The organism is uncultured Stenotrophomonas sp. (genome assembly GCF_913778665.1).
Classification (GTDB): Bacteria; Pseudomonadota; Gammaproteobacteria; order Xanthomonadales; family Xanthomonadaceae; genus Stenotrophomonas.
Genome location: NZ_CAJYVQ010000008.1, coordinates 56,015 through 113,685 on the forward strand (window position 1 = coordinate 56,015; position 57,671 = coordinate 113,685).

General features: G+C 67.3%; 46 protein-coding genes (2 of these 46 running past the window's edge). 35 read left to right on the top strand and 11 right to left on the bottom strand.

What is annotated here, in order from left to right; translation table 11 throughout:
- Positions 1-254, top strand: partial view of an HAD family hydrolase gene (locus QZ853_RS09050; protein WP_295572150.1) — the 3' end only. The gene continues 379 nt to the left of window position 1, outside the view; the window shows 254 of its 633 coding nt (coding positions 380-633); its start codon lies beyond the left edge, outside the window; it ends in the stop codon at positions 252-254.
- 221 nt (positions 255-475) lie between these two features.
- Here QZ853_RS09050 and QZ853_RS09055 read toward each other — a convergent pair whose 3' ends face one another.
- Positions 476-1,414 carry a carbohydrate kinase family protein gene (locus QZ853_RS09055; RefSeq protein WP_295572152.1) on the bottom strand — a complete coding sequence of 313 codons (939 nt, stop codon included), beginning with the start codon at positions 1,412-1,414 and terminating at the stop codon, positions 476-478.
- A 283-nt stretch (positions 1,415-1,697) separates the two neighbouring features.
- On the opposite strand from QZ853_RS09055, the gene QZ853_RS09060 reads away from it, so the two are divergent.
- The 9 genes from QZ853_RS09060 to QZ853_RS09100 all read left to right on the top strand — a co-directional run bounded on the left by QZ853_RS09060 (position 1,698) and on the right by QZ853_RS09100 (position 13,260).
- Positions 1,698-2,744: a rod shape-determining protein gene (locus tag QZ853_RS09060; protein WP_005419402.1), complete on the top strand. Its 1,047-nt coding sequence runs from the start codon at positions 1,698-1,700 to the stop codon at positions 2,742-2,744.
- Between the two features lie 121 nt (positions 2,745-2,865).
- Positions 2,866-3,957, top strand: a complete 1,092-nt coding sequence (mreC, locus tag QZ853_RS09065) for a rod shape-determining protein MreC (protein WP_295572153.1) — start codon at positions 2,866-2,868, stop codon at positions 3,955-3,957.
- Positions 3,954-4,439, top strand: a complete 486-nt coding sequence (mreD, locus tag QZ853_RS09070) for a rod shape-determining protein MreD (protein ID WP_021204559.1) — start codon at positions 3,954-3,956, stop codon at positions 4,437-4,439. The genes mreC and mreD overlap by 4 nt, the downstream gene beginning before the upstream one ends.
- Before the next feature lie 3 nt (positions 4,440-4,442).
- Positions 4,443-6,518, top strand: coding sequence for a penicillin-binding protein 2 (gene mrdA, locus QZ853_RS09075; protein WP_295572157.1), 2,076 nt, complete (start codon positions 4,443-4,445; stop codon positions 6,516-6,518).
- Complete coding sequence (rodA, locus tag QZ853_RS09080; protein WP_295572159.1) at positions 6,515-7,627, top strand: rod shape-determining protein RodA; 1,113 nt, start codon at positions 6,515-6,517, stop codon at positions 7,625-7,627. The genes mrdA and rodA (QZ853_RS09080) overlap by 4 nt, the downstream gene beginning before the upstream one ends.
- A gap of 146 nt (positions 7,628-7,773) precedes the next feature.
- Positions 7,774-8,868: a rod shape-determining protein RodA gene (gene rodA / locus QZ853_RS09085; RefSeq protein WP_295572161.1), complete on the top strand. Its 1,095-nt coding sequence runs from the start codon at positions 7,774-7,776 to the stop codon at positions 8,866-8,868.
- A 666-nt stretch (positions 8,869-9,534) separates the two neighbouring features.
- On the top strand, positions 9,535-10,680 hold the full coding sequence (gene mltB, locus QZ853_RS09090) for a lytic murein transglycosylase B (protein WP_295572163.1): 1,146 nt from the start codon (positions 9,535-9,537) through the stop codon (positions 10,678-10,680).
- Positions 10,677-11,942, top strand: a complete 1,266-nt coding sequence (locus QZ853_RS09095; RefSeq protein WP_295572166.1) for a septal ring lytic transglycosylase RlpA family protein — start codon at positions 10,677-10,679, stop codon at positions 11,940-11,942. Before mltB ends, QZ853_RS09095 begins: the two co-directional genes overlap by 4 nt.
- A 100-nt stretch (positions 11,943-12,042) precedes the next feature.
- Positions 12,043-13,260, top strand: a complete 1,218-nt coding sequence (locus QZ853_RS09100) for a D-alanyl-D-alanine carboxypeptidase family protein (RefSeq protein WP_005411069.1) — start codon at positions 12,043-12,045, stop codon at positions 13,258-13,260.
- 106 nt (positions 13,261-13,366) lie between these two features.
- Here the strand turns inward: QZ853_RS09100 and QZ853_RS09105 are convergent, their stop codons facing one another.
- Complete coding sequence (locus tag QZ853_RS09105; RefSeq protein WP_295572170.1) at positions 13,367-14,425, bottom strand: lipid A deacylase LpxR family protein; 1,059 nt, start codon at positions 14,423-14,425, stop codon at positions 13,367-13,369.
- A gap of 317 nt (positions 14,426-14,742) precedes the next feature.
- Here QZ853_RS09105 and QZ853_RS09110 point away from each other — a divergent pair, with 317 nt between their 5' ends.
- The 7 genes from QZ853_RS09110 (at position 14,743) to gnd (ending at position 22,168) form a co-directional block, all read left to right on the top strand.
- The gene (locus tag QZ853_RS09110) at positions 14,743-15,021 is read left to right on the top strand and encodes a YbeD family protein (protein ID WP_295572173.1); all 279 of its coding nucleotides are present in this window, start codon (positions 14,743-14,745) and stop codon (positions 15,019-15,021) included.
- Positions 15,009-15,719 carry a lipoyl(octanoyl) transferase LipB gene (lipB, locus tag QZ853_RS09115; protein WP_295572176.1) on the top strand — a complete coding sequence of 237 codons (711 nt, stop codon included), beginning with the start codon at positions 15,009-15,011 and terminating at the stop codon, positions 15,717-15,719. Before QZ853_RS09110 ends, lipB begins: the two co-directional genes overlap by 13 nt.
- Before the next feature lie 18 nt (positions 15,720-15,737).
- Entirely contained in the window at positions 15,738-16,748 is a 1,011-nt protein-coding gene (gene lipA, locus QZ853_RS09120) for a lipoyl synthase (protein WP_295572179.1), read from the top strand.
- Positions 16,749-17,061: 313 nt separating this feature from the next.
- A complete protein-coding gene (locus QZ853_RS09125; RefSeq protein ID WP_295572182.1) occupies positions 17,062-19,239 on the top strand; it encodes a carboxy terminal-processing peptidase in 2,178 nt (725 codons plus the stop codon).
- Between the two features lie 172 nt (positions 19,240-19,411).
- The gene (locus QZ853_RS09130) at positions 19,412-19,996 is read left to right on the top strand and encodes a DUF2242 domain-containing protein (protein WP_295572185.1); all 585 of its coding nucleotides are present in this window, start codon (positions 19,412-19,414) and stop codon (positions 19,994-19,996) included.
- Positions 19,997-20,013: 17 nt separating this feature from the next.
- Positions 20,014-21,252, top strand: a complete 1,239-nt coding sequence (locus QZ853_RS09135) for a hypothetical protein (RefSeq protein WP_295573453.1) — start codon at positions 20,014-20,016, stop codon at positions 21,250-21,252.
- A 10-nt stretch (positions 21,253-21,262) separates the two neighbouring features.
- On the top strand, positions 21,263-22,168 hold the full coding sequence (gene gnd / locus QZ853_RS09140; RefSeq protein WP_295572187.1) for a phosphogluconate dehydrogenase (NAD(+)-dependent, decarboxylating): 906 nt from the start codon (positions 21,263-21,265) through the stop codon (positions 22,166-22,168).
- Between the two features lie 343 nt (positions 22,169-22,511).
- Here the strand turns inward: gnd and QZ853_RS09145 are convergent, their stop codons facing one another.
- Positions 22,512-23,555 (bottom strand): oxidoreductase, encoded by a 1,044-nt coding sequence (locus QZ853_RS09145; protein WP_295572189.1) that lies wholly within the window; start codon positions 23,553-23,555, stop codon positions 22,512-22,514.
- Between the two features lie 171 nt (positions 23,556-23,726).
- Between QZ853_RS09145 and QZ853_RS09150 the strand changes: the two genes are divergently transcribed.
- From QZ853_RS09150 to QZ853_RS09165, 4 genes are all read left to right on the top strand, one after another.
- Positions 23,727-24,110 (top strand): BON domain-containing protein, encoded by a 384-nt coding sequence (locus tag QZ853_RS09150; RefSeq protein WP_006470382.1) that lies wholly within the window; start codon positions 23,727-23,729, stop codon positions 24,108-24,110.
- Between the two features lie 231 nt (positions 24,111-24,341).
- Positions 24,342-26,159 (top strand): ATP-binding protein, encoded by a 1,818-nt coding sequence (locus QZ853_RS09155; protein ID WP_295572194.1) that lies wholly within the window; start codon positions 24,342-24,344, stop codon positions 26,157-26,159.
- Complete coding sequence (locus tag QZ853_RS09160; protein WP_107231996.1) at positions 26,156-26,596, top strand: response regulator; 441 nt, start codon at positions 26,156-26,158, stop codon at positions 26,594-26,596. The genes QZ853_RS09155 and QZ853_RS09160 overlap by 4 nt, the downstream gene beginning before the upstream one ends.
- 4 nt (positions 26,597-26,600) lie before the next feature.
- A complete protein-coding gene (locus QZ853_RS09165; protein ID WP_295572200.1) occupies positions 26,601-28,112 on the top strand; it encodes an ATP-binding protein in 1,512 nt (503 codons plus the stop codon).
- Positions 28,113-28,182: 70 nt separating this feature from the next.
- On the opposite strand, the gene QZ853_RS09170 is transcribed toward QZ853_RS09165, so the two are convergent.
- Positions 28,183-28,932 (bottom strand): 20S proteasome subunit A/B, encoded by a 750-nt coding sequence (locus QZ853_RS09170; protein WP_295572203.1) that lies wholly within the window; start codon positions 28,930-28,932, stop codon positions 28,183-28,185.
- Positions 28,933-29,023: 91 nt separating this feature from the next.
- On the opposite strand from QZ853_RS09170, the gene folK reads away from it, so the two are divergent.
- The gene (gene folK / locus QZ853_RS09175) at positions 29,024-29,509 is read left to right on the top strand and encodes a 2-amino-4-hydroxy-6-hydroxymethyldihydropteridine diphosphokinase (RefSeq protein ID WP_295573456.1); all 486 of its coding nucleotides are present in this window, start codon (positions 29,024-29,026) and stop codon (positions 29,507-29,509) included.
- 31 nt (positions 29,510-29,540) lie between these two features.
- On the opposite strand, the gene QZ853_RS09180 is transcribed toward folK, so the two are convergent.
- The gene (locus tag QZ853_RS09180) at positions 29,541-30,278 is read right to left on the bottom strand and encodes a pteridine reductase (RefSeq protein WP_295572206.1); all 738 of its coding nucleotides are present in this window, start codon (positions 30,276-30,278) and stop codon (positions 29,541-29,543) included.
- Between the two features lie 58 nt (positions 30,279-30,336).
- Here QZ853_RS09180 and QZ853_RS09185 point away from each other — a divergent pair, with 58 nt between their 5' ends.
- Positions 30,337-31,521: an SAM-dependent methyltransferase gene (locus tag QZ853_RS09185; protein ID WP_295573459.1), complete on the top strand. Its 1,185-nt coding sequence runs from the start codon at positions 30,337-30,339 to the stop codon at positions 31,519-31,521.
- Positions 31,518-31,910 carry a VanZ family protein gene (locus QZ853_RS09190; protein WP_295572208.1) on the top strand — a complete coding sequence of 131 codons (393 nt, stop codon included), beginning with the start codon at positions 31,518-31,520 and terminating at the stop codon, positions 31,908-31,910. The genes QZ853_RS09185 and QZ853_RS09190 overlap by 4 nt, the downstream gene beginning before the upstream one ends.
- A 103-nt stretch (positions 31,911-32,013) precedes the next feature.
- On the opposite strand, the gene QZ853_RS09195 is transcribed toward QZ853_RS09190, so the two are convergent.
- The 3 genes from QZ853_RS09195 to QZ853_RS09205 form a co-directional block, all read right to left on the bottom strand.
- Positions 32,014-34,353, bottom strand: coding sequence for a family 20 glycosylhydrolase (locus QZ853_RS09195; RefSeq protein ID WP_295572210.1), 2,340 nt, complete (start codon positions 34,351-34,353; stop codon positions 32,014-32,016).
- A gap of 125 nt (positions 34,354-34,478) precedes the next feature.
- A complete protein-coding gene (locus QZ853_RS09200) occupies positions 34,479-37,103 on the bottom strand; it encodes a TonB-dependent receptor (RefSeq protein ID WP_295572212.1) in 2,625 nt (874 codons plus the stop codon).
- A 150-nt stretch (positions 37,104-37,253) separates the two neighbouring features.
- Complete coding sequence (locus QZ853_RS09205) at positions 37,254-38,270, bottom strand: glucokinase family protein (RefSeq protein WP_295566924.1); 1,017 nt, start codon at positions 38,268-38,270, stop codon at positions 37,254-37,256.
- A gap of 377 nt (positions 38,271-38,647) precedes the next feature.
- Between QZ853_RS09205 and QZ853_RS09210 the strand changes: the two genes are divergently transcribed.
- From QZ853_RS09210 to QZ853_RS09250, 9 genes are all read left to right on the top strand, one after another.
- Complete coding sequence (locus QZ853_RS09210) at positions 38,648-39,937, top strand: sugar MFS transporter (RefSeq protein WP_295566921.1); 1,290 nt, start codon at positions 38,648-38,650, stop codon at positions 39,935-39,937.
- A 39-nt stretch (positions 39,938-39,976) separates the two neighbouring features.
- On the top strand, positions 39,977-41,044 hold the full coding sequence (locus QZ853_RS09215; RefSeq protein ID WP_295572215.1) for a LacI family DNA-binding transcriptional regulator: 1,068 nt from the start codon (positions 39,977-39,979) through the stop codon (positions 41,042-41,044).
- Between the two features lie 7 nt (positions 41,045-41,051).
- Positions 41,052-42,080 (top strand): SIS domain-containing protein, encoded by a 1,029-nt coding sequence (locus QZ853_RS09220; protein WP_295572217.1) that lies wholly within the window; start codon positions 41,052-41,054, stop codon positions 42,078-42,080.
- Complete coding sequence (nagA, locus tag QZ853_RS09225) at positions 42,080-43,228, top strand: N-acetylglucosamine-6-phosphate deacetylase (protein ID WP_295572219.1); 1,149 nt, start codon at positions 42,080-42,082, stop codon at positions 43,226-43,228. The genes QZ853_RS09220 and nagA overlap by 1 nt, the downstream gene beginning before the upstream one ends.
- A complete protein-coding gene (locus QZ853_RS09230; protein ID WP_295572221.1) occupies positions 43,228-44,295 on the top strand; it encodes a heparan-alpha-glucosaminide N-acetyltransferase domain-containing protein in 1,068 nt (355 codons plus the stop codon). The genes nagA and QZ853_RS09230 overlap by 1 nt, the downstream gene beginning before the upstream one ends.
- A gap of 227 nt (positions 44,296-44,522) precedes the next feature.
- Positions 44,523-47,555, top strand: coding sequence for an autotransporter outer membrane beta-barrel domain-containing protein (locus tag QZ853_RS09235; protein WP_295572223.1), 3,033 nt, complete (start codon positions 44,523-44,525; stop codon positions 47,553-47,555).
- 228 nt (positions 47,556-47,783) lie between these two features.
- A complete protein-coding gene (locus QZ853_RS09240) occupies positions 47,784-48,821 on the top strand; it encodes a S41 family peptidase (protein ID WP_295572225.1) in 1,038 nt (345 codons plus the stop codon).
- A gap of 3 nt (positions 48,822-48,824) precedes the next feature.
- Positions 48,825-49,160 carry a hypothetical protein gene (locus QZ853_RS09245; RefSeq protein WP_286069887.1) on the top strand — a complete coding sequence of 112 codons (336 nt, stop codon included), beginning with the start codon at positions 48,825-48,827 and terminating at the stop codon, positions 49,158-49,160.
- Positions 49,161-49,209: 49 nt separating this feature from the next.
- On the top strand, positions 49,210-49,644 hold the full coding sequence (locus tag QZ853_RS09250) for an SseB family protein (protein WP_049429399.1): 435 nt from the start codon (positions 49,210-49,212) through the stop codon (positions 49,642-49,644).
- 79 nt (positions 49,645-49,723) lie between these two features.
- On the opposite strand, the gene QZ853_RS09255 is transcribed toward QZ853_RS09250, so the two are convergent.
- Both QZ853_RS09255 and QZ853_RS09260 read right to left on the bottom strand, forming a co-directional pair.
- The gene (locus tag QZ853_RS09255) at positions 49,724-50,944 is read right to left on the bottom strand and encodes a multifunctional CCA addition/repair protein (RefSeq protein WP_295572227.1); all 1,221 of its coding nucleotides are present in this window, start codon (positions 50,942-50,944) and stop codon (positions 49,724-49,726) included.
- A 30-nt stretch (positions 50,945-50,974) separates the two neighbouring features.
- On the bottom strand, positions 50,975-52,960 hold the full coding sequence (locus QZ853_RS09260) for a transglycosylase SLT domain-containing protein (RefSeq protein WP_295572230.1): 1,986 nt from the start codon (positions 52,958-52,960) through the stop codon (positions 50,975-50,977).
- A gap of 200 nt (positions 52,961-53,160) precedes the next feature.
- Between QZ853_RS09260 and QZ853_RS09265 the strand changes: the two genes are divergently transcribed.
- Both QZ853_RS09265 and QZ853_RS09270 read left to right on the top strand, forming a co-directional pair.
- Positions 53,161-53,571: a biopolymer transporter ExbD gene (locus QZ853_RS09265; RefSeq protein ID WP_295572232.1), complete on the top strand. Its 411-nt coding sequence runs from the start codon at positions 53,161-53,163 to the stop codon at positions 53,569-53,571.
- A gap of 269 nt (positions 53,572-53,840) precedes the next feature.
- Entirely contained in the window at positions 53,841-56,702 is a 2,862-nt protein-coding gene (locus QZ853_RS09270; protein WP_295572234.1) for a TonB-dependent receptor, read from the top strand.
- A 76-nt stretch (positions 56,703-56,778) separates the two neighbouring features.
- On the opposite strand, the gene fhuE is transcribed toward QZ853_RS09270, so the two are convergent.
- Positions 56,779-57,671, bottom strand: partial view of a ferric-rhodotorulic acid/ferric-coprogen receptor FhuE gene (fhuE, locus tag QZ853_RS09275; RefSeq protein WP_295572236.1) — the final stretch only. 1,249 nt of this gene lie beyond the right edge of the window; only the last 893 of its 2,142 coding nucleotides appear in the window; the start codon falls outside the window, past its right edge; it ends in the stop codon at positions 56,779-56,781.

Genomic DNA, 57,671 nt, shown 5'->3' on the forward strand with positions numbered 1-57,671 from the left:
ATGCCGACATCATCGGCCGCGATGAAGCGGTGCCCAAGCCCTCGCCGGATGGTCTGCAGCAGCACCTGCGGCGTTGGGGCATCGCGGCGGCAGGGGCGGTGATGGTGGGAGACCACGCCTACGACCTGGAGTGCGGCCGTGCGGCCGGCACGCATACCGTGCTGGTCAACCTGCCAGAGAACCCGTGGCCGGGTCGCGCCGACTGGCATTTCGCTGATTGCCGCGCCTTGCTGGCGGCGTGGCAGGCCGCATGACCGTGTAGAGCCGAGCTCACGCTCGGCTGCTCTGCTGTCAGATCGCGCTGGCGCGCGCACGCCGAGCAGGGCTCGGCTCTACAGAAATCCAACAGCGTGTCGGCCAAAGTCGACACCTACCAACAGCATTGCCAGCAGCGCATCGGGTGGAAAGCCCCCTTGTTGTTCAAGGGGGCGCGCCGAAGGCGCGGGGATAAGGTGGAAGGCGCGGGCAGTTCGGCTTACGCGCTCAGCGCGTAACCGAACTGCTGCTTGAACTGCTCGTTGAACTCATCAAAGGTGAAGCGCTGGTTCTGGGTGCCCGGGTGCTCGACCTTCAGTGCGCCCATCAGGTTGCCCATGCGGCCGATGGTCAGCCAGTCGTAGCCCTTCTGGATGCCGTAGATCAGGCCGGCGCGGAAGGCGTCGCCACAACCGGTCGGGTCGACCACGCGGCGCTCGTGCGCCGGCGGGATGTCGTAGCTCTTTTCCGGAGTGTGGATGACCGCGCCCTTCGGGCCACGGGTGGTGATGTAGGCCTTGACCCGGCTGACGATCTCCTGCTCGTCCCAGCCGGTGCGCTCCTGCAGCAGATTTGATTCGTAGTCGTTGACCACCACGTAGTCGGCCTGCTCGATGAACGCGCGCAGCTCCGGGCCGTTGAACAGCGGCATGGCCTGGCCCGGGTCGAAGATGAACGGGATGCCGTCTTCGTGGAATTCCAGCGCGTTCTGGATCATGCCTTCGCGGCCGTCCGGGCCGACCAGGCCCAGGGTCACGCCCGGCACGCCACGCACGTGGTTCTCGTAGGAACGCATCATCGCGCCCGGATGGAATGCGGTGATCTGGTTGTTGTCGTGGTCGGTGGTGATGAACGCCTGCGGGGTGAACAGCTCATCGATCACACGCACGCGCGACAGGTCGATGCCCAGGCCTTCGAAGTACTCGCGGTACGGGCCGAAGTCCGAGCCCACGGTGCCCATCGGGATCGGCTGGCCGCCCAGCAGGTGCAGGTTGTAGGCGATGTTGCCGGCGCAGCCGCCGAACTCGCGGCGCATGCGAGGGACCAGGAAGGACACGTTCAGGATGTGCACCTTGTCCGGCAGGATGTGATTCTTGAACTGGTCCGGGAACACCATGATGGTGTCGAAGGCAAGAGAACCACAGATCAGAGCGGACATCGATGTAAGCCTATGCGGTGAATTTTGGGGTGGGCCGGCCCGGCTCGGCGGGCAAGCAAACGGCGCCCTTGGGCGCCCGACGGCGCAAAGGTTACCCGCTGGTGCCGCTCAGGGCCAGAACCGGGTAATGCCCGATCAGGCCGAAAGCCTGTGAAGACGCGGGTTCAGCTAGTTTTTTCCTTGCTCGGCGGCAGGCGGGTTGCTAGGCTTGTCGGCCTCGATTTCTGCCCATTTTTTCGCCATCCCGCGTTGGGCGCGACACCCCTCAGGACTCCTTCCTCAGATGTTCAAGAAACTCCGCGGCATGTTCTCCAACGACCTGTCCATCGACCTGGGCACGGCCAACACCCTCATCTACGTGCGCGGGCAGGGGATCGTGCTGAACGAGCCGTCGGTCGTGGCCGTGCGCCAGGACCGTGCCATCGGTGGCACCCGCTCGGTGGCAGCCGTAGGCGCCGAAGCCAAGCAGATGCTCGGCCGTACCCCGGGCCACATCACCACCATCCGCCCGATGAAGGACGGCGTCATCGCCGACTTCACCTACACCGAGGCGATGCTCAAGCACTTCATCAAGAAGGTGCACAAGTCGCGCGTGCTGCGCCCGAGCCCGCGCGTGCTGGTCTGCGTGCCGGCCGGTTCGACCCAGGTCGAGCGTCGCGCGATCAAGGAATCGGCCGAGGAAGCCGGTGCCCGCGACGTGTTCCTGATCGAAGAGCCGATGGCGGCTGCAATCGGCGCCGGCATGCCGGTCACCGAGGCCCGTGGCTCGATGGTCATCGACATTGGCGGCGGCACCACCGAAGTGGCGGTGATCTCGCTCAACGGCATCGTCTATTCGGCCTCGGTGCGCATCGGTGGCGACCGCTTCGACGAGTCGATCACCAACTACGTGCGCCGCAACCACGGCATGCTGATCGGTGAAGCCACCGCCGAGCGCATCAAGGTCGAGCTGGGCTGCGCCTACCCGCAGGCGGAAGTGATCGAGATGGAGATCTCCGGCCGCAACCTCGCCGAGGGCGTGCCGAAGATGATCAAGATCAGCTCCAACGAGGTGCTTGAAGCCTTGCACGAACCGCTATCGGGCATCGTCAGCGCGGTCAAGCTGGCGCTGGAGCAGACCCCGCCGGAACTGTGCGCCGACGTCGCCGAGCGCGGCATCGTGCTGACCGGTGGTGGCGCCCTGCTGCGCGACCTGGACCGCCTGATCTCCGAGGAAACCGGCCTGCACGTGCAGGTGGCCGACGATCCGCTGACCTGCGTGGCCCGCGGTGGCGGTCGTGCGCTGGAGCTGGTGGACATGCACGGCAACGAGTTCTTTGCGCCGGAATAAGCCGTCCCGGCCGTTCCTGCCCGCCGCGCCCTTCCGGGGTGCGGCCCGCCGTCATGGCGGGCCGACACCGGCGGGGCGTCTGCGTGTTTCCCCTTCGCCTTCTGCCAGTTGAATCGTTGCCGTGCCGCCCTACGCCGGTCCTCCCGTCGCCTCCCGATCCGGTGATGCCGCCAGCCCCCTGCGGTTGCTGGCCTACCTCGCGCTGGCCATCACCCTGATCGTTCTCGATGACCAGGCCGGCTGGCTGGCGCGCCTGCGCGAGCAGGCCAACAGCCTGGTGCAGCCGGTGTGGGCGCTGGCCGGCCTGCCCGGCAAGCTCGGCAACCAGGTCAGGGATTCCGCTGCCAGCCACGGCCAGCTGGTCACCGAGAACCGCGAACTGCGCAATCAGCTGCTGCTGGCCAATGCGCGCCTGACCCGCCTGCAGACCGCCGCGCTGGACAACGCCCAGTTGCGCGAACTGCTGAACGTGGCCGAGCGCAGTGGCCTGGACGTGCAGCTGGCGCCGATCCTGGACATCGACCTGGACCCGGTGAAGCAACGCCTGGTGCTCGACGCCGGCAGCCGCGAAGGCGTGCATGTCGGCCAGGCGGTGATCGATGCCGGCGGCCTGATGGGCCAGGTGATCAGCGTCACCGGCGGCACCTCCACCGTGCTGCTGCTGACCGACCCCGACCACGCCGTGCCCGTCACCGTGGCCCGCAATGGCGTGCGCCTGATCGTCTACGGCCGCGGCGACAAGCTGGAGCTGCGCGACATTCCGCTCAGCGCAGGCGTGGAAGTGGGCGATGAGATCGTCACCTCGGGCCTCGGCGGTCGCTTCCCGGCCGGCTTCCCGGTCGGCACCATCACCGGCCTGCGTCCGGACGATACCCACGCCTTCCTGGTCGGCGAACTGAAGCCGGCGGCCCAGCTCGACCGCGGCCGCGACGTGCTGCTGCTGCGGCCCGGAGCCGCGATCCGGATTCCGGCGGAGCTGCGGCTGCAGCTGGAAGCGTCCGCGCCGGGTGGCCCCGCCAGCGCCGCCGCGGTACCGGCACAGGCCACCACCGCACCGGAGGCATCGACCCCCGCACCCGCACCACCGACCGGGGCGCCTGCCCAGCGACAGACGGCACCGGCAGCCCCGTTACCGGCCCTGGAATCGTCGGCGGTGCCACACGCACCGCAACCGGTCGAGCCGACCCCGGTCGTTCCGGAGGCCCAGCGATGAGCCGCCTGCGCGACAACCCATGGGTGCTGCCGGCCAGCCTGGTGGTGGCACTGCTGCTTGGCCTGCTGCCGCTGCCGGCGCTGCTGCAGCCGCTGCGCCCGTACTGGCTGGCGCTGGTGCTGGCCTACTGGGTGATCGAAGCGCCCGAGCGTGTCGGTCTGGGCATCGCCTTCGCCAGCGGCGTCATTGCCGACCTGCTGTACGGCGGGGTGCTCGGCGAACAGGCGCTGCGGCTGGTGATGCTGGCCTTCATCCTGCAGCGCTTCCGTGCCCGCATCCGCTTCTTCCCGATGTCGCAGCAGATGCTCGCCATCGGCGGCCTGCTGTTCAACGATCGCATTGTCAGCGCGTTGGTCCACATCCTGGTGGGCGAGCCGACGCTGCCGTGGTCGTACTGGTGGGCGCCGCTGCTGGGCATGGGCCTGTGGCCGCTGGTGTTCGTGCTGCTGGACGCGGTGCGCTTCGGCAAGCGCGGGCGCTGAGCCATGATCCCGCGCCGCCAGGTCAAGAACCCGCACGCCGAAGCCGAACAGTTCCGCCGCCGCGCGGCGCTGGGTTTCCTCGGCGTGCTGGTCTGCCTGCTCGGCCTGGGCGGGTGGTACTTCAAGCTGCAGGTGCTGGACCACGACGTCTACGCCACGCGCTCGGAGGCCAACCGCATCAAGCCACGGCCGGTGGTGCCGGGGCGCGGCATGATCTACGACCGCAACGGCCGCCTGCTGGCCGAGAACGTGCCGGCGTTCCGCCTGGACGTGACCCCGGACAAGGTCAAGGACATGGATGCCACCCTGGAAGGGCTGGCGAAGATCATCAGCATCAGCCCGGAAGAACTGGAAGCGTTCAACAAGTCGCGCAAGGCGCGCCGCAAGTTCCTGCCGGTCACGCTGAAGCTGCGCATGAACGACGAGGAGATGGCGCGTTTCGCGGTCGACCGCTGGCGCTTCCCCGGCGTCGAGCTGGAGCCTTACCTGACCCGCCGCTACCCTTACGGCGACCTGTTCGCGCACATCATCGGCTACGTCGGCCGTGTCGATGACAAGGACCTGGAGATTCTCGGTGAAGGCAACGCCGCGCTGACCCACATCGGCAAGTCCGGCCTGGAGCGCTATTACGAGCAGCAGCTGCGTGGCAAGGTCGGCTACGAGCAGGTCGAGACCAACGTGCAGGGCCGCGCGATCCGCACCATCGGCCGTGTTGCCGCACAGTCCGGTGCCGATCTGCGGCTGTCGATCGACGCCGATCTGCAGCGCGCCATGGTGGCCGCCTTCGGCGACCAGGAAGGCTCGGCGGTGGCGATGGACCCCCGTACCGGCGAGGTGCTGGCGATGGTCAGCCTGCCATCCTACGACCCCAATCTGTTCGTCAACGGCATCTCCCATGCCGACTTCAAGGCGTTGAACGAAAACCCGTCGCGGCCGCAGTTCAACCGACTGGTGCTCGGCGGCGTCGCCCCGGGTTCTACGTTGAAACCGCTGATCGGCCTGGCCGGCCTGGACTCGGGCGTGCGCCGTCCGGAAGACAGGATATTGTCCACCGGCATGTTCTACCTGCCCGGCACCAGCCGCGGCTGGGGTGACGCGCATCGTGGCGGCCACGGCTGGACCGACCTGCGCAAGTCCATCGCTGAATCGGTCAACACCTACTATTACCGGCTGGCGCTGGACCTGGGCATCGAGCGCTTCGACCATTACATGGAGTACTACGGCTTCGGCCAGCCGACCGGCATCGACCTGACCGGCGAGATCGGCGGCATCCTGCCGTCGCCGGCCTACAAGCGGAAGAGCCGCAAGGAAGCCTGGTACCCCGGCGACACGGTCAACATCAGCATCGGCCAGGGTGACTGGAAGGTCACCCCGCTGCAGTTGGCACGCGGCGTCAGCGGCCTGGCCGATGGCCAGCTGCGCACCCCGCACCTGGTAATCCAGCAGCGCGACGGTTTCGACAGCGACTGGACCGCGACGCCGCCCGGCGAAAGCAAGCCGGTCAGCCCCAATCCCAACAACGTGCAGGCCGTGCGCGAGGGCATGATGGCGACCATGCGGCCCGGTGGCAGCGGCTGGCGCGTGGCGGTCGGTGCGCCGTACGTGATGGCCGGCAAGACCGGTACCGCGCAGGTCATCAGCCGCAAGGGCACTGCCGCAGTGAATCCGAAGAGCCTGCCGATGCACCTGCGCCACCGCGCACTGTTCGTCGGCTTTGCACCGGCCGAGAACCCGGTGATCGCCATCGCGGTGGCGGTGGAGGGTGGCGGTTACGGTGGTTCGGCTGCCGCGCCGATCGCGCGCAAGGTGTTCGATGCCTACCTGCTGGGCAAGATGCCCGAAGGCATGCAGCCGTTGGACAGCGAGCGTGGCACCACCGCCATCGGCGCTACCGCGTTCGACAACGAAGACGCCGGCGCGCGCCACGCCGGTGATCTGGCCGCCGCGCAGCTGGCCGAACACCCGGTGCTGGTTGGCGTGCCCGCACCCGAACCGGCGCCCGCGCCGACGCCGGGTACACCGACCGCCGCCGCGTTGCCGGCCACGCCGCGCCCGGCCGCCATGGAGCCCGCACGATGAAGGTGTTCCTGCGCTGGGCCGGCGACATGCTGCGCCGCTTCTTCAGCACGCTGGACTGGGTGCTGTGCCTGGCTCTGGGCGCGCTGATGGTGATCGGCCTGGCGACGCTGAAGAGTGCCGGTGGCGACGGCCTGGTGATGGCCCAGGGCGCGCGTTTCGCAGTGGGCATGGCCGCTCTGTGGGGCATCTCGCGCGCGCCCATCCTGCGCATCCGCTCGGCCACGCCGATGATCTATGCGATCTCGATGATCCCGCTGCTGGCGGTGTTCGTGCTCGGCACCGGCAAATATGGGCGGCAATGGCTGGACCTGAAGTTCTTCTACCTGCAGCCGGCCGAACTGCTGAAGGTCAGCCTGCCGATGATGGTGGCCTGGTACCTGCACAAGATGCCGCTGCCGCCGCGCTTCAGCACCGTGCTGACCGCGCTGGTCATCATCGGCGTGCCGACCGGGCTGGTGATGCTGCAGCCCGACTTCGGCACCGGTGTGCTGATCGCTGCCAGCGGCGTGTTCGTGCTGTTGCTGGCCGGCCTGCCGTGGTGGTGGGTCGGCCTCGGCGTGGGCGGCGTGGCCGCGGTCGCGCCGGTGGCCTGGTTCTGGTTGCTGCGGCCGTACCAGAAGGATCGCATCATGATGTTCCTGGACCCGGAGATGGACGCGCTGGGTGCGGGCTGGAACATCATCCAGTCGAAGATCGCGATCGGTTCCGGCGGCTTCGATGGCAAGGGCTGGGGCGAAGGCTCGCAGTCGCACCTCAACTTCATACCCGAGCAGACCACCGACTTCGCGTTCTCGGTGCTGAGCGAGGAATTCGGCTGGATCGGCGTGGCCACCGTGCTGGCGCTGTACCTGGTGGTCATCGGGCGTTGCCTGTGGATCGCCAGCCAGTCGCGCGACTCGTACTCGCGCCTGCTGGCCGGTGCCACCGGCCTGGCGTTCTTCGTTTACGTGCTGGTCAACGGAGGCATGATTTCCGGCCTGCTGCCGGTGGTGGGCGTGCCGATGCCGCTGATCAGCTACGGCGGCACTTCCGCCGTATCGCTGCTGGCCGGCTTCGGCCTGGTGATGGCGGTACGCAGCCACAACCCCGTGCACGGCGGCTACGGCTAGCCGCCGTGCCTCCTGCTCCTGCGCTTTGTAGAGCCGAGTCATGCCGGCCGCTTCTGCTGCGTGAGAGGCAGTCGGCATGGCTCGACGCTACAAATGCAGCGCCGCGCTGACAGCTTCACGCAAGCACACATTGCTACCGTACCTGCGTGGAATGGAAACGACTGCTTGGCATCTGCCGTGAGGCGGTGCGCACGATCGATCTGCCGCTGCTGGCTGCGCTGTTGATCCTGATGGCAGCGGGCCTGGCAGTGCTGCACAGCGTGTCCGGTCCGGTGGCCGGGCAGGCGGTGCGCTTCGCCGGTGGCCTGGCCGCGATGTGGCTGTTGTCGCGCGTTCCGCTGCTGCGCCTCCGTGCGTGGACCCCGGCGATCTACGCGTTGTCGATGCTGCCGCTGATGGCGGTGTATGTGATCGGCACCGGCAAGTATGGGCAGCGCTGGCTCAATCTCGGCGTGTTCTACCTGCAGCCGTCCGAGCTGCTCAAGCTCAGCCTGCCGCTGATGATGGCCTTGTACCTGCACCGCCAACCGCTGCCACCTTCACCGCGCACGGTATTGACCGCTGCTGTGCTGATCGGCGTACCGGCCGTGCTGATCCTGCTGCAGCCCAACCTCGGCACGGCCACGCTGGTTACCGCCAGCGGCGTGTTCGCGCTGCTGCTGGCCGGGTTGCACTGGGGTTGGGTGGCCACTGGCGCGACGGGGCTGGCCGTGGCCGCGCCGCTGGCCTGGTTCGGCCTGTTGCGGCAATACCAGAAGGATCGCGTGCTGACCTTCCTCGACCCGGCGGCGGATCCGCTCGGCACCGGCTGGAACATCCTGCAGTCACGCATCGCGATCGGTTCCGGTGGCTGGGACGGGCGCGGCTGGGGGCAGGGCACGCAGGCCACCCTGGATTTCCTGCCCGAGTACACCACGGACTTTGCGTTCTCGGTGCTGGCCGAAGAGTTCGGCTGGATCGGCGTGGCCACCGTGTTCGCGCTGTACCTGTTTGTGGTCTGGCGCTGCCTGTGGATCGCGGTGCATGCGCGCGACACGCACGCACGGCTGCTGGCCGGCAGTCTGGGCTTGGCGTTCTTCGTGTATGTGCTGGTGAACGGCGGGATGATTTCCGGCCTGCTACCGGTGGTAGGCATTCCGATGCCGTTGATCAGCTACGGCGGCACCTCGGCGGTGTCGCTGCTGGCGGGGATCGGGTTGGTGATGGCGGTACGGGGGCACCGGCCCGTGCACGGGGGATAGGTTTCCAGCGAACGGCGCAGCCCCTCGTGGGTGGTTGGGTAACGCGGCCCATGCGTGGGGCGGGCGCGCGGTGGGTAACGCGGGGTGTCCGCGGCATGGATGCGGCGGACAAGCCCCGCTGCCTGCCCAACCGGGCAGCCCTCAGCAATCTGGCCTTCTGCAACCGCCCAACCACCCACGAGGGGCTGCGCCGTTGGCTGAAACCTTCCTGACTCTGCGCAACGCTTGTTGTGGAAGCGTTCTCACAACAACGCGCGGATGCCCGCGCACTGACCAAAGTCCGAAAAATTTGCGATCTGATTCACATTTTTACGCCGCGTTGATCCTGATCAATGGACTTGTCGTAATCGGCCTGCACAATGGCGGCCCGTTCGGCACGGCGCGCCGTCAATCGTTGCAGCGCGAGGGGGCGTCGGGCGGGAGCAGCACTGATCCAACGGATACAAGGAGCGCGGGGCACTGCCACTGGGGAGAGGCAGCCGCGCAGGTATCGGCCGGATCCGGTCGCCGGTTGCGTCTGCGGGGATGGGGACGCAACCGGCCACCTCTCTCTGAATGGGGAAGCACGATCACGACGTCTTCACATTTCCCGCTGAACGCGGGCAAATCGTTGTGATTCATGGTGTTAGGGGTTTTAATTCATCCATGACCTGCTAACCTGCGACGATGATTCGACGCACTCTGGCCTGCATGCTCACCCTCGGCCTGGTCGCCTGCGCGACCCAGCCGAAGTCCCCGCCGCCTTCGCCCCAGGCCAGCAGTACGCCGCGCCAGCCCGCCACCCAGGCCCATGGGCCTGCCGAGGCCGCACCCGAAGCCACCGCCGCCAGCGCGCCGCCGGTCGATCTCACTCCGGTGCCGTTCGACGTTGCGCGGGCCCGCTTCATCGCCGATACGGCCAAGCGCTATGGCCTGAAGCCGGAGCAGATCAGTAGCGTGCTCGACCAGGCGCAGGTGCGCCAGCCGATCATCGCCGCGATGTCGCGCCCGGCCGAGCGGGTCAAACCGTGGAACGAATACCGGCCGATGTTCATCAGCAAGGCACGCATCGATGGCGGCCGCGCGTTCCTGGCAGAGCACCGCGCTGAACTGGATCGCGTGCAGCAGCGCACCGGGGTGCCAGCCGAAGTGATCGTGGCGATCATCGGCGTGGAAACCAGCTACGGCAAGAACGCTGGCAGCCATCGCGTGCTCGATGCGCTGTACACGCTGGCCTTCTATTACCCGCGCAGCGGCGATCCGGCCAAGCTGGAACGCGAAGTGCGCCGCGAGCTGTTCTTCCGCGATGAGCTGGCCAAGCTGTTCGAGCTGGGCCGCGAAGAAAAGCTCGACATCACCACGCTCAAGGGCAGCTACGCCGGGGCGATGGGCATGGGCCAGTTCATGCCGTCCAGCTATCTCGATTACGCCGTGGACGGCAACGGCGATGGCCGTCGCGACCTGTTCAACAGCTACGACGACGTGTTCTCGTCCATCGCCAACTACTTCGTGAAGAAGGGCGGCTGGGTGCGCGGCGGCCAGGTGGCCGTGCCGGCCACGCTGGCGCCGGGCCGCGAGGAGTTCAACCCGACCGAGTGGATGCCCACTTGGTCGCTGGCCGATCTGGCCCAGCGCGGCTACCAGCCCAGCGCGCCGGTGCAGCCGGGCGCCACCGCCACCCCGATCACCCTGGAAGGCAGCACCGGCAAGCAGTACTGGCTGGGCTTCCAGAACTACTACGCGATCACCCGCTACAACCTCTCGAAGATGTACGCGATGGCCGTGTTCCAGTTGTCCCAGGCCATCGCCGGACAGGAGCTGCCCCCGGCATGAACATCAGATGGCTGGTCCCGAGCTTGATCGTCCTCGCGCTGGCGGCCTGCAGCAGCGCGCCGAAGAAGCCGGCTACCGCCGGCCATGCTGGCAAGTCCAGCGGCACGCTGGTGCAGGGCCGCGGCTCGCGCCCGGCGCACTGCCCGGAAGGTTCGCCGTATGCGGCGGCCAAGGAAGACCTCAGTACCCGCGGCAATTACACCGCCGGTGGCCTGTACAAGCCCGGGGTGAAGGACAGCACGCCCACCTACATTCCGAACGTGGCGTGCATTCCCGAGCCGGAAGTGACTGCCGAGGAACGCTCGGCGATCGGCAACAAGACGCCGTACGTGGTGCTGGGCAAGTCGTACAACGTGCTTGACGACACCCGCAACTACGTCGAGCGCGGTACCGCGTCGTACTACGGCGCCAAGTTCCATGGCCGCCTGACCTCCAACCGCGAGGTCTACGACATGTACCAGTTCACTGCCGCGCACAAGACGCTGCCGCTTCCCAGCTTCGCCCGCGTGACCAACCTGGACAACGGCGAATCGGTGGTCGTGCGCGTCAACGATCGCGGCCCGTTCCACGATGGCCGCGTGGTCGATCTCAGCTACGCCGCCGCCGTGCGCCTGGGCATCACCCAGCGCGGTACCGGCAATGTCGAGGTGCGCGCGCTGCAGCCGGGCGAGGGCAACCTGCTGGCGCAGAAGCCGTCGCGCCGGGAGCGTCGTGCTGCCGAAGCCGCCGCAACCACGGCTGTGGCCAGCGCGCGCCCGACGCCGGCCGCGCGTGTCGCCGACAGTGACATCGATCGCCTGGTCAACCGCCTGCCCGCCGATGGCGCCCCGGCACGTGGCCAGCCGGCCACCACACAGGGCGTGGCCAGCACCGCGCCAGATGTGGCGGTCAGCAGCCTGCCGCCGAGCGCGCCGCCGGTGCGCAGTACGGCACCGGCATCGGCCGTGGTGGCCAGTGCTGCTCCGCGCGTGGTGGCCCCGGCACCGGTGCGCAGCGCCCCGGCGGCGCCCAGCCTGTCGCAGCAGATGGTGGGCGCGGTGATGGTGCAGGTCGCCAGCTTCTCCAATCGCGACAACGCCAACCGCGCGATGGGCCAGCTCAGTGCCGCCGGCATCGTCGGCGCCACCATCAGCGACATCGCCGCCGGTGGCCGTACCCTGTTCCGCCTGCGCGTTCCCGCCAGCGACCATGCCAGCGCCGCGGAACTTGTCGGTCGCATCGCCGGTCTGGGCCTGGGTTCGCCGCAGATCGTCAAGGATTGATCCGCCCGGGCCGGTGCTGCCGGCCCGTGCTCCCCCGGCCTTACAATGGCCGTTACGTTCCACCCTCCATTCCCGGCCGTCCCCTGGAGCCTGCTGTCCAATGAATTTCCGTTCCGCCGCCACCGCCCTGGCCGCCACCCTGGTGGTGGGCCTGGCTTCCGCCCAGACGCCGCTGCCGACTCCGGCCACGCCGGCGCCCGCCGCTGCTGCCGCCCCTGCCACCGTCGCCACTCCGCCGGCGCCGGCGCCGAGCGTGTCCAAGGCCTGGGTGCTGATGGATTACGCCACCGGCCAGGTGCTGGCTGGCGAAAACATCCACGAGCAGCTGGCCCCGGCCAGCATCACCAAGGTGATGACGTCCTACGTGATCGCCGCCGAGGTCAAGAACGGCAAGGTCCGTGCAGATGACCAGGTGATGATGAGCGAGCGCGCCTGGCGCGAAGGTGGCGCCGGTACCGATGGCAGCTACAGCGGCTTCCCGGTCAACCAGACCGCACGCCTGGAAGACATGGAAAAGGGCATGGCGATCCAGTCCGGCAACGATGCCGCGATCGCCTTGGCCGAACACGTGGCCGGCAGCGAAGAAGCCTTCGCGTCGCTGATGAACAGCTACGCCGCCAAGATCGGCATGAAGGACTCGCACTTCGTCAACGCGCACGGCCTGACCGCGCAGGGCCACCACAGCACCGCGTACGACCTGGCACTGCTGGGCCGCGCGATGGTGCGCGATTACCCGGAAACCTACGCGTACAACAAGATCAAGGAATTCCAGGTCGGCAACATCAAGCAGCCGAACCGCAACCTGCTGCTGTGGCGCGATGGCAGCGTCGACGGCATCAAGACCGGCCACACTTCCGAAGCCGGCTATTGCCTGATGAGCTCGGCGCAGCGTGGCGACCAGCGCCTGATCGCGGTGGTGCTGGGCGGTGCGTCTGAGAAGCAGCGTGCCGATGACAGCCTGGCCCTGCTGAACTGGGGCTTCCGCTTCTTCGAGACCCATCGCCTGTACGAGCCGGGCAAGGCCGTGGCCGAGCACAAGGTCTGGAAGGGCACCACCGACAAGGTGCAGCTGGGCGTGGCGCAGCCGATGCTGGTGAGCGTGCCGCGCGGCCGCTACAACGACCTGAAGCCGAGCATCGACGTGCCCAAGACCCTGGAAGCACCGTTCACCGCCGGCCAGCAGATCGGCACCGTGAAGGTCACCCTGGATGGCAAGGTCATCGCCGAAGCACCGCTGGTGGCGGTGGCTGCCGTCGAACAGGCCGGCTTCTTCAAGCGCCTGTGGGACAGCTTCTGGATGTGGTGGGAATCGGAATGATCCACGCATCTGCGCGGTGAACGAAAGAGGCCGGCGAATGCCGGCCTTTTCCGTTCTTGGAGTCGAGCAAGGACAGTCGAGCATGGCTCGACGCTACAAGGTGCAGTTACAGCGAGCGGCTGATGGTGAAGCTGCCGAACACCGGCGACTGGCGCTGGCCGTAGAACTCGCGGGTGCTGTGGTAGCGCGCGACCGCGAACTTCCAGCGCCCGCGCATCACGGCGATGCCGTAGCCGCCCTGGGCTACCACGTGGCGCTTGTCCACGCTGTGGCTGCTGCGGAAGGTGTTGCCGTCCAGGGTGATATCGCGGATTACCCAGGCAGCGTCGGTGGTCGCGAACAGATGCCAGGACCAGCCACTGGGGCGGCCGCCCCGGGTCGGCGCGGTGTTCTCGCCGGCCGGGCGCAGCGGCGTGCTGCCGAAGTCGTCGGGCAGCTTCCAGCCGAAACGCACTTCGCCACCGGCATTGGCCTTGGTTTCCAGGTTGCCGATTGCGCCGCCGTAGTGGCTGATCGCATCCCAGCCCCAGCCGCCGGCATTGACGCTGGCATCGGCCGGCCAGCGGCGCATGCGCTCGTGGGTCAGCATGAACACCGGTTCGTTGTGCAGCTGGTTGTCCCAGCCTTCGAACTTCTTGTCGCCCAGGATGTTGTGCACCGCATCCTGCACCTGCTTGCCCTGCGCCCACGGGCCGACCACGCCTACCGCCAGCTGAGTGGTCTGCAGGCGGTCGCCGCTGCGCGCGTTGAAACCGAAGCTGGCCAGCAGTACGCCGGCATACGGCCGGTCGTCCTCGATCAGATCGCGCCGGGTCGGGTCGGTCGGGGTGAAGATGCCCTGGCCGATGCTGAAGATCATGTTCTGCTGTTCGAACCTGCCCGGGTGCAGGCCTTCCAGGTACTGGTTCACCCAACGCGCCATGCGCGGCAGGCACGGATCGTCGGTGTAGTCGACCAGGTTCGGCGAGACCAGGGTCAGCTGTGCGCCGTTGGTATAGCCCTGGTCCTGGTGGCGGCCACCGAACAGGTCGTTGTCGACGCGGAAATTGACCTGCGGCGGGTGGTCGCGCATCGCGTCCGGGCCGCATTGTTCGGCCGCTTGGGCGGCAAGGGGGAGGGCGGCGGCCAGCAGGCCGGACAGCCCGAGGGCTGCGACACTACGCATGGATGGAATGCTCATGGGTAAGGGGGCGATGGATTGTCGTTTTCTGCAACGACACGGTACTCGCCCCCACGTGATGGAACGAGCGCATCCCGATCACTTGTCTGTTCCGAAAACAACATTGTCCGGCCGATACAATTCCTTATGCGCCGGTGCGCGGGGTACCGCCCGGCCAAGGCCGGGGGCTGCGGCACAGTCAGCTGCGGTTGGGCCTGCCGGGCCCTGGCCTTGGCCGATTGCAACGCAGCAGCCCGCCGATGCTGCCTTTGACTTTGGTGAATACTCTTGGGTTTGTGGCCCTGCGGCCCGATAATGGGCCCATGGAAATCAAGTCCGACAACCCCGAACACGGCTTCCAGTTCCCCGGTCAGTTCGAGCTCAGCGCGATGGGCCCGGCCAACCGCGGCCTGGAACATGAGCTTCCGCGCCTGCTGCTGGCCGCCGGCATCGATGTCGTCACTGAACGCATCAGCTGGAAGCACTCGTCCAACGGCAAGTACGTCTCCATCCGCATGGTGTTCAAGGCCGAAAGCCGCGAGCAGTACGACCTGGCCCACCAGGCGCTGCGCGATCACCCGGAAGTGAAGTGGACGCTGTAGCCGACAGCTGTCCGGCCGAGGCGGCCCCGGAAGACCGTCCGCCGCGCCCGGCGGTGGTCCGCGACCTGGGGCGCCAGCCCTACGAGCCGGTGTGGCGCGCCATGCAGCGCTTCACCGACCAGCGCAGCGACGCCGATGCCGACGAGCTGTGGGTGGTCGAGCACGACCCGGTGTTCACCCTGGGCCAGGCCGGCAAGGACGAGCATGTGCTGGCGCCTGGCGAGATCCCGGTGCTGCACGTGGACCGTGGCGGCCAGGTGACCTATCACGGCCCCGGCCAGATCGTGGTCTATCCGTTGCTGCGACTGCCACGGCTGGGCATCGGTGTGCGCGACTACGTGTGCCGCATCGAGCAGGCGATCATCGACACCCTGGCCGAGTGGAACATCGGCGCCGAACGCCGTGACGGCGCCCCGGGCGTCTACGTCGGGGGCGCCAAGATCGCCGCCCTTGGCATCCGCGTGCGCCGCGGATGCACCTTCCATGGCCTGGCCTTCAATGTGGCCATGGACCTGGAGCCCTTCCACCGCATCAATCCCTGTGGTTACCAAGGGTTGCAGGTGACCTCGGTGGTAGACTTGGGCGGCCCCTCCGGGATGGATGCCGTCAAGCCGGTGCTGCTGGACCACCTGGCCCGCCAGTTCGGCCTGCTACTGCAGCACACGCCGGAACTGCCTGATCTTTCTGCGGCCGCCTGACCGCCCCCCGGAACTGCCATGACTGAAACCACCGCCCGTTCCATTCCCCTGCAGATCGTGCAGGGCGACACTCCGTCCGCCGCGCCGTTGCAGGCCGGGGTCAAGCAGCTGGGCGGTGACAAGATCAACCGCTCGCCGGTGCAGTTCGCCGACGCGCCGGTGCTGCGCAAGCCGTCGTGGATCCGCGTGCGCATTCCTTCGGGCAATGCGGTGCAGAACCTGAAGGCCAAGCTGCGCGAGAACCGCCTGGTGACCGTATGCGAGGAAGCGAGCTGCCCGAACATCCACGAGTGTTTCGGCCACGGCACCGCCACCTTCATGATCCTGGGCGAAGTCTGTACCCGCCGCTGCTCGTTCTGCGACGTGGCCCACGGCCGCCCCAAGCCGCCCGATGCCAACGAGCCGGCCAGCCTCGGCCAGACCGTGGCCGACATGGGCCTGAAGTACGTGGTGGTGACCAGCGTCGACCGCGATGACCTGCGCGACGGCGGTGCCCAGCACTTCGTCGACTGCATCACCGCCATCCGCGAGAAGTCGCCGGGCACCCGCATCGAAGTGCTGACCCCGGACTTCCGCGGCAAGGGCCGCATGGAACGCGCGCTGGAGATTCTGGCGCAGAACCCGCCGGACGTGTTCAACCACAACATCGAAACCGTACCGGACCTGTACCGCAACGTGCGCCCGGGTGCGGATTACCAGTGGTCGCTGAACCTGCTGAAGAACTTCAAGGCGCAGCACCCGGCGGTGCCGACCAAGAGCGGCATCATGCTGGGCCTGGGCGAAGAGTTCGAACAGATCAAGGCCACCATGCGCGATCTGCGCGCGCACGACGTGGACATGATCACCATCGGCCAGTACCTGCAGCCGACCGCGCACCACCACCCGGTGCTGAAGTACTGGACCCCGGAAGACTACAAGGCGCTGGAAGACTACGGCTACGAGCTGGGCTTCAGCCACGTGGCCTCCGGCCCGATGGTGCGCTCGTCGTACCACGCCGACGTACAGGCCAAGGGCGCTGGCGTCCGGTAAGCGGTTGCGCGATGCGCGCTACCGCTTCCCACGGTGCGCGCACCCCGTGGGCCCCGGCTTGCGATCACCCAGACCTCCGCCGCTTCGCGGCGGCCCCCTCACTCAGGGGGCTCTCCATCCGATCCCATCGGCACTCTGGCAGCGGGTGTTGTGGGGGCATGCTTTCCGGCCATTCACAATTTGCTACACCGGCCCCGCTAGGCTGGTTTTCCACCGGATGTGGGCGGGTGACAAACCCGGCAACTTTCGGCACTGTCGTGATGTCTGAACACCACGCAGTCTCCCCCTTGGCAAGGCGCCCTCGAGCACGTCAATGAAATTCAAAGCCCCCGCATTCCTGATGGCCCTGGCGCTGGTCGCACCGCTGGCGTTGGCTGCCAAGGCCGACTCGCCCGCATTGCCCGCTGCGGCCACCGCCGATCAGGTGACCACCTCCAAGCTGGTGTACGGCCTGTTGTCCGATAGCCGCTACGCCTACCGCCCGCGCGCGTTGGACGAGGCCACCTCCAAGGACGTGTTCAAGCGCTACCTGGAAACGCTGGACGGCGGCAAGCAGTACTTCACCCAGGCCGACGTGGCGCGCTTTGCACCGTTCGAGGCCAACATTTCCTCGGCGATCCGTGGTGGCGAGCTGGAGCCGGCCTTCCAGGTGTTTGCCGTCTACAAGCAGCGCGTCGGCGAGCGCGTGGCCTATGCGCGCAAGCTGCTCAAGCAGGAGCCGGACTTCACCACCGACGAGCGCTTCGAGTACGACCGCAAGAAGGTGCCGTGGGCGGCCAGCAGTGCCGAGCTGGATGAGCTGTGGCGCAAGTCGGTCAAGAACGACTGGCTGCGCCTGAAACTGGCCGGCAAGAAGCCGGATGACATCCGCAAGACGCTGGACAAGCGCTACGCGACGCTGGAAAAGTCGGTCAATGAACTGAAAGGCGAGGACGTCTTCCAGTTTTTCATGAATTCGTACACCAGCGCGGTTGATCCGCACACCGATTACTTCACCCCGCGCACTGCCGAGAACTTCAACCAGGCGATGTCGCTGTCGCTGGAAGGCATCGGCGCGCAGCTGCAGCGCCAGGACGATGTGGTGGTGATCCGCGAGATCATCGCCGGTGGACCGGCGGCGGTGGACGGCACGCTGAAGCCGGGCGACCGCATCGTCGGCGTCGGCCAGGGCAAGTCCGGCCAGGTCGAGGATGTGATCGGCTGGCGCATCGACGATGTCGTGGCCAAGATCCGTGGCGCCAAGGACACCCAGGTCAAGCTGGAATTCATCCCGGCGGCCGAAGGTGCCGATGGCAAGCACCACACGCTGGTGCTGACCCGGCAGAAGGTGCGCCTGGCCGAACAGGCCGCCAAGGGCGAGACCATGACCATCCCGGCCGCCAATGGTGAGCCGGCGCGCAAGATCGGCGTTATCAAGCTGCCGACGTTCTACCAGGACTTCGAAGGCCGTCGCCGCAATGCCGCCGACTATGCCTCGGCCACCCGCGACGTGGCCAAGCTGCTGGCCGGTTTCAAGAACGACAAGCTGGACGGCGTGGTGCTGGACCTGCGCAACAACGGCGGTGGTTCGCTGGATGAAGCGATCGAACTGACCGGCCTGTTCATCGAGCAGGGCCCGGTGGTGCAGGTGCGCGAGTCCGGTGGCCGCGTCACCGTCAACAGCGATCGCAACCAGGGCGTGGCGTGGGACGGCCCGCTGGCGGTGCTGATCAACCGCGGCTCGGCCTCGGCCTCGGAAATCTTCGCCGGCGCCATCCAGGACTACGGCCGTGGCCTGGTGATCGGTGAAACCAGCTTCGGCAAGGGCACCGTGCAGAACATCGTCGACCTCGACCGTTGGCCGAGTGGCGAGACCCAGCGCTTCGGCCAGGTCAAGCTGACCATCGCCCAGTTCTTCCGCATCAGCGGAAGCAGCACCCAGCACAAGGGCGTGGTGCCGGACCTGGCCTTCCCGGCCAGCGTCGATGCCACCGAGTTTGGCGAGAGCACCTACGACAACGCCTTGCCGTGGACCCGCATCGCGGCCGTGCCGCACACCCAGTACGGCAACTTCGCGCCGCTGCTGCCGAAGCTGGAAACCCGCCACGACGCCCGCATCGCCACCGACAAGGAGTTCCAGTGGTGGAACGAGGACGTGCAGCAGTTCCGCACTGAAGCGGCGAAGAAGTACATCTCGTTGAACGAGGCGACCCGTCGCGCCGAGCGCGAGCGCCAGGACACCCAGCGCAAGGAGCGCCAGCAGCAGCGCAAGGAACTGGGCCTGGCCCTGGACCCGCTGGCCGATGACAGCAGCGATGACGGCCTGACCGGCAACGAGCGCGACATCGTCAAGGATGCCGCGCGCGAGAAAGCGGCCGAGAAGCGTCCGGACCCGCTGCTGCGCGAATCGGCGTCGATCCTGGCCGACGCGGTGAACCTGCTGGCCAACGACCGCCCACTGTCGGCGCAGGTGCTGCCGCAGTCCACTGGCGCCGGTCGCTGGGCCGACTGAGCCTGCAGACGCATGTGAACCCGAGGGGCCGGCATTGCCGGCCCCGTTTCGTTGTGGAACTCCTTCCTGGCGCCACCGTCGGATGAACCGGGAACAACAGGGGCGTCTATGTCGACCTGACGCACACGGTGGCGGGACTACCCTTGCCGGTACCGTCCTCGCAGGAGTACCCATGCGGGCCTCCCGTCTTTCCAGCGCTGCTGTGGCCCTCAGCAGTGCCCTGCTCCTGTCGGCCTGCGGTGGTCGTGCCGCCGACAGCACGCTGCTGCGTGAATCCTTCGATTCCGGCGACACCTTCTCGCGCACGGTCGATGGCCGTCCAGGCGACGCCTGCGAGGCCGCGCGGCGGACCTTGCTCAGCCAGGGCTATGCCATTGCGCGTTCCGATGCGGCACAGGTGGAAGGCAACAAGAACTTCCAGCCCCGCGATGATGATCACGAGCAACTGGTACTGCGCATCTCCTGCGCGCCGCGTGGCAGCCAGACACTGGTATTCGTCAGCGCGGTGCAGGATCGCTATGCGCTGAAGAAGAGCCCGACGTCGGCCAGCGTCGGTGTTGGCGCGTTGGGTTCGGTATCGCTGCCCTTCGGCAGCAATGACGACTCGCTGGTGAAGGTGGCCAGCAGCACGGTCACCGATGCCGAGTTCTACCGGCGCTTCTTCCAGCGCTTGCAGCAGTACCTGCCGGCGGACGCTGCCACGCCCCCGGCGGCGACAGCGCCCGAACCCGCGGCGGCCCCCACGGACCAGGGGTGAGCGTGCGTGGCAGGCTGATGGGCCTGGCGCTGCTGCTGGCGCCGGCGCTGGGCGCCGCGTCCACGCCCGTCGACTGCGTACAGGGCCTGTTGCAGCGATTGGGCTGGCGCTTCGAAGACGCGGCGGTTGCCGCGCCCGAGGTGCAGGGCGGCCCGGTGTGCTCGCGTGCTTCGCTGGCGGCGGCGCAGGCGGCAGGTGACCTGCGCGTGCGCTGGCCCGTGGATCTGCCCACTGCATCGCGCCAGGCGCTGCTGCAGCAACTGCTGGACGATCCAGCTACGGTCTGCGCCTACACCTTTGAGCTGGGTGCGGCCACGCTGCGCGCGGCGACTGCTTTGGAGGGCAATCCAGCGTTCCGCTTTTCCGGCCTGCAACTGGGCTGGATCGGCTTCGGGCTGCAGGGTGCGCCGGCGCAGGGCTGGCAGCGCACACGCAGTTTCGGCCGCGGCTACGTGCCCAACCGCGGCAACAGCCGCGCGTTGCAGACGTTCTACAGTGGCAGCGTGCGCGCCGAATGCGGAGTGGGCCGCCAGGTCGCGCAGCTGGCGACCCAGCGCGAACTGTATGGCGATGCGGCGTTCGATGCGGAATTCAAACCCGCCGAACTGTCGATCGGCACGTTTCTGGCGTTGCATGACACCGACAGCATCCTGCTGGGTGCGGGTGCAGGAGATTTCTTTGCCGATGGCAAGGCGGTGCGTACATCGGCGATGGGGCGGCAGGCGTTCGTTGGCGTGCCGGGTTTCATCGAGCATGTGTACGACGCGGGCACGCTGGATGACCTGAGCAATCAGGCCGAGAACTTCGTAGTGGTATCGGTGGGCGAGGGCGCCGCGCAGGCGCTGGCCACGCATGCCGGCCTGGCCTGGTACGACCATCGCAATGCCGAACTGTGGCGGCTGGCGCAGGGCATGCCGCGGGTCGGCACGCGTTATTTCGAGCGCCTGCTGTTCGAGCGCGATGCGCAACTGCGCGCGGCGCTCGCCCCCCGCTACCGCGACACGCTGGCACGCATGGACCAGTTGCTGGACGATCCGTTCTACCAGCAGTTCGTGATCTATGTGCACCCGCGCGGTATACGTCCCATCGGTTACCACATCGCCCGCCTGCTCGATCGCAATCCGCGAACCCCGTTTTCGATCGATCTGGCGGTGCACAATCTGCATACCACGCTCTACCGGCGTTGGCGCGAGGCGCAGCTGCGCCACTGCGCAGCCACCGGCAGGCCAGGCAGCCTGACCCTAGACCCCAACTGAAGGTGAAACAATGGATATTGCAATGATCGGCCTCGGCCGCATGGGCGCCAACATGGCCCAGCGCCTGCATCGCGGCGGCCACCGCGTGGTGGGCTATGACCCGGGCGAGGGCGCCCGTCAGCGCGCCGCCGAGGCCGGCCTGGAGGTGGTTGACTCGCTGGCCGCCGCCGTGGCCACGCTGCCGGTGCCGCGCGTAGTGTGGCTGATGGTGCCGGCGGGCGAGACCGTCGACCAGACCCTGGGCCAGCTGACCCCGCACCTGGCCGAGGGTGACATCGTCATCGACGGCGGCAACTCCAACTACCAGGATTCGATCCGCCGCGCCAAGGCGCTGGCCGAGGATGACCTGGGCTACGTCGACTGCGGCACCAGCGGTGGCGTGTGGGGCTTGCAGGAAGGCTACAGCCTGATGGTGGGTGGCGAGGCCTCGGTGGTGGAACAGATCGCACCGCTGCTGCGCACGTTGGCACCGGCCGAAGATCGCGGCTGGGCACGTGTCGGCCCGTCCGGTGCCGGCCACTTCACCAAGATGGTCCACAACGGCATCGAGTACGGAATGATGCAGGCGTACGCCGAAGGCTTCGCGCTGATGGAGCGCAAGCAGGAAATGGAGCTGGACCTGGCCCAGGTGGCCGAAGTGTGGCGCCACGGCAGCGTGGTGCGTTCGTGGCTGCTGGACCTGAGCACCGAAGCCCTCAAGCGCAATCCGTCGCTGGACGGCATCGCACCGTACGTCGAGGATTCCGGCGAAGGCCGCTGGACCGTAGCCGAAGCGATCGCACTGGACGTGCCGGCACCAGTGATCACACTTTCGCTGCTGGAACGCCTGCGCTCGCGCGAATCGAATTCGTTCACCGACCGGCTGCTGTCGGCGATGCGCAACGAGTTCGGCGGTCACGCCATCAAGAAGTCGTAAGCCCCGCAATGGTGTCGGATTCCTTTCCGCAGGAAAGGGTTCTGAACCGGTCAAGCCATCGTTCCCGCGTCATCCACGCATGGCATGGCTCTACTGTGTCGGCCAAGGTCGACACCTACCAGAGCAGGACGCCCTTCCAACAGCCCGCAGCAAACTGTCGAAGGCGGGGTGGGTCCGGTTGAGGAGGTGTGAGCGGCATGGATGCCGCGACCAAGCCCCCATGGACGGGTTTACGGCGTCCCCCTCAACCGGACCCGCCCCGCCATCCCACGGAATACGCGCTTTTGACGTTGCTGTTGCCGTTGCCGTTGCGTTGAGCAGGTGCAGGGCGCAGCCCTGCCGATCACCCCAACACCACCCGCCGTCCCTCGCGCGAACTCTCCATGCCCGCCTGCAGCAGTCGCATGAGCTGCAACGCCTGCACGGGGCTCACCGTGGCTTCGCCATCACCGTTCACCGCCGCCGCGAACTGCGCATACAGCCGCCGGTAGTCACCCGCCAGGTTGTCCACCGTCGTACGCTGCACATTGTCCTCCGCATCACAGCGCAGCAGCTCGCCATGCCGCGGGTCGATGCCCCAACCGGGCGCGCCCGGCGCCACGCCACGGCGCAGCTGCGCTTCCTGCACGTCCAGGCCGTGCTTGACCCAGCTGCCGTCGCGGCCATGCACCGCGAAGTGCGGCGTCGGCGCCGCCACCAGCGAACCGGCATGCACGATCGCACGGTGCCGCGGGTAATGCAGTACCGCATGGAAGTAATCGATGCTGCTGCCGCCTTCGCGCTGCATCGCCAGATCGGCTTCGATCGCCTGTGGCCAGCCGAACAGCACCAGCATCTGGTCCAGCAGGTGTGGGCCCAGGTCATACCAGAGGCCACTGCCCGCGCCTTCCTGTTCGCGCCAGCGGTCGCGCACCTGCGGCCGGTAGCGATCGAAGTGCGCATGGCACTCGGCCACCTCGCCAAGCGTGCCTTCGGCCAGCAGCGCCTGCAGGGTGAGGAAGCCGGCATCGAAGCGCCGGTTCTGGAACACGGTGGCGATGCGGCCAGCTTCACGCGCAGTGGCCAGCACCGCTTCGGCTTCGGCAAGATCAAGTGCGAACGGCTTGTCGACCAGCACGTGCTTGCCGGCAGCCAACGCAGCCATGGCCAGGGGGGCGTGCTGGGCGTTCGGCGTGGCGATCACCACCGCATCCACGGCCGGGTCGTCGAAGACCTCCTGCGGCGTCGCACGCACGTGCACATCGCTGAACGTGCGCAGCAGGGTGTCGCGCTGTGAACTGACGATGCTGTGCAGTGCCAGGCCGGGTGTGTGCTGGATCAGCGGCGCATGGAAGACGCGGCCGGCGATACCGTAGCCGATCAGGGCCAGTTGCAGGTCGGGGCGCATGACAGGGCTCCGGCTGTGGGAAACACAGGGTAATCGACAGCCAGGCATCGCACCAAAACTGAACCGTTACCGCTGCGGGGGGCGCGATTCACGGCGGCATGACCGCAACGCCACGCCTGCTCCACGTGCGCTTGTCCAGACTGGCAGCACACACCGAAGGAGTACGACACGATGAGCAATACCACCCGTACGCTGATTGCTTCCGCCCTGACCCTGGGCCTGGCGCTGTCTTCCTCCGCCGCATTCGCCAAGGATCCGGCCGCGAAGAGCCCGCCGACCAGCACGCATCCGGCGACCCATGCCGATCGCCACGACTCCAACGAGCCGGTGACCGATACCTGGATCACCACCAAGGTGAAGGCGGACCTGCTGGCCAGCAGCAACGTGCCGGGCACTGAAATCAAGGTGGAAACGGTGAATGGCGTGGTCAGCCTCAGCGGCGCCGTGGCCACCCAGGCCGAGAAGGACAAGGCGGTCACCACCGCCAAGGGCATCAAGGGCGTGACCCGCGTTGATGCTGCCGCGTTGAAGGTCAGTGCTGCCGCCAAGCGCTGAGCCCGGTGGGCGCCCCCGCGTGGGGCGCCCGCTGATCTGTAGAGCCGGGCCATGCCCGGCTGGAACTCCAAGGCAGCCGGGCATGGGCTCGGCTCTACAGGACCGACCGCCAACCCGTTCAGCCAGCCTGGCCGGAACGCTCGCCCATATGACCGGCTGCGCTATATTGCCGGTTCCGCCGCCGTCGGGCTCGTCCCGACCACCGATTCGCGGCCTGGCTGACGAGGCACCATGGCGCTGGTTTTCAGTGACGACATCTGGGACCGCTGGCGGTTGCCAGCCCTTGCGCTGGCGGCCGCCGCTATCATCGTGGTGCCGTGGTTGACCCTGCGCGAACTGCAGCAGGACAACGAAGATGCCATGGCGTGGGTCAACCATACCCAGGCCGTGGGCGTTGCCGTGCAGCAGCTGCAGGCGGATGTCCGGGATGTTGAATCGGCGGCGTTGACCCTGTCCAAGGGCATCGATGCGCCCGGCCTGCGCGAACGCATGGCCAAGGCCAGCGAAATTCCAGGGCGATTGGCCGAACTGGGCCGGATGACCCGCGACAACCCCGATCAGCTGATCCGCATCGGTCGCATCGAGTCAATGCTGGAAGGGCGCCTGGCAGTGGCCCGCGAACTGGCCAAGTCCGAGCCGAACAGCGACCAGCGCGCGCTGGTGCAGGATCTCAGCACGCGCTATCCGATCCGCGGGCTGGTGGAGGAACTGCAGGCCAGTGAACAGAAGCTGCTGACCCTCCGCGCCGAACAGGCCGCGCGCCAGCGCAAGCAGACCGAGCTGGTGTCGTGGAGTTCGCTGGTGGTGCAGCTGGCGCTGCTCGGCCTGGTGCTGTGGCTGCTGCAGCGGCAGATCGGTCGCCGCCTGCAGGCGGAACGGCAGTCGCTGCGATCAGCGGCACGTGCGGCCTCGGTGCTGCAGACCGTGCGCGAACCGATCGTGCTGCTCGACCGCGACCTGCGCGTGCAGCTGCACAATCCGGCCTTCGCCGAACTGTACGGGCTGCAGGACGAACGCGTCGAAGGCCTGTTGCTGGAAACCGTCGGCGATGGCGCGTGGAAGGATGCGGTGGTGCGCCAGCGCCTGTCCGACGTGTTGCTGCGTGGCCGTGAGCTGTGGGATTTCGAGCATGAACAGCGCACCGCCGATGGCATGGCGCGCTACATGCTGCTCAACGCACGGCGCATGCCGTTGCCGGATACCGATGACGAAGTGGTGCTGCTGACGATCAGTGACGTCACCATGCAGCGCGCCGTGCAGCTGCGCGTGGAAGAGCTGAACCGGCAGCTGGAAGGCAAGGTCGCGCAGGTGTCCGAGGTCAACCGCGAACTGGAAGCGTTCAGCTATTCGGTCTCGCACGATCTGCGTGCGCCGCTGCGCCATGTGGCGGGTTTCTCCGACAAGTTGTCGCGCCACCTCGGCGACGCCGCCGACGAAAAGAGTCGCCACTACCTGGACGTGATCTCCGGCTCGGCACGGCGCATGGCGGCACTGATCGACGACCTGCTGGTGTACTCGCGCCTGGGCCGCGTTGCCATGCGCCAGCAGGCGGTGGACATGCAGTCGCTGGTCGCCGATACCCGCGCCATGCTCGATTCCAACCTGCAGTCCGAGGCTGAAAGCAGCGGCCATCCGCACCACGTGGAGTGGAGCATCGCACCGCTGCCGATCGTGGTGGCCGACGAGAACATGATCCGCCAGGTCTGGCTGAACCTGCTTGGCAACGCGGTGAAGTACTCGGGCAACCGCGAACCGGCGAAGATCCGCGTGGACTACCAGCCGCAGCCCGATGGCGGTCATCAGTTCACGGTCAGCGACAATGGTGCAGGCTTTGACATGGCCTATGCCGGCAAGCTGTTTGGCGTCTTCCAGCGCCTGCACAAGGCCAGCGACTACCCCGGTACCGGCATCGGCCTGGCCAGCGTGCGTCGCGTGCTGACCCGCCACGGCGGCCGTATCTGGGCCGAGGCCGAACCGGACGTAGGCGCCACCTTCCACTTCTACCTGCCTCCCGCGATCGACGCGGACAAACAAGGTCCCTCTGCATGACGACTCTGCGCACCATCCTTCTTGCCGAAGACAGCCCGGCCGATGCCGAGATGGCGATCGATGCCCTGGAAGAGGCGCGGCTGGCCAATCCCATCGTGCACGTCGAGGATGGCGTGGAAGTGATGGACTACCTGCTGCGCCGCGGCGCATACGCCAGCCGCGAGGAAGGCCTGCCCGCCGTGCTGCTGCTGGACATCAAGATGCCGCGCATGGATGGCCTGGAAGTGCTGCGGCAGATCCGCGAGCACGACGAGCTGAAGCGCCTGCCGGTGGTGATCCTGTCGTCCTCGCGCGAGGAAAGCGATCTGGCGCGCAGCTGGGACATGGGCGTGAACGCCTATGTGGTCAAGCCGGTGGACGTGGACCAGTTCTTCGGCGCCGTACAGACGCTGGGCAAGTTCTGGGCGTTGATCAACCAGGCACCGGAACTCGAGTGAGCCCATGCCCTTGACCGGTCCCGCCCTGGGGGCGCTACGCATCCTGCTGGTGGAGGACTCACCGGAAGATGCCGAGCTGATGTCCGAACAGATGCTGGATGCGGGCCTGGACGCCCGCTTCGAGCGCGTCGAGAGCGAGGCGGAGCTGCGCCAGGCACTGGCTGCGTTCCAGCCGGATATCGTGCTGTCCGACCTGAGCATGCCCGGCTTCTCCGGCGACGATGCGTTGCGCATCGTGCGCGAGACATCGCCGGAAGTACCCTTCATCTTCGTCTCCGGCACCATGGGTGAGGAGAACGCGGTGGCGGCCCTGCAGAAGGGGGCCAATGACTACATCATCAAGCACCTGCCGGCGCGCCTGCCGTCGGCAGTGGTGCGTGCGATCCGCGATGCACGAAGTGCGATCGAGCGTGCCCGGGTGGAAACCGAACTGATGCGCGCGCAGCGCCTGGAGAGCCTGTCGCTGCTCGCCGCCGGCCTCAGCCACGACCTGCGCAACATCCTGCAGCCGTTGCTGATCATGCCGGACCTGCTGAAGGCGCGCACCGACGATCCGCAGTTGCACCACCTGGCCGATGTCATCGCCGAGTGCGGGCGCCGTGGCCACGAGATGGCCGAGTCGATGCTGTCGTTCGTGCGCGGCTCGCGCAAACCGAGCGAGCGCATCGAGATCGCCGGCCTGTTCGATGCGGTGGCGCTGCTGTTGCGCAGCAATGTGCCCGACGCGGTGCGGCTGGAGCTGCAGGTGCAGGATGAGGGCCTGGTGGTCGATGCCAACTACACCGAGCTGCAGCAGGTGATGTTGAACCTGGCGTTGAACGGCATCCAGGCGATGCCCAACGGTGGCCGCCTGAGCCTCACCGCCAGCCATGCTGGTCAGCGCGATGGCGTGGACTGGATGCATATACGGGTGGCTGACGAGGGCATCGGCATGGATGCGGACACGCTGTCGCACCTGTTCAACCCGTTCTTCACCACCAAGGCCGATGGCACCGGCTTGGGCCTGATTTCCTGCAAGCGCATCGTTGAAGGCGCCGGTGGCAGCATCCACGTCAGCAGCCAGCCGGGGCAGGGCACCTGCTTCGAACTGCGGCTGCCAATGCATGAAGCCCTCGATGGCAGCGAGCCGATCGAGCAGCTGGTGGCGCTGGGCAGCGGCCAGTCGATCCTGGTGGTCGATGGCGAGGCCACGCGCCTGTCGCTGCTCGGCAACGCGTTGTCGAGCCAGGGTTACCAGCTGCAGCTGGCTTCCGATGGCGCTGCGGCGCTGCGCTGGATGCAGCAGGAAGCGATGCCGGCGCTGGTGATCGCCGATGCCGGTTCCAAGCTGTTGTCGGCCAGCCAGTTGCTGGGCGAAATGGCCGCGTTGGGCTATGGCGGTCCCGCACTGGTACTGGAAGACGCCGCAGTGACGGTGCCGGCCGATGCGTTCCCGGCCAGCGTCAAGGTGCATGTGCTGCACAAGCCGCTGCAGATGCAGAAGGTGTTCCGCGCGGTGGCCGAAGCGCTGGGCTGAGCACGCGTCGCAGGGCATGGTCCGGCACCCCCACCGCTTTCGATAGCGCCGGGCCGTGATCGGTGGCAGGTCAGGTCGGTCGATCCGCGGTTTCCCACGGGAACCGCGGCAGCGCGTCCACCGCCTGTTCCAGCCGCCGCGACCAGTTCTGGTGGATATCGGCGTACAGCGCCGAATCCGCCCCCAGCCGCAGCTGCTGGCCGACGCGCAGTTCGCCATTGCGCAGCAGCGCCAGGTCGATCGGCAGGCCCACCGACAGGTTGGAGCGGATGGTCGAATCCAGCGACACGATGGCGGTACGCGCAGCATCCTCCAGCCGGGTGGCCGGGGTGAGGATGCGGTCGAGGATCGGCTTGCCGTACTTCGATTCGCCGATCTGCAGGTAGGGCGTCTCCGGCGAGGCAGCAATGGCGTTGCCGAGCGGGTAGATCATGTACAGCCCGGGCCGCTCGCCAGCGATCTGGCCGCCGAAGATCAGCGTTGCCTGCGTATTGACCCCATCATGGCCGTGTTCGCTGTGGCTGCTGTGCACTTGGCTGTCCACCAGCAGTTGGCCGACGTATTCGGCCGCTTCGAACAGGTGGACCATGTCGCGGAGGTTGGGCGTGCGCCGTTCATCGGCATCGCGCCCAAGGCGCGACACGAGCAGCTGGGTGGTGGCCAGGTTGCCTGCCGCCATCAGCACGTAAGCCGCCTGGCCGGGGTATTCGAACACGTGCAGCTTGCGGTGCACGCGCACATCGTCCAGCGAGGCATTGGTCCGGGTGTCTGCGGCGAAGACCAGGCCTTCGTCCACTTCGATTCCAACGCAATAGGTCATGTCGGTGCCCTATCATGTGCGTCCCGGATTGTAGGCAGGCCGCCGTGACGACGGCATGTCCACGCCCCCCAAGCACTGTCACCTGAACCGCATGACCACCGTGCTCCTGAGCCTGGGCAGCAACGTCCAGCCCCGCCGCTACCTCCACGCCGCGGTGACGGCCCTGCGCGAGCGCTTCGGCGCGCTGCAGGTTTCGCCCGCCTACCGCACTGCTGCGGTCGGATTCGATGGCCCGGCCTTCCTCAACAACGCCGTGGCGATCGACACCGACCTGCCGCTGCAGGAACTGGACGACTGGCTGCATGCGCTGGAAGACGCGCACGGTCGCGACCGCAGCGGACCGCGCTTCTCCGACCGGACGCTGGACATCGACGTGGTGTTCTACGGCGACCTGGTGGTGGAGGGCCCCGGCCACCTGCGCATCCCGCGCCCGGAGCTGAAGCACGCCTTCGTGCTGAAGCCGTTGGCCGACATCGCGCCGGATTTCATCGACCCGGTCAGTGGCAAGGACCTCGCCACGCTGTGGCGCGCACATGCGCAGTACGGTGCCACGTTCGAGGTGGTGGACCTGGAATGAGGGAGGTTGCCGGCCGCTGACCGGCAACACCTCAACTGACTGTACGCCCGCCATCCACGCGCAGGGTGTGGCCGGTGACGAAGCTGGCCTCGGCCACCAGCCAGTACACCGCTTCGGCGATCTCTTCGACCGTGCCGATCCGCGCCAGCGGCGTGCGCGCCAGCAGCGCCTCGCGCGCAAAATCGTCCTTGCCCTGTTCCGGCCACAGGATCGCGCCGGGCGCCACCGCATTCACCCGCACCTTCGGCGCCAGCTCCAGCGCCAGCGAGCGGGTGGCCATTTCCAGCGCGGCCTTGGCCATCGTATAGGCGATGTGGTCGCGCATCGGGTCGGTGCCGTGCAGGTCGGTCAGGTTGACGATGCAGCCGTGCTGGCGGCGCAGGTAGGGCGCGGCGGCCTGTGACAACAGCAGCGGCGCACGCGCGTTGACCGCGTACAGCTCGTCCATCGCCTCGGCGGTCACCTGGCCGAGCGGGGTCGGGAAGAAGTTGGAGGCGTTGTTGACCAACGCGTCCAGCCGCCCGAAATGGGTGACCGCTTGTTCCACCAGGTCGGACAGGGCGTCGGCGTCCCGCAGGTCGGCCTGCAGGGCCAGCACGCTGCCCGGGCGCACGTTGTCGAAATCGAACGCGGTCTGCTGCAGCTCCGCGCTGGAGGTGTTGGCGTGCAGCACCACCGACCAGCCACAGGCGTGGAACTGGCGGGCGATGGCCGCGCCGATCCGGCGTGCGCTGCCGGTGATCAGGGCCACGGGGGCGGTGTCGCTCATGAGGGTCCTCCAAGGCTCGGCTATCCTGTGCACCATTGTCACCGCATTCGAAGACGCCATGCAGCCCACCTTCCCCCTGCCCGAAGCCGATGCCCTGGCCCACAGCGACCAGCTGGCGGCCGCCCTGCGTGCCGAGATCCTTGCGCAGGGCGGGGCGATCCCGTTCTCGCGCTTCATGGAGCTGTGCCTGTACGCCCCCGGCTGGGGCTATTACAGCGCCGGCGCCAGCAAGTTCGGCGGCAGTGGTGACTTCACCACGGCGCCCGAGCTCGGCAGCCTGTTCGCCGGCAGCGTGGCCAACGCGCTGGCCCCGGTGTTCGCCCAGCTGGATGCGCAGGCGCGGATGCTGGAACTGGGCGGCGGCACCGGCGCCTTCGCCGAGGCCGTGCTGCTGCGTCTGGCCGAGCTGGATGCGCTGCCGTCGCGCTACGCCATCCTCGAACCCAGCGCCGACCTGCGCCAGCGCCAGCAGCAGCGCCTGCAGCAGAACCTGCCGGCCGAGCTGGCCAGCTGCGTGGAGTGGGTCGACCGCCCGTTCGATGACGACTGGGACGGCGTGGTGTTCGCCAACGAGGTGATCGACGCGCTGCCGACGCCGCGCTTCCTGATCCGCGACGGCGAGGTCTATGAGGAAACCGTCGAGCTGGATGGCGATGGCAATTTCATCCGCGGCGCGCAGCCGGCCGACGTGCTGCTCAACGGCGCGGTGCGCCACCTCGAGCGCTACCTGGAAAAGCCCTTCGCCGATGGCTACCGCTCCGAAGTTCTGCCGCAGCTGCCGTACTGGCTGCAGGCGGTGGCGGGTGGCCTGCAGCGCGGCGCGATGCTGTTCGTCGATTACGGCTACAACCGTGGCGAGTTCTACCAGCACGACCGCGACGACGGCACCGTGCGCGCGTTCTACCGCCACCATGTGCATAACGACGTGCATCGCTGGCCGGGCCTGCAGGACATCACCGCATCGGTCGACTTCACCGCGATGGCCGAGGCCGGCCTGCATGGTGGCTTCGAGCTGGCTGGTTACTGCAGCCAGGCCAGTTTCCTGCTTGGCAATGGCCTGGACCAGGTGCTGGTGCTGGCCGAAGAGCGCACCGATGAAGTGGGCCGCATCCAGCTGCGCGACCAGGTGAAGAAGCTGACCCTGCCGACCGAGATGGGCGAACGTTTCCAGGTGATCGGCCTGCAGCGCGAGGTGGATTTCGAACCGGCCTTCGAGCTGGGTGACCTGAGCTGGCGCCTGTGAGTGCAGGGTCGCCGGTGATCAAGCCGCTGCGGCGGCCGCGGCTGTGGACCGCGCTGTGGCTGCTGGCGGTGCTGGTGGTGATCGTGGTCTGCCTGATCCCGCCGCCGCCGATTCCGCTGCCGGAAAACAGCGACAAGGGCGAGCACTTCCTCGCCTATTTCATCCTGGCTGGCAGCGCCGTGCAGTTGTTCCGTCGCGGCACGCCGCTACTGTGGGTGGGGCTGGGCCTGGTGCTGATGGGCATCGGCATCGAGTTCGCGCAGGGCGCGTTCACCGATAACCGCGTGGCCGACCCGATGGATGCGATTGCCAACACGATGGGCGTGCTGGCCGGGATGGCCACGGCGTTGACGCCGATGCGCGACCTGCTGCTGCGCTGGCGCGGTTGATGGCGTGCCAACCAAGGTTGGCACCCACCGGTAGATCCACGCCACGCGTGGATGAATTTCCCCCGGCGCCGGCAAACACCGGCACCGGAGGACACGACCCCGGTCATTTCCCCAGCGTCATCTCATCCAGCACCCACATTGCCGGGCGCGTGTCGCCGGTGAAGTTGATACACAGATCATCCGTGCCCGACATGCCCTTCGGCAGCGCCGCGCGCAGGATGACGAAGCCATCGGCATCGGTGCTGGCCGGCAGCGGCACCTGGGCCACGACCTTGCCGGTGCAGTCGCCACGACGTATCAGCATTTCGCCATTGCGGCCCCTGGCCTTCTCAAACTTGCGCGCCGGCTCGTCGTGGGCCAACTGGAAGTAGTAGGGGATGCGTCCGGCACGAACCTGCACGCTGCCGATGCCATCGAGCTGCGCGGCCGGCCAGCGCCAGCACGGCTGGAAGATGTCCACGGTGAACACCTTGCGCGCACCTTCGCGCGGGCCATCGTCTTCCAGGCGCAGCACCAGGCCCTTCTCGCCTACGCAGCTGCGCAGTTCCTCGCTGTGGCGGCTGAGCAGCGACTGCGCGGTGTAGGACGCCACGGTCGGTGCCGCTGCCAGCGGCTGGCCCTGGAAGAATGCGGCGGCCTGCACGGTGGCCGGCAGCGGCTGCGTCAGCGGCTGCTGGTACAGCGGCGAGCGGGCCGTCACCGGCGTGCCGTCGATGCTGTAGCGCACTTCATAGCCCAGCGGATTGGCCAGCGACACCGTCACCGTGTTGGCGGCGCGGTCGTCGGTATGGCCCACGCCCACTTCGAACGGGGTCTGCGCATAGGCCAAGCCCCAGGCGCGGTAGCGCTGCAGCTGCGCCGGCAGGCGGGCGAGGAAATCGCGGAAATCCCGATGCTCCGGCGCGCTCCAGCCAGTCTCGGCCACTGCGGCCAGGCGCGGGAACAGGTTGTGCTGCAGGCGTGCGTAGGTGCGCGTGTGCTCGGTGAACATGTTCGCCTGCAGGCCGAGGATGTGCCCGCGCTTGTCGGCGGCCAGCTCGGCCGGCACCGGCTCGAAGTTGTACAGCTTGGCCAGGTTGACCTGGGTCGGACGGCCCGGCGGCTCGTTGGGCGAACCGGTCTGCAGGTAGTCCAGGTACAGGTGGCTGACCGGCGACATCACCACGTCATGGCCACTGCTGGCCGCGACCAGGCCGCCTTCGGTGCCGCGCCAGGACATCACCGTGGCCTGCGGCGGCAGGCCGCCTTCGAGGATCTCGTCCCAGCCGATCAGGCGGCGGTCGTGCGCTTCCAGGAAGGTTTCCAGGCGCTTGATGATGTGGCTCTGCATGGCCATCTCATCCTTGATGCCCAGCTCGCGCATGCGCTTCTGCACCTGCTTCGAGGCGATCCACTGGTCCTTGACCGCCTCGTCGCCACCCACGTGCACGTACTTGGCCGGGAACAGCTGGATCACTTCCTCCAGCACGTTCTCCAGGAAGGTGACGGTGCTGTCTTCCACGTTGAACAGGTTGGGGAACACGCCCCATTCGCTGATCGGCTTCAGCGGCGTGCTGATCGAACCCAGTTCCGGGTAGGCGGCGATCGCAGCCGTGGCGTGGCCGGGCACATCGATTTCCGGGATCACCTGGATGTGCAGCTTGGCCGCATAGGCGATCACCTCCCGGATCTGGTCCTGCGTGTAGAAACCGCAGTACGGGTATTCCTGCTTCGTCACTGGATCGATGCCGCCATCGCCGGCCGGGAGGCGGCAGCTGCCCACGTCGGTCAGCTTCGGGTAGCGCTTGATTTCCATGCGCCAGCCCTGGTCGTCGGTCAGGTGCCAGTGGAAGGTGTTGAGCTTGTGCGCGGCCATCGCGTCGAGCACGCGCTTGATCTCGTCCAGGCTCTGGAAGTGACGGGCCGAATCGAGCATGAAACCGCGCCAGCTGAAACGCGGCGCGTCCTGGATCTGTACTGCCGGCAGGACACCGTTGCTGCCGCCGGTGGCGAGCTGGGCGAGGGTGGTCGCGCCGTAGAACAGGCCGGTTTCGTTGCCGGCCTGCACCAGCACGCCCTGGGCGGTGCTCTCCAGCGTGTAGCCCTCGCCGGTATCGCGGAAGGTGGGAATGATCTGGAAGCGGATGCCGCCGGCCTTGGCCGCGGCCTTGCCGGTAGCCAGCGCCAGGCGCGGGCCGCCACTGCGGGCGAGCAGATCGGCGAACTGGCCCGCCACGCGCTGCTCGGCTTCGCTGTCGGCGCGCAGGGCCGTCCCTGCGGCCACGGTGATGCCGGCGCCATTGCCGCGCTGCACGTTGGCCGGTGCGGGGATCAGCATCAGGCTGCCGGCGCGCAGCTGCGGGCCGGGGCCGGTATCCAGTGCCGGGGCATCGGCGGCGCGGGCGGCGGCGGGAAGCATCGCCAGGCCCAGCAGCATGCCGGCAAGGGGGAAGGGTCGCATCATCTCACTCCTGTGGTGGGCGGCTCGCTGTGCCGCGCGTGGCCGCCGCGCAGGCAGCGATTCCAGTCTCCCATCGTACGACGGGCCCGGAAATCCGGGCCCGTCGCGATGTGCAGCTGGGTGCAGTCTTAGAACTTGAAGTGCAGGGTGGCCATGTAGCGGCGGCCGCTCTTGTACTTGCCAGCCAGGTGTTCCTTGTCGCCCAGGTACTGGAAGTAGGTCTCGTCCAGCAGGTTCTGCGCGTCCACCGTCAGCGACCAGTTGTCGTTGAAGGTGTAGCCGAAGCTGGCCCCCAGTTCCGCGTAGTCGTCCACGCTGGACGGGGCAGCACCGGCCACGTAGCCGCCGGCCAGGTAGCTGTCACGCCAGTTGTAGGTCAGGCGCGCGTTGATCGGGCCCTTCTCGTAGTACGGGCTGAAGGCGATGGCATTACGCGACTGGTACGGCAGCGGATCGCCGGTGTTGTTCTCGCCATTGGCGTAGGTGTAGTTGGCGGTCAAGCCGAATCCGCTTTCGCCGAAGGGCTGCTGGAAGCTGATGTTGAAGCCCTTGACGTGGCCGCTGCCGGCGTTGCGCGGGCGCTGGATGCTGTAGTCGCAGTAGCCGTCGGCGGTGCAGCCGTTGGTACCGACGAGGTTCGCCCAAGTGGCCGGCGAGGTATCGCGGATCGAGTTGTACTGACGCTCGATGGTGGCCGAGGTATCGATGTAGTTGTCGATCTTCTTGTAGAACACCGACCAGGCCACCACGGCCTGCGGCGCGTAGTAGTACTCGGCCGAGGCATTGAAGTTCCACGACTCATACGGCGACAGATCGGCGTTGCCGCCCGAACCGGTCAGAGTGGTGTCGTTGAGGAAGGTGTTGTTGACCATCTGGTTGTACGGCGCCCAGGCGATCACCTTGGCCGCGGCGAAGCGGAACACCCAGTCGTTGTCGGTATCCCACGCGACGTTCAACGACGGCAGCACGAAGTCTTCCTTCTTGGTGCGGGTCTGCCACTTGCTGTCCAGGTCGGTCAGGGTCGGCGTGCCGCCGTAGACGAAGCCGCTGCCTTCGGTCTTGGAATCAACGTAGCGCACGCCCAGGTTGCCACGCAGCGGGCCGTTGGAGAAGTTCAACTGCGCGTAGGCCGCGTTGTTGGTCTGGGTCAGCGCCCAGCTGTTGTTGAGGTAGCTGGCCGGATCGGGGTTGCTGTAGTCGATCGGGCTGTTGCGCACCCAGTTCAGCACGTTGTTGCGGCCGGCCTGCACGTGGCGGCCCTGGTCGGTGGTGAAGCCCTGGATGTCGGTCAGGCCGATGGTGCCGACGTCGGCCAGCGTGCCCGGGGTGACGCCGCCATACACGTTGAGGGTGAAGGCTTCATCGTGCTTGCCGTGGCGCACGCCGAACTGCAGCTGGTTGAAGATGCTGTCGAACTGGACGTTGAAATCGAGCTGGGCGTAGGTGTCCTTGCTCTCGGTGGAGAACACGCCGTTGTTGCCGAACCAGCCGCCGGCTGAACCCCAGTTGGCCGGGTTGCGGGCGCCTGCCGGGTCATCGAAGGTGATGCCCTTGTCCATGCTCCAGCTGTATCCGCCGTTGTAGAACGGCTCGATGAAGTACTGGGCCAGGTTCTTGTTGTCGGATTTGCTCTGGCCGGCCTGGCCGGTCACGCCCCAGCGTTCGCCCTTCCATGCGCCGCGCAGGTCCACGCCCTTGGTCACCACTTCGGACAGGCGCACGTTGTTGTCATAGATCAGCGTGCCGCTGTTGGCGGTGGCGCTGGCGTTGGAGTGGCCGCTGGTAGCCACGCCGTTGCGCACGTTGCCGAGCTGGTTGACGGCGTTGACGGTGCCCGGGTTCCAGGTCAGGAAGGAATAGAGCGACTGGTTGTAGTTGTCGAACTTTTCCTTGATGTACATGCCGCTCAGGTTGAACTCGAGCTCATTGGTCGGCTTGAACTGCAGGTTGACCACGGCGCTGTCGCGCTTGCGTTCCTGCTGGAACCAGGCGGCGTTGAACGAGTTCGGCACGTCCACGTCGGCAGCCACGCCGGTGGCATTGGGGAAGGTGCTGGCCTTGGTGTAGCCGAACACTTCCTTGCCCTGGCGGTCGACGGCTTCTTCGTAGTGCTGGGCCGAGACGGCTACGCCGAAGGTCTCGTCGTTGTTCTTCCAGCTGTACAGCACGGCCGCGTTCGGCTTGCCTTCGCTGGCCTGCTGGCTGTAGCTGTAGCCCACCGAGGCGGCCACTTCGTTCTGCTTCAGGTCCAGCGGCTGGCGGGTGTGCATCAGCACGGTGCCGCCGAGGCTACCTTCGGTCAGTCGCGCTTCGGACGACTTGATGATCTCCGCGCGGCCCAGGATCTGCGGGGCCAGCAGGGTGTAGTCGAAGCCGCGGTTGGGCTGTTCGCCGTACAGCCAGATGGCCTGCGCCACCGGGTGGTTGTCCAGGAAGGACAGGTTGAGGCTGGGGTCGGTGCCGTCGATGCTGACGCGCTCGCCCTGGCCGAAGCGGCGGTCCAGGGTCACGCCCGGGATCTGGGACAGCGCTTCAGCAACATTGGTGCTCGGGAACTTGCCGATGTCCTCGGCAGTGATCGCTTCGGACACGCCGACGTTGTTGCGCTTGGTGTCCAGCGATTTTTCCAGGCTTGCGCGGATGCCCACCACCTGCACGGTGTCCAGGTCCTGCGGGGTAGCCTGCTGGGCGTGCGCCGAGAAGGCGAGGCAGCCGACGATGGCTGCCGAAAGCAGAGTCTTGCGGGTGTTCATGATGTCTCTCCTCATCACTGATGTGCGTTGTCGGCGGCGAACGAATGGCAGGTCATGCCTGGCGCCAGCAGGGGCTGCCGGGCGCGATGGTGCGATTCCAGTGCGTCGTGCGTACTGCGGTGCTGCGTACTGCTTGCTGCGTACTGCGGTTCAGGCGTTGGCGTGGAGCAGGAACCAGCTGGCGGCGCCGATGACGCCCAGCTGCCCGTGCTCGACCACCTTCACCGGGATGCGTGCCAGCGCTTCGCCCATCGGTCCCTTCTGCAGGTAGCGTTCGACGAAGGTGCTGGCATGCAGGTATTCGCGGATCTGCGGCAGGATGCCGCCGGCCAGGTAGACGCCTCCGTGGGCGCCATAGAACAGCGCCATGTCGCCGATGGTGCTGCCGAGCAGGCCACAGAACACATCCAGTGCCTGGCGCGCATGCGCATCGGTATCGGCCATGGCGGCGGCAGTTATCGCATCGGGGCTGGTCAGCGTCGGCGCCTGTCCCTGCAGCGCGCATACCGCGCGGTACAGGTTCATCAGGCCAGGGCCGGAGATCGCATGTTCGATCGACACATGCGCGCGATCGCGCTGCATGTGGCGGACGATGGCCATTTCCAGTTCGGTACTGGCCGCCAGGGTCGGCTGCCCGGCTTCGGTGGGCAGCACCACCGGGCCGTGCGCGGTGGGAATCCACAGCGCGGCACCGAGGCCGGTGCCGGGGCCGACCACCAGGGTCGGGCCGCGTACAGCGGTCTCCGGCCCGCACAGATGCAGCACACCGCTGGCGTCCACCTGTGCGGCGGCATAGGCCACGGCTTCGAAGTCGTTGACGATGTAGACCCGCTGCAGGCCGACGTCGGCTTCCACCTGGCGGGCCGACAGCGGCCACGGCAGGTTGGCGGTGATCACCGTGCCGTCCTCGCGGGCGTAGCCGGCGCTGGCAACCACGCAATGCGAGGGCCGCGGGCCGTCGCCGAGGAAGTCGGACAGGATCGCGCTGAGCCCGGCATGGTCGGCATTGCGGTACTTGCGGTATTCCAGCACCTGCACCGGATGCGCAGCGTCGCCGCTGGCCTGGACCCGGGCCACGCGCACATGGGTACCGCCGACGTCGGCGGCCAGGAACGAGGGCGCGACGCGGGACAGGACATGGGCCGGGGCGGGGTGGCTGGCGGTCACGCGGGCTCCTGCTGCAGGTGGGGCCGGACCCGGGAACGGAGCCGGCGATTGGGGCGGAGTCTGTAACTCCGCTGACAACGATGTCAACGAGTTCGTGACACTTTCGTTGCTGCGCCGCAACGAATGCGTCGCGCAGTAAACGTTTACATGGCGTGAGTGCGGGTTTCATGCGGGAACCATTGCTGCATGGGGCTCAAGGCCTGAAGCGCATTCAGCACAACACCCCGTGATCGGGTTGCGCAGTGCAACATGAGGTTTGCGGAGGCGTGCAGGGAAGTTGACAAACTGCGGCGGTCCATCGAAAGAATGTGACAACGTTGTTCCCAGCCACTCTCCGACGCCGCGTTCTGCGGCCGTCGCCGCAGGAGCCCTTCCCGATGTCCGCCGTCTCCGCTGCAAGCGTGCGCCCGAACGTGGCCACCTCCATCGCCATCGTCGGCGTGCTGTTCTTCCTGATCGGCTTCTTCACCTGGCTCAACGGCCCGCTGATCACCTTCGTCAAGCTCGCATTTGAGCTCAGCGAGGTCGGCGCCTTCCTGGTGCTGATGGTGTTCTACCTGTCCTACTTCTTCCTGGCGCTGCCGTCGTCATGGATCCTGCGCCGCACCGGCATGAAGAAGGGCCTGAGCCTGAGCCTGCTGGTGATGGCCGGCGGCGCTGCGCTGTTCGGCGAATTCGCCACCCAGCGCTGGTACCCCGGCGCGCTGGGTGGCCTGTTCGTGATCGGCAGCGGCCTGGCGCTGCTGCAGACCGCGATCAACCCCTATATCTCCATCCTCGGCCCGATCGAAACGGCGGCGCGCCGCATCGCGCTGATGGGCATCTGCAACAAGATCGCCGGCATGCTGGCGCCGGTGCTGATCGGCACCGTGGTGCTGCACGGAATCGGTGACCTGTCGGCCAGCGTGGCCGCGGCCGATGAAGCGACCAAGGCGCAGCTGCTGAACGAGTTCGCCGCCAAGATCCACGCACCGTACCTGGCCATGGCCGGCCTGCTGGTGCTGCTGGCGGTGGCCGTGCTGTTCTCGCCGCTGCCGGAGATCAAGTCGTCCGAAGCCAACGCCACGCCGGTTGCGGCCGGTGCTGCCGAGCGCCGCAGCATCTTCCAGTTCCCGCACCTGTGGCTGGGCGTGCTGTGCCTGTTCGTCTACGTGGGCGTGGAGGTAATGGCCGGTGATGCGATCGGCACCTACGGCCACGGTTTCGACCTGCCGCTGGACCAGACCAAGATGTTCACCTCGCTCACCCTGGGCGCGATGCTGGTCGGTTACGTGGCCGGCCTGCTGCTGATCCCGCGGGTGGTCTCGCAGTCGCGCTACCTGACCATTTCGGCGGTGCTGGGCGTGGTGTTCTGCCTCGGCGCCTGGGCCACCCACGGCTACGTCTCGGTCGCATTCGTCGCCCTGCTGGGCTTTGCCAACGCAATGATGTGGCCGGCGATCTTCCCGCTGGCCATCCGCGGCCTGGGCCGCTTCACCGAAACCGGTTCGGCGCTGCTGGTGATGGGCATCGCCGGCGGCGCGATCATTCCGCAGCTGTTCGCCGTTCTCAAGCAGCATATCGACTTCCAGCTGGTGTTCGTGCTGCTGATGGTGCCGTGCTACCTGTACATCCTGTTCTACTCGGTGGTGGGCCATCGCGCCGGACTGCCGCAGGACAAGGCCTGATCGGCGATGATGGACGGCAGCCAACCCCAGGGAAAACCCATGCGCAGAGCGACCATCAAGGACGTTGCGGAGAAGGCCAAGGTCTCGCTGAAGACGGTCTCGCGGGTGATCAACAACGAACCGTCGGTGATGCAGGCCACCCGTGCGCGGGTGCTGCGTGCCATCGCCGAGCTCGACTACGAGCCCGATCCGTCCGCGCGGAACCTGCGCAGCGGTACCACCTTCGTGATCGGGCTGGTCTACGACAACCCCAACCCGTACCACATCATCGGCGTACAGAACGGCGTGCTCGCTGCGTGCCGCGAGACCGGGTTCGGCCTGCAGATCCATCCCTGCGATTCCAGCTCGCCGCTGCTGGCCGATGAACTGGCCGACTGGGTGCAGCGCTCGCGCTTGGCCGGGCTGGTGCTGACCGCGCCGATGTCCGAGCGTCGCGACCTGATCCAGGCGTTGACCGCGCGCGGCATCAAACTGGTGCGCATCATCGCCGCCACCGAAGACCCGGCCGATGGTGCCTGCGTGTTCGTTGACGACCGCGAGGCCGCCTACGAGATCACCGAGCACCTGATCCAGCTCGGCCACCAGCGCATCGGCTTCCTCTGGGGCGGCATCTCGCACCGCTCCTCGGGCGAACGCTACGCCGGTTACGAGGCCGCGCTGAAGGACTACGGCATGACCGTGGACAAGCACCTGGTGGTGCAGGGCGACTACACCTTCGACGATGGTTTCCGTGGTGCGCGCCGCCTGCTGGCGCTGCGCGAGCCGCCCACCGCCATCTTCGGCTCCAATGACGAAATCGCGGCCGGCGTGCTGGCCGCCGCCAAGTCGGCCGGCATGAACGTGCCCTACGACCTGTCCATCGCCGGCTTCGAGGACAGCCCGTTCTCACGCCAGTCGTGGCCGCCGCTGACCACCGCCAAGCAGGCCACCGAGGACATCGCCCGCCATGCCGCGCGCCTGTTGATCGCGCAGCTGCGCAGCGACGCCTACGACGACGCGCCAGCACCGCTGCACAACCAGGGCTTCGTGCCGCAGCTGGTGGTGCGCGGTTCGACCGCGCCGATGCGCCCGGCCGGCGCACGCCCCCTTCCTTCCGATGCCGCCTGAGCCTGCCATGTCGCTGTCAGACCCCACCGCCACCCTGATGTTCGCCGAGGCCGCTGAAGCGGCCGACGTGGTCGCGCGCCAGTTCTCGCGCAACCACGCCACCATGGAAACCCTGGCCGCCAGCCTTCGCGCGGCGCCGCCGCCGTTCGTGGTCACCTGCGCACGCGGCAGCTCGGACCATGCCGCCACCTACGGCAAGTACCTGCTGGAAACCCAGCTGGGCCTGGTGGTCGCCTCCGCGTCGCCGTCGGTGGGCTCGGTCTATGCCGCGCCGCTGCAGCTGCGTGACGCGCTGTTCATCGTCATTTCGCAGTCGGGCAAGAGCCCGGACCTGCTGCGCAACGCCGAAGCCGCCAAGGCCGCCGGCGCGCGCGTGATCGCGCTGGTCAATGTCGAAGACTCGCCGCTGGCGCAGCTGGCCGATACGGTCATTCCGCTGCATGCCGGTGCCGAGAAGAGCGTGGCAGCGACCAAGAGCTACCTGGCCTCGCTGGCCGCGCTGCTGCAACTGGCCGCTTACTGGAAGCAGGACAGCAGCCTGCGCAACGCGCTGGACCTGCTGCCCGATGCCATGCGCCAAGCGTGGCAGTGCGACTGGAGCGCGGTGACCGAGGGCCTGGTCGGCGCCACCAACCTGTTCGTGCTGGGCCGCGGCCTGGGCCTGGGCGCGGCCCAGGAAGCTGCACTGAAGTTCAAGGAAACCTGCAGCCTGCATGCCGAGGCCTACAGCTCGGCCGAGGTCAAGCACGGCCCGATGGCGCTGGTCGACCGTGACTTCCCGGTACTGGCCTTCGCCCAGCCCGACGAGACCGGCGCCGGTACCCGTGCGGTGGTCGATGAGTTCACCGCGCGCGGTGCACAGGTGTGGCTGGCCGGTGCCGGTGGCAATCTGCCGGTGGCTGCCGCACCGCATCCGCTGTGCGCACCGCTGCTGACCGTGCAGAGTTTCTACCGCGCGATCAACGCGCTGGCGCTGCGTCGTGGTTTCAACCCGGATCTGCCGCCGCACCTGAACAAGGTCACGGAGACCGTGTGATGGCGACCGTGCTGCGCAATGCCCGCATCCTGGTGGGTGACGACTTCCGTGATGACCTGGCCGTGCTGATCGAAGACGGTCACATCACGGCGTTGCTGCCCGACGCTGCGCCACAGCTGGGCCAGGCCGATGAGCAGGTGGACCTGGGCGGCGGCTGGCTGCTGCCCGGCTTCATCGACGTGCAGGTCAACGGCGGGGGCGGCGCACTGTTCAACAACACGCCGGACGTGGCGGCACTGCGCACCATCGCGCAGGCGCACCGCCGCTTCGGTACCACCGCAATGCTGCCGACCCTGATCAGCGACGACCTGGCGGTAATGCGCGACGCCATCGCAGCCCTGCGCGAGGCCATTGAACAGGGCGTGCCCGGGGTGATCGGTATTCACCTGGAAGGCCCGTACATCGCGCCAGCACGCAAGGGCACGCACGACGCCAGCAAGTTCCGCGTGCCGGATGAAGAAGAGATTGCGCTGGCCGCTTCGCTGGACAACGGTGTGACCCTGCTGACGCTGGCACCGGAACGCGTGCCGCTTGAGAGCATCCGTGCGCTGGTCGAGCGTGGCGTGATCGTCGCCGCCGGCCACACCGCCGGCACCTACGAAGAGATCCGCGCAGGGCTGGATGCCGGCGTGCGCGGCTTTACCCACCTGTACAACGCGATGTCGCCGCTGCAGGGCCGCGAGCCGGGCGCGGTGGGGGCTGCGCTGGAAGACCGCGACAGCTGGATCGGCATCATCGTCGATGGCGTGCACGTGCATCCGGCCAGCCTGCGCGTGGCGCTGGCGGCCAAGCCGCGCGGCCGCCTGCTGCTGGTGACCGACGCGATGCCGCCGGTCGGTGCCGACGATCCCAGCTATGTGCTGTACGGCGAAACCATCACCGCCATCGATGGCGTGGTGCGCAATGCCGCCGGTTCGCTGGCGGGTTCGGCGCTGGACATGGCCACCGCGGTACGCAACACCGTGCATCTGCTTGGACAGCCGCTGGCCGAAGCCGCGCGCATGGCCTCGACCTATCCGGCGCAGTTCCTCAACGTCGATGACCGCCTGGGCCACATCGCCGAGGGCTACCAGGCCGACCTGGTGCTGCTGGATGACGCCCTGCAGGTACGTGGCACCTGGATCGCCGGACAGTACGAGGCCGCCTGATGAACGCGACGCCGCCACGCCGGCTGGGCTCGATCGATGCCCTGCGCGGCATCACCGTGGCGGCGATGCTGCTGGTCAACAATCCGGGCGACTGGAGCGCGGTGTTCGCACCGCTGCGTCATTCGGAGTGGCACGGCTGTTCGCCCACCGATCTGGTGTTCCCGTTCTTCCTGTTCCTGGTGGGCGTGTCGATGGCCTTCAGCGTGGCACCGCGTGCGCTGGAGGCCGCTGCACGGCCGGCGCTGGCGCGCGGCGTGCTGGAGCGCGCGCTGCGCATCCTGGTGGCTGGTGCGCTGCTGCACCTGTTGATCTGGTGGGCGCTGCATACCCATCACTTCCGCATCTGGGGCGTGCTGCAACGCATCGCGCTGTGTGCGGCGTTGGTGGGCGTGCTGGCGGTGTATGCACGACCGCGCGTGCAGGTGGGGGCTCTGATCGCGCTGCTGGTGGGCTACACCGTGTTGCTGCTGGGCATCGGTGACCTGGCGCCATGGACCAACCCGGCCAGCCGTCTGGATACCACGCTGTTCGCCCCCTGGATCTACCAGTGGCAGGCCGATACCGGGCTGGGCCATGACCCGGAAGGGTTGCTGAGCACGCTGGGTGCGCTGGCCAGTACCGTGCTCGGCCTGTTGGCCGGTGGTCTGCTGCGCAGCGGTCGTGCGGCGGCATTGGCTGGCCTGGGTGTGGCAACCGCCGTGCTGGGGCTGCTGCTGGCCACGGTGCTGCCGTTGAACAAGCAGCTGTGGACGCCCAGCTACGTGCTGTGGACCGGTGGCCTGGCCGCGCTGGCACTGTGGCTGGGCCACGTGCTGATCGACCAGAAGGGCTGGCCGGCACTGGGCAGGCGCTTCGGCGTCAATGCGATCACGGCGTATCTGGGCGCATCGGTGATGTCGGTGGTGCTGATGGCCAGCGGTGCCTGGGGCTGGTTCTGGCAGCAGTTGGCGACCGCCATGCCGCAGGCGCTGGAACTGGCCTCGATGCTGCAGGCGATGGCGTTCGTCGCACTGTGGTGGGGCGTGGCGTGGTGGCTGGACCGGCGGAAGATCTATCTGAAGATCTGACGGCATCTCATCCACGCCATGCGTGGATGCTTTCCGCGGCGGCCCGTGACCGCCGCAAAGATGAAGAGTTTCAGCCACGTGGACGTGAGGTGATGCCCGATCAATTTCGCAACTGAACTGTGATAGCCGCCACGAAATTTCACCTGCCGAAACCGTTCACCACACGGCAGACTGCCTGCGCAGTACCGCATATCCGCAGTTCCTGATCCCTTGTCCAGGAGTGCTGTATGTCCCGTGCCGTTCCGCGCGCTTTCCGTCCATGCCGCCTCACGGTTTCCGCGCTGCAGGCCCTGACTGTCCCGTCCATCCTGCTGCTGACCGCCGGCGCCGCCTGGGCCGGCTGTGACACCGTCGCTCCGGTTGCGGGCCAGACCGTCACCTGCGATGCCAACGCACCGAATCCGCAGACGGTGCCGATCACCGCCACGGGCGCGGCCGGCGTCACTGTCAACGTCGACAGCGGTGCGCAGCTGCAGCAGAGCGGCGGCGCCAGCGCCATTGCGCTGGTGGGTGCTGGCGGGCACCTGCTGTCCAACCTGGGAACGATCGGTTCGATCGGTGGCGTGGCCGTGCAGCTCGGTGGTGGCAGCCGCGTCGACAACACCGGGAGCATCAATACCGGCAACAACACGGCCCTGCAGTTTGTGGGTGCCGGCGACAGCGTGCTGGTCAACCGCGGCACCATCAGCGGGCGCACCGGCGTGCAGTTCGGTGTCGGCAATGATCGTCTCGAGATGCAGGGTGGCAGCATCACCGGCGGCGTGCTGCAGGGCGACGGCAATGACGTGCTGTTGCTCAGCGACGGCACGATCGACAGCGTTGACCAGGGCACGGGCGATGACCAGATGACGGTCAGCGGCGGCACGGTCACCGGCGTGGTGGCGCAGGGCAGCGGCCGCGATGATTTCATCATGACCGGCGGCACGATCGGCGCGCTGCAGCAGGGCGACAACATCGACACCTTCCGCATGAGCGGTGGCCGCATCATCGGTGCGTTCGAGGATGGCGACCAGGCCTGGATGACCGGCGGCCGCATCGGCCGCGTCAACATGAAGCTGGACAAGAACCTGTGGGACCAGTCTGGCGGCACCGTTGACGGCAACGTGGTGACCGGCTTCGACACCGATACCATCATCATCTCGGGTACGGCCTATATCGGCGGCAACATCAGCGTCAGCGGCGGCAACGACAGCGTGACCATCACCGACGGCACCGTGCGCGGGCAGGTGCTGCTCAGCACCGGCAACGACACCTTCAACTGGAACGGGGGCGGCATCGTCTACGGCGCGATCGACATGGGCCCGGACAACGACGTGGCCAACCTCAGCAACCTCAACCAGGGCAACCTCGGTGCGGTGCCGCTGTTCGACGGCGGCAGTGGTATCGACCAGCTCAACCTGAGCAACGTCAAGACCGCAGGCGTGGGCCGCTTCCAGAACTGGGAGACGATCAACCTGGCCAACAGCACGGAGCTGAGCTTCGATGGCGACCTGGTGCTGGGCGACAGCAGTACCGGCACCGGCACGCTCACGGTGGATGACACCAGTACTGTGTACGCGGGCAGTGGCGGCCATGCCATCCGCCCGTTCAACAGTGGTGCGCTGGTGGAGATGGTCAATGCCGGGCGCATCGACCTGACCGGTACCGGCGCGGGCGACGTGTTCACCGTGCGTGGCAATTATCGAGGCGATGGCGATGGCGGTGGCCTTTACCTGCGTACCGTGCTGGGCGCGGACAACTCCACCAGCGACCGACTGGTGATCGACGGCGGTACTGCCACCGGGACCACCGGCATCGGCGTGCTCAATGCCGGCGGTAGCGGCGCCGCCACGCTGGCCGATGGCATCCTGGTGGTGCAGGCCTTGAATGGTGGCCGCACCGCGCCGGGCGCGTTCTCGCTGTTCGCACCGGTCGCCGCCGGTGCCTACGAGTACTTCCTGTTCAAGGGCGGTGTCAGCGCTGGCACCAGCGAGAACTGGTACCTGCGCTCCACGCTGGTCAGCGGGCCGACGCCGGCACCCAATGGCGGCGGTACTGCCGTACCACCACCATTGACGCCGCCGGTGGCACCACCGCCGCCGATCACCCCGGCACCGCCGCCGCCACCGGAAGGCGCCACCGATCCTGACCTGACCGCCGGCGAGACCGCGCCGCCACCGCCGCCACCGGAACCGGCGCCGGTGGCGCCGCCCAGCGACCCGGCCGTGCCGGACGTGCCGGTGGCCGGTGGTGCGCTGCCCGGAACCGGTACGCCGCCGACGCCGGGCGCACGGCCCGCCGAGGGCGCAGTGGTACCGCTGTACCGCGTGGAGACCGCCGCCTATGCGGTGGTGCCGCCGCTGCTGCGCGAGACCTCGCTGGCCAGCCTCGGTACCTTCCACGAGCGGCAGGGCGAGCAGCGCCTGCTGTACAACCAGGGCGCGTTCCGCACCGCCTGGGGGCGGTTGGTGGGGCAGAGCAGCGAGATCCATTGGAAGGGGGATGCGCAGCCGGGCTTCGATGGCGATGTGATGGGCCTGCAGGCCGGTCTGGACGTATGGGCCGCTGCCTCCGACAACCATCGCAACCAGATCGGCGTGTTCGTCGGTCGCACCCGCGCGCAGGGCAGGACCACGGGTCTGGCACTGGGCTGGGAGAACGTGCAGGTAGGCCAGAACCGCCTGGACGACAAGCATGTGGGCCTGGACTGGACGCTCACCGACAGCAGTGGTGGCTACATCGACGCCGTGGCGATGCAGAGCCGCTACGACGGCCGCGTGCGTTCCTTGCGTGGGCTCGGCTTCGGAATCAAGGGCGATGGCACCAGTGTGTCGGTGGAGGCCGGCAAGCCGCTGCCGCACTTCGGTCAGTCCGCATGGTGGCTGGAACCGCAGGTGCAGGTGATCTGGCAACGCACGTCGCTGGACGACCGCCGCGATGAGGTGTCGCGCGTGCGTTTCGACAACGACAACGCCTGGACGGGCCGCGTCGGCCTGCGCCTTGCCGGCGATTACCAGCTGGCTGACAACGGCTGGCAGCCGTACTTCAAGCTCAACTACTGGCATGGCCGTTCCGGAGAGGATCGCATCCGCTTCGACGATGACACGATCATCAATTCGCAGCGCTCACGCGCGCTCGAAGCCGGTGTGGGCGTGGTCGGGCGCTTCAACCGCACCATCAGTGCGTACGCGGTGGCCGACTACACCCGCGAACTGGGCGGTGACCGCAACGAGAAGCGCCGCATCATCGAAGGCAACATCGGCCTGCGCGCGGACTGGTAGCGCCGGGCCATGCCCGGCGGCATGACCCGCTCTGGTAGGTGTCGACCTGAGTCGACACGAATCCTGCCACCGTCATGACTCTGTAGAGCCGCGCCATGCTCGGCTGCTTCAGTCGTGTTCCTCCAAAGCCGAGCATGGACTCGGTTCTACAAAGGCTATCCGCGCAATGGCGGGCATGATCCGCCACGGCTATGCTGTAGATCTGACCCAACGACAAGGAAACGTCGCATGCAGATGCGCAAGGGACTGCGTGGGATTGGTGCACTGATGCTGATCCTTCTGGCAGCCAACGCAACGGCCGCCGCTGCGTCCACCACCGAAATACCTTCGCCGGATGCACAGGTGCAGATCCTGGATCTGCTCGAGCATGAAGCCTTGTATCGGGACAAGGTGGACTGGCCTGCCGCTCGAAAGCGCCTGGCGTCGTTGCAGGCGTACCCGGGTGCGTTGCATACCGCCCTGCGTGAGATCATCGTGGAGAGCACCGGGGGCCATGGTGTCTGGATGACGCTTGCACGCAAGCGTGAAGTCACGGAGCGCTCGAAGCAGGTCGGCGCTGAGGCCGTTGCCAAGGCGAAAGTGGCTGGTGCAGTCGATGCACGCATTGGCTGGGTGGTCATCGAAGGCTATGCCGCTACGCCACGGGCTACGCGGCAGGACGAGTTCAATCAGGACATCCAGCGCGCCCTGCAATGGCAGGATGTCATCCGTGGCAAGGACAGCGGCGATCGCTGTGGCTGGATTGTTGATCTGCGCAGCAACAGTGGGGGCAACATGTGGCCGATGCTGCTGGGTGTTGCACCGTTGCTGCGCACTTCGTCGACAGGCGTGGAAGAGGTCGGGTCGTTTGCTACTGCCCGCGGGCCGCAGCGCTGGAGTCTGACGCCGACCATGGTGCAGGTCGATGGTCGTCCCACGCTGGGATTCGGTCGACCGGGGTATTCCCTCAAGCAGCCCGGCGCGCCCGTCGCCGTTCTGGTCGGGTCGAATACCGCCAGCTCTGGCGAAGCAACGATGCTGTCGTTCAGGGGGCGGCCACAGGCGCGGAGTTTCGGGCGGTCGACAGCGGGCTTCTCGACAAGCAACGTCACGCGCACCTTGGTGGATGGCAGCGTGTTTTCGATGACGACCGCGGTGATGAAAGACCGCACTGGCGTTGGTGCCGGTGCCAGGATTACTCCGGATGAACCGACGACAGGCGATGCGGCCACCCTTGCCGCCGCCCAAGCCTGGCTGCTGGCCCAGCCCGCCTGCCAGGCGCGCTGATCCATGATCCTGATCGGCCAACAGGAACGGGTGCTGATCGTCGGCCCCACCGAAGCCCACCACTGCCTGCGCTGTGGGGCGGAAACCGAGTTCGCCCCGCAGCTGCGCTACAAAATGGCGCGCATCGACCTGCTGTTCGGCTTCACCTACCAGCGCCGCTACGAGCTGGCGTGCACCCGGTGCGAACACGGCTGGGTGCTGGACACCGAGTCCATGGACCAGCAGCTGGGCGGGGTGCCGATCCCGTGGCGGCACCGTTTCGGCCTGCCACTGATGCTGGTGGGCCTGGCTGGGCTGGCCTCCCTGGGCTGGCTGTGGCGGCACGGATTCCTCGGTTGAGGACCGGGCCTGTTAAAGTCTGCCCTGCAATCACGTACCGGAAGCGACCATGGACCACGACACCCCGTTCGACCCCCTCAACGACCTCGAGGTGCGCCTGCTGCAGGCCCAGGACGGCACGCTGACCGCATCGCAGTTCCTCGACGGCCTGCTGACCTCGACGGCGTTCGTGCTGCTGGACAAGGCCATCGGTGAGGACGGTGCGTGGGACGAGAGCATCTCACCGCTGGTGCTGACCAGCGAGAGCGGCGAGCCGATGTTCGCGGTGTTCACCGCCCCCGAGCGCGCCGGCCTGTGGCATGAGCAGTTGCCACAGTTCGCCCACGCGATGCCGATCGCGGTGCACGCGCTGCTGGCCGGTATCGGCGACGGCGTCGGCCTGGTGCTGAACCCGGGCCTGGACGTGGGCATGGAGATGATTCCCGATGCAGTGGCCCAGCTGAAGCAGCGTGCGGCGGCGATCACCCGTGGGATGGCGCATTGAAGCCAGCGATAAAGGGGTGCCGGCCAGCGGCCGGCACTACCCATGGGAGTCGGTGCGCGGCTGCCACGGCGGTTGCGGATCAGCGGGCGGCGGCGATGGCTTTCACCCGCGCCTTGGCCAGCGCCTCGCCAATGGCCGGCCCCTTCAGGTGCGTGGTATCCAGATCACGTGCCTGCACTGACAGCGCCGCCTGGTGCAGGCGCTTGAGCGTTTCACCCTGCGGATAGTCGGCATCCTCGAAGCCGAGCCGGCCGCGTTTGTCGGCCTCGCAGCACAGCGCGATGCGCGCCACGCGTTCGGGGCGGCGCAGCGCATCACAGCGGCCCAGCAGTTCCAGCACGGTGGCATCGCGTAGTTCGTCAATGCGATGCACGTTCAGATGCTCACGGCAGACCGCTTCGGCCAGCTGCTGGTGTTCGGTCGGCACCTTCAGTCGCGCGCATAGGGCCTTCAACGGCTTGATGCCACGCTGCTCGTGCATGACGTGGCGCGGCCATTCCTCCGGTGGGGTCAGGCCCTTGCCGAGATCGTGGGTAAGCGCGGCAAAGCCGACCAGGTCATCGCTGGGGGCCAGCTTCGCGGCCATGTCGCTGACCATTTCCTGGTGGATGCCGGTATCGACTTCCGGGTGGAATTCGGCACGCTGCGGCACGCCATACAGCGCTTCCAGCTCGGGCAGGATCGGGCCCAGTGCATGTGCGTCGTGCAGCGTGCGCAGGAAGGCGGAGGGCCGCTCACTGACCAGCGCCTTGCGCAGTTCCTGCCACACTCGCTCCGGCACCAGTGCCTCCAGCTCGCCACTGGCGGCGACCTCACGCATCAGTGCCATGGTTTCCGGCGCGACACTGAACCCCAGTGGCGCGAAGCGCGCCATGAAGCGCGCCGCGCGCAGCACGCGCAACGGATCTTCCACGAACGCAGGGCCGACATGGCGCAGCACGCGTTGCTCGATATCACGCACGCCGCCGTAAGGATCCACCAGATGGCCGGTATCTTCGTCGCAGGCAATAGCGTTGATGGTGAAGTCGCGGCGCTGCAGGTCCTCTTCCAGCGTCACTGCCGGATCGGCATCGACAACGAAGCCGCGATAGCCGCGGCCGGACTTGCGCTCGGTGCGCGCCAGTGCGTATTCCTCACCGCTCTTCGGGTGCAGGAACACCGGGAAATCGCGGCCCACGGCGGTGTAACCCAGCGCCTCCATCTGCGCGGGCGTGGCGCCGACCACCACCCAGTCGCGGTCGCCGGCAGGACGCTGCAGCAGGCGGTCGCGCACGGCGCCGCCGACAAGATAGATCTTCATGGGCGGGATCATCGCACGACCGCGGTGCGATCAATCCCCGCCCTGGTCAGCGTTGGCGGCGCAGCTGAAGTTCTTGCGCTTGTCGACCAGGCGGCCCATCAGGCGGTCGCTCAGCGGCAGGGCATCGCCGTTGAGACGCCAGTCGTAGATCACGCTGAAGGCCAGCACGCGGGCGACGTACTCGCGGGTTTCCTTGTAGCTGATGGTCTCGATCCACAGGTCCGGATCAAAGCCCGGGCGCTGGCCCTGCCAACGTGCGGTCGGGGTCGGGCCGGCGTTGTACGCGGCGATGGTCACGTACGGCAGGCCGTCGTACTTGTTCATCAGCTGGCGCAGGTAGGCGGTGCCGATGGCGATGTTGGTGTCCGGGTCGTACAGGCTGTCGGCGCCGCCATAGCCGGTCAGGCCGATGGACTTGGCCACGCTGGCACCGGTGGCCGGCAGCACCTGCATCAGGCCCATGGCATTGGCGGGCGAGCGCGCGCGCGGGGTGAAGGTGCTTTCAGCGCGGATCTCCGCAGCCACCCAGGCCGGGTCGATCGCATTGCGTGCTGATTCACGGCGGATGGTGGCGTCGTGGTGCAGCGGGAAGCGCAGGTCGTACAGGCGCTGCTCCTGCGGCTGCTTGCCCAGTGCGAACACGGCGCGATCAAACCAGCCGTTGTCCTGCGCCACGCGCACGGCGAGCCGGCGCTGGGTGTCATCGAAGCGCGACAGCGCGCTGTTCCACTCAGCCACGGCCCAGCCGGTGCGGTCGATCTGGTACAGCGCCATCGCGCGCTGGATGGCCGGGTCACGCGCGATCGCCGCCTGTGCCTGCGCACTGTCATTCGGCTTCCACGGACACAGCGTGTAGCCCTGCTGCAGCTTGTCGGCGGCAAGGAAACCATGGAAGGTCGGTGCGCGCGCGGCATCGCGGAACAGCGGCTGCGCCTGCTGGGCCTGGCCTGTCTTTTCCAGCATGCGGCCTTCGAAGTAGCGCCAGCGCGGGTCGCTGCGCTGCTTGCTGCCCATCTTGCGGATCGCGGTCAGCGCTGCCGGCCAATCGCCGCGCGACATTGCTTCGCGCACGCGCCATTCGTGCAGCCGCTCGTCGTAGGCCGACTCCGGTACCGCGTTGAGGCGGCGTGCCGAATCGGGCAGGTAGGAGGCCACCGTCCACAGTGCGATCTGGTACAGCACCTGGCCCTGCTGCCCGGCGCTCAGGCCCAGCGCCTGCGCGTACTGCGGCAGCTGCTGTTCGGTGGCGGCCGGGTCGGCCTTGGCCAGCTTGGCCAGGCCGTCGGTGGCGATGCGCCGGCTGCGCTCGTTGCGCGGCCAGTTCAACGCGCTGGCATTGGGCGTGTCGACGAAGGCGGCGTAGCTGTTGGCCTGGGCCAAGTCGGCGGCGGGCAGGCCGCGCGCGGCGCTGCGCATCACTGCCGGTTGCTGTGCGTCGGCGGCAGCGTCGATGCGTTCCCAGCGCAGGGCGTCGCTCAGGCCGCCTTGTGCCTGCAGCACGGCGAATACCGCGTCGCAGCCGTCCGGCAGCGACTTGCCGTTCTTGCGCCACAGGTCCTGCGCTTCGCTGATCCACTGCGGATCGACCTTGCCGGTCACCTGGCGTGCGGTCAGCTGCGCACAGCGCAGCCCGACGTTGTCGGTGGGCGCCCAGTTGGCCAGCAGGGTCGGCCAGTCCTGGCGGCGCGCGACGGAGGGCAGCCAGACGCTGCGGAAGGTGGTGGCCACGGCCTGGCCGTCGTAACGCTTGAGGAAGGCCTGCGCCTGCGCGGTATCGACCGTGTCGATGTTGCGGCGCAGGTTGGCGTACTCCAGCCAGCCATACGCAGGATGGCGGCTGAGCGCAGCGGCCTGGCCAGGATCGAACTGGCCACGTTCGGCCGCAGCGATCGCGGCCTTCAGCTGCGCGTTCTGGGCGTCGAGGGACTGGGCGTTGGCGCAGCCGATCAGCAGCGTGGTGGCCAAGGGCAGCAGGGACAGGGCGGTGGGAGTGCGTCGGGTCATGGCGACCAGCATAGCGGGGGCTGGCTGAATTCAGTTTCGCATCGCATGCACGCCGCGGATGGAGTGGGCAGGCGATGGACCTTGGCGGGGCGGGGAAGCGCATGCACGGTGCGGCAGAAGCGAAAACCCTGGCGGGTATCGCAATCGTGCGATGATTCTGGCACAGCGCGGCCCGCCTGCCGTGGGTCGCTGTTTCCGCGAGGGAGCGTGGTATGCGCTATGCGTCTTTGCACGGTGGTGCGCTGATGTCCGGCATCAATCTGGCGCCGCTGGTGGATGTGCTGCTGGTGTTGCTGGCGCTGGTGGTGACCACCTTGCCGATGGCGCAGACGACGGCGGTGCGGCCGTTCGAACAGCGCACGGTGTGCCCGCCGGGGCCCGGCCACGCGCTGCCGGCATCGATCGCGCTGCGCCTCGATGCGGCCGGCGGCGTGTACTGGAATGGCCGGCCATTGGACAACCCGGCACTGCAGCGCGCGCTTGCCCAGCTCCAGCAGTTGCCGCCGGCGCGCCAGCCCGCGCTGCACCTGACCACCGCCGACAGCACCGACTACGGTGACATGGCGCGGGTGCTGCTCGCCATCGAGGAGCATGGCCTTCGCGTCACGGCGCAGGCCTACTAGCGGCGGCCGCCCAAAGCGCGCTTGATGACCGCGGGGAAATCTCGGCGCGTGCTGTCGTGCCCGGCATTAAACCGTCCGCTTCGAACAGTACCGTCCGGTCTTTAACTGCACCCATCTGACGCAATCGGTCGTCAATTGCGTCAATTCCACGTGAAAGGGTGTCGATCGTCACGCCGGGAATTTTACCGCTTGTTTACAAAGGAGACGCTGCCGCCCTGCAGGGGGGACGCGGCAGTCCATGTCCCGACATTCCTTTGGAGAGAGAGCGAATGATTCACCTGCATCACCGCCCGTTGGCGGTTGCCGTTGCGCTGTGCGTGACGGCCCTGGCACCACTGGGTGCCGCTGCACAATCCACCACCAACCTGGATGCGGTGGAAGTGACCGGTACCCGCATCAAGCGCGCTGAAGTCGAAGGCCAGGTGCCGATCCAGACTCTGACCCGTGGCGACATCGAGCGCACCGGCCTGACCTCGATCGGCGAGGTACTGCAGCAGCTGACCGGCTCCGGCTCGGCGCTCAACGCCAAGTTCAACTCCTCCGGCAACTTCGGCTTCCCGCCCGATGGCAGTGGCGTGGGCGCCGGTTCGGCGCAGGTCGATCTGCGCCACCTGGGTGCCAAGCGCGTGCTGGTGCTGGTCGATGGCATCCGCTGGGTCAATGAATCCTCGGCGTCCGGCGTGGGCTCGGCCACCGACCTCAACACCATTCCGCTGGCCATCGTCGAGCGCATCGAAGTGCTGGAGGACGGCGCGTCGTCGCTGTACGGCTCCGACGCCATTGCCGGCGTTGTCAACATCATCACCCGCCGCGATTTCGATGGTGGCCAGGTGACGCTGAACTACGGCGAGTACAGCAAGGGCGACGGCACGCAGAAGGGCGTGGACCTGGCCTGGGGCAAGAGCGGTGATCGCTTCAGCCTGTTCCTGGGCGCCAGCTGGACCAAGCAGGACCCGGTGTTCGCCAAGGACCGAGAGCAGTCACGCTTCCCGATTCCGGGCACCGGCCTGGCCTTCGGCAGCGGCGGCATTCCGCAGGGCCGCTTCATGTTCACAGACCCGAACACGGGCGCGGTGCAGAACATCGTGCCGAACACCGGCGTGAGCAATCCGCGTTACGACGGCAGTGCCGGTTGCAGCCGCACGGATGACTACCACTGCTTCACCACCGCCGACCGCTTCAACTTCGCCGAATACAACATGGTGCTGACGCCGTCGGAGCGCAAAGGCCTGTTCGGGCAGTTCCGCTTTGACATCACCGATAACGTGCAGTGGTACGTCAAGGCGCTGGGCAACCGCCGCGAGTCGACCAACCAGGCTGGCCCCGAGCCGCTGTTCTTCGGCCCCGATGGCGCCACCGGCAATCCGCTGGCCGACAACATCGTGGTCTCGCGCCTGAACCCGTACAACCCCTTCGGCTTCGATCTGGTCTCCGGCGACAACATGAGCCTGATCGGCCGGCGCCCGGTGGAAGGTGGCGCGCGCGTGTTCAAGCAGCAGGTGGACACCACTTACTTCGCCACCGGCCTGGTCGGTGACTTCCATGCCGCCGACCGCAGCTGGTACTGGGATGTCAACGGCATGTACAGCAAGAACAAGGCCGAGCAGACCAACTACGGCAGCTATGACATCTACAAGGTGAACATGGCGCTGGGCGATCCGGCGGTGTGCGCGGCCACGCCGGGCTGCGTGCCGCTGAACATCTTCGGCGGCGCCGGCTCGATCACCCCGGACATGCTGAAGTGGATCCAGCCGGTGGTGCGTGACCGCAGCCAGAACGAGCTGAGCCTGTTCACCGCCAACCTGTCCAGCGAGCTGTTCTCGCTGCCGGCCGGCCCGGTGTCGTTCGCCACCGGCCTCGAGCACCGCAGGTACAAGGGTTCCTACCAGCCCGATCCGCTGACGGTGATCGGCCATTACAACGGTGTGCCGTCGCAGCCGACCTCCGGTTCCTATGATGTCAACGAGGCCTACCTGGAGCTGAGCGTGCCGATCTTTGCCGACTCCCCGTTCGGCAAGAAGCTGGACCTGAGCCTGGCGGGCCGCTATTCGGACTACTCCACCTTCGGCGGCGAGTTCACACCGAAGTACGGCCTGCGCTGGCAGGTGACCGATGACTTCGTGCTGCGCACGACCTACGCCGAGGGCTTCCGCGCGCCTTCGATCGGTGAACTGTATGGCTCGGCGGCGCGTGCCGACCTGCAGCTGTTCGACCCGTGCTCGGTGGGCCTGGGCGGTACGCCGCCGCGTGGCAGCGCGGCCAACTGCGCCGCACTGGGCGTGCCGGCCGGCTTCCAGCAGGCCAACTCGCAGATCTCGGTGACCACCGGCGGCAACCGCGAGCTGGACCCGGAGCGTTCGCGCAGCTTCAGCGCCGGCTTCGTGTGGAGCCCATGGTTCGGCAACAACGCATCGTGGTCGGAGCGCTTCGATGTGGAGGTGACCTTCTACCGCCATGCGATCGACGGCGCGATCCAGGCGATCAACGCGCAGACCCAGCTGGACCTGTGCGTGGATACGCTGGACCCGATCTACTGCAATGGCATTACCCGTGCCAGCACCGGTGCGGTCAGCAGCTTCAACAACCGCCTGACCAACCTGGGGTCGATCAAGACCGATGGCTGGGACGTGGATCTGTACTGGACGCTGCCCCAGACCTCCATCGGCCAGTTCAAGCTGGCGTGGAAGAACACCTTCGTCGGCCGTTACGAGGCCACCGGCGCGGCCGGGCAGAAGCAGCCGCAGAAGCCGGGCGTGGAAGTGGCGGACAGTTCGATTCCGGAGTGGACCAGCAACGCCAGCATCGCCTGGACGATGGACCGCTGGAGCGCCAACTGGACGGTGCGCCACATCTCAGAGCTGACCGAGAACTGCGGCGATGCCGCGGCATTCCCGGTGTGCAGCAACCAGGCGGCCGGGACCAACACGCTGTCGGCTACCACCTTCCACGACATGCAGGTGGGTTACAGGATCGACTGGATGAAGGGGTTGCAGCTGACCGCTGGCCTGAACAACGTGTTCGACAAGGACCCGCCGATCTGCCTGTCGTGCTCGTTGAACGGTTACGACGCTTCGACGTATGACATCCCGCGTGGCCGTTACTGGTACCTGCGCGCGGACCTGCGGTTCTGATGAGGGGACGGCGCCGGGCCCAGCCCGGCGCCGTTGCAGGGTCGAGCCATGCTCGACTCCACAGAGCCGGGTTGCCTCAGAACGACCAAGTGAACGTCAGCGAGCCGTTGCGGCCTTCGCCATAGCCACCATAGCCGTAGATCTGCGCGTAGTACTTCTTGTCCAGCAGGTTGTTGAGGTTGGCCTGCACGCTGAACTGCGGTGCGATGCGGTAGCGCACGAAGGCACCGACCAGGGCGTAGGCATCCTGGTTGAAGCGGCCATACACCGGGTCGGTGTAATAGATGCCGTTCTGCCAGTTCACGCCGCCGCCGAACGTCAGCGCGGTCAGCGACTGCGGGGTGTAGCTGGTGTAGGCCTTGATCGCGGTCTGCGGCAGCTGGGTGTTGATGTCGTTGCCATTGATATCCTTGGCCACGTAGCGCGAGGCACCGAAGGTGGCGTTCCAGCCCGGGGCCAGCTCACCGTTCAGTTCGAACTCCACGCCACGGCTGACGGTGCCGCGCGCGGCGACGTAGGCGTACTCGTTGGCCGAGCCGTCGACGAAGCCACCGGTCTGCTGCGCGACGTTGTCCTGCTCGATGCGGAACACCGCCAGCGAGGCGTTCAGGCGATTGTCGAACCATGCGCCCTTGATGCCCACTTCGTAGCTCTTGCCGTCCACCGGATCGAGGTAGCGCCCCTGCTGGTTGCGGTAAGTCTGCGGCTGGAAGATCTCGGTGTAGCTGGCGTAGGTCGACCAGGTGTCGTTGATGTCGAACACCAGGCCGGCATACGGCGTGGTCACCTTGTGGCTGAAGCGGCTGAGCGTTGCGCCTTCGGTGCCGTCCAGGCTCCAGTCGGTGTAGCGCGCGCCGAGGATCAGCTTGAGCGGATCGGCCAGCGACAGGCGCGTGGCGGCGTAGGCGGCCTTCTGCTTGATGGCGCCCTGGCTCTGGGTCGGCAGCGCGGCCGCCCAGTTCGGCTCCG

Coding starts and splice junctions, on each gene's coding strand:
- QZ853_RS09165 (WP_295572200.1), top strand. CDS start 26,601: ATGCCCTTGACCGGTCCCGCCCTGGGGGCGCTACGCATCCTGCTGGTG.
- QZ853_RS09155 (WP_295572194.1), top strand. CDS start 24,342: ATGGCGCTGGTTTTCAGTGACGACATCTGGGACCGCTGGCGGTTGCCA.
- QZ853_RS09240 (WP_295572225.1), top strand. CDS start 47,784: ATGCAGATGCGCAAGGGACTGCGTGGGATTGGTGCACTGATGCTGATC.
- QZ853_RS09230 (WP_295572221.1), top strand. CDS start 43,228: ATGAACGCGACGCCGCCACGCCGGCTGGGCTCGATCGATGCCCTGCGC.
- QZ853_RS09245 (WP_286069887.1), top strand. CDS start 48,825: ATGATCCTGATCGGCCAACAGGAACGGGTGCTGATCGTCGGCCCCACC.
- QZ853_RS09095 (WP_295572166.1), top strand. CDS start 10,677: ATGAACATCAGATGGCTGGTCCCGAGCTTGATCGTCCTCGCGCTGGCG.
- QZ853_RS09265 (WP_295572232.1), top strand. CDS start 53,161: ATGCGCTATGCGTCTTTGCACGGTGGTGCGCTGATGTCCGGCATCAAT.
- QZ853_RS09250 (WP_049429399.1), top strand. CDS start 49,210: ATGGACCACGACACCCCGTTCGACCCCCTCAACGACCTCGAGGTGCGC.
- QZ853_RS09270 (WP_295572234.1), top strand. CDS start 53,841: ATGATTCACCTGCATCACCGCCCGTTGGCGGTTGCCGTTGCGCTGTGC.
- QZ853_RS09105 (WP_295572170.1), bottom strand. CDS start 14,425: ATGCGTAGTGTCGCAGCCCTCGGGCTGTCCGGCCTGCTGGCCGCCGCC.
- QZ853_RS09130 (WP_295572185.1), top strand. CDS start 19,412: ATGCGGGCCTCCCGTCTTTCCAGCGCTGCTGTGGCCCTCAGCAGTGCC.
- QZ853_RS09110 (WP_295572173.1), top strand. CDS start 14,743: ATGGAAATCAAGTCCGACAACCCCGAACACGGCTTCCAGTTCCCCGGT.
- rodA (WP_295572159.1), top strand. CDS start 6,515: ATGAAGGTGTTCCTGCGCTGGGCCGGCGACATGCTGCGCCGCTTCTTC.
- lipA (WP_295572179.1), top strand. CDS start 15,738: ATGACTGAAACCACCGCCCGTTCCATTCCCCTGCAGATCGTGCAGGGC.
- QZ853_RS09125 (WP_295572182.1), top strand. CDS start 17,062: ATGAAATTCAAAGCCCCCGCATTCCTGATGGCCCTGGCGCTGGTCGCA.
- QZ853_RS09150 (WP_006470382.1), top strand. CDS start 23,727: ATGAGCAATACCACCCGTACGCTGATTGCTTCCGCCCTGACCCTGGGC.
- QZ853_RS09200 (WP_295572212.1), bottom strand. CDS start 37,103: ATGAACACCCGCAAGACTCTGCTTTCGGCAGCCATCGTCGGCTGCCTC.
- QZ853_RS09135 (WP_295573453.1), top strand. CDS start 20,014: ATGGGCCTGGCGCTGCTGCTGGCGCCGGCGCTGGGCGCCGCGTCCACG.
- QZ853_RS09145 (WP_295572189.1), bottom strand. CDS start 23,555: ATGCGCCCCGACCTGCAACTGGCCCTGATCGGCTACGGTATCGCCGGC.
- QZ853_RS09220 (WP_295572217.1), top strand. CDS start 41,052: ATGTCGCTGTCAGACCCCACCGCCACCCTGATGTTCGCCGAGGCCGCT.
- mrdA (WP_295572157.1), top strand. CDS start 4,443: ATGATCCCGCGCCGCCAGGTCAAGAACCCGCACGCCGAAGCCGAACAG.
- QZ853_RS09255 (WP_295572227.1), bottom strand. CDS start 50,944: ATGAAGATCTATCTTGTCGGCGGCGCCGTGCGCGACCGCCTGCTGCAG.
- gnd (WP_295572187.1), top strand. CDS start 21,263: ATGGATATTGCAATGATCGGCCTCGGCCGCATGGGCGCCAACATGGCC.
- QZ853_RS09235 (WP_295572223.1), top strand. CDS start 44,523: ATGTCCCGTGCCGTTCCGCGCGCTTTCCGTCCATGCCGCCTCACGGTT.
- QZ853_RS09170 (WP_295572203.1), bottom strand. CDS start 28,932: ATGACCTATTGCGTTGGAATCGAAGTGGACGAAGGCCTGGTCTTCGCC.
- mreD (WP_021204559.1), top strand. CDS start 3,954: ATGAGCCGCCTGCGCGACAACCCATGGGTGCTGCCGGCCAGCCTGGTG.
- mltB (WP_295572163.1), top strand. CDS start 9,535: ATGATTCGACGCACTCTGGCCTGCATGCTCACCCTCGGCCTGGTCGCC.
- QZ853_RS09100 (WP_005411069.1), top strand. CDS start 12,043: ATGAATTTCCGTTCCGCCGCCACCGCCCTGGCCGCCACCCTGGTGGTG.
- QZ853_RS09195 (WP_295572210.1), bottom strand. CDS start 34,353: ATGATGCGACCCTTCCCCCTTGCCGGCATGCTGCTGGGCCTGGCGATG.
- QZ853_RS09160 (WP_107231996.1), top strand. CDS start 26,156: ATGACGACTCTGCGCACCATCCTTCTTGCCGAAGACAGCCCGGCCGAT.
- QZ853_RS09180 (WP_295572206.1), bottom strand. CDS start 30,278: ATGAGCGACACCGCCCCCGTGGCCCTGATCACCGGCAGCGCACGCCGG.
- QZ853_RS09260 (WP_295572230.1), bottom strand. CDS start 52,960: ATGCTGGTCGCCATGACCCGACGCACTCCCACCGCCCTGTCCCTGCTG.
- QZ853_RS09210 (WP_295566921.1), top strand. CDS start 38,648: ATGTCCGCCGTCTCCGCTGCAAGCGTGCGCCCGAACGTGGCCACCTCC.
- QZ853_RS09185 (WP_295573459.1), top strand. CDS start 30,337: ATGCAGCCCACCTTCCCCCTGCCCGAAGCCGATGCCCTGGCCCACAGC.
- folK (WP_295573456.1), top strand. CDS start 29,024: ATGACCACCGTGCTCCTGAGCCTGGGCAGCAACGTCCAGCCCCGCCGC.
- QZ853_RS09215 (WP_295572215.1), top strand. CDS start 39,977: ATGCGCAGAGCGACCATCAAGGACGTTGCGGAGAAGGCCAAGGTCTCG.
- QZ853_RS09060 (WP_005419402.1), top strand. CDS start 1,698: ATGTTCAAGAAACTCCGCGGCATGTTCTCCAACGACCTGTCCATCGAC.
- nagA (WP_295572219.1), top strand. CDS start 42,080: ATGGCGACCGTGCTGCGCAATGCCCGCATCCTGGTGGGTGACGACTTC.
- QZ853_RS09055 (WP_295572152.1), bottom strand. CDS start 1,414: ATGTCCGCTCTGATCTGTGGTTCTCTTGCCTTCGACACCATCATGGTG.